This is a genomic window from Bacteroides sp. An322 (assembly GCF_002161765.1).
Classification (GTDB): Bacteria; Bacteroidota; Bacteroidia; order Bacteroidales; family Bacteroidaceae; genus Phocaeicola; species Phocaeicola merdavium.
Genome location: NZ_NFIN01000011.1, coordinates 1 through 57671, shown reverse-complemented (window position 1 = coordinate 57671; position 57671 = coordinate 1). Strand labels below are relative to the sequence as shown.

At 45.8% G+C, this 57671-nt stretch carries 49 protein-coding genes (1 of these 49 running past the window's edge); 23 read left to right on the top strand and 26 right to left on the bottom strand.

The genetic code is table 11. The features are described 5' to 3' along the window. A protein-coding gene (locus B5F91_RS07785; RefSeq protein WP_087428524.1) for a peptidase U32 family protein crosses the window boundary here: on the bottom strand, positions 1-518 show its 5' portion. It extends 745 nt beyond the left edge of the window; the window shows 518 of its 1263 coding nt (coding positions 1-518); its start codon is at positions 516-518; its stop codon lies beyond the left edge, outside the window. Positions 519-571: 53 nt separating this feature from the next. Next, positions 572-1405, bottom strand: coding sequence for a hypothetical protein (locus B5F91_RS07780; protein WP_087428523.1), 834 nt, complete (start codon positions 1403-1405; stop codon positions 572-574). Between the two features lie 372 nt (positions 1406-1777). Between B5F91_RS07780 and B5F91_RS07775 the strand changes: the two genes are divergently transcribed. The 3 genes from B5F91_RS07775 (at position 1778) to B5F91_RS07765 (ending at position 4262) form a co-directional block, all read left to right on the top strand. Further along, positions 1778-2152, top strand: a complete 375-nt coding sequence (locus B5F91_RS07775; RefSeq protein ID WP_087428561.1) for a helix-turn-helix domain-containing protein — start codon at positions 1778-1780, stop codon at positions 2150-2152. Beyond that, complete coding sequence (gene dusB / locus B5F91_RS07770; protein WP_087428522.1) at positions 2149-3147, top strand: tRNA dihydrouridine synthase DusB; 999 nt, start codon at positions 2149-2151, stop codon at positions 3145-3147. Before B5F91_RS07775 ends, dusB begins: the two co-directional genes overlap by 4 nt. A 143-nt stretch (positions 3148-3290) precedes the next feature. Continuing rightward, complete coding sequence (locus tag B5F91_RS07765; RefSeq protein ID WP_087428521.1) at positions 3291-4262, top strand: DUF3089 domain-containing protein; 972 nt, start codon at positions 3291-3293, stop codon at positions 4260-4262. Positions 4263-4427: 165 nt separating this feature from the next. On the opposite strand, the gene B5F91_RS07760 is transcribed toward B5F91_RS07765, so the two are convergent. Next, entirely contained in the window at positions 4428-5480 is a 1053-nt protein-coding gene (locus B5F91_RS07760) for an IS1595 family transposase (protein ID WP_087428520.1), read from the bottom strand. A 429-nt stretch (positions 5481-5909) separates the two neighbouring features. On the opposite strand from B5F91_RS07760, the gene B5F91_RS07755 reads away from it, so the two are divergent. Together B5F91_RS07755 and B5F91_RS07750 are read left to right on the top strand one after the other, a co-directional pair. After that, positions 5910-6509 (top strand): FKBP-type peptidyl-prolyl cis-trans isomerase, encoded by a 600-nt coding sequence (locus B5F91_RS07755; protein WP_087428519.1) that lies wholly within the window; start codon positions 5910-5912, stop codon positions 6507-6509. Between the two features lie 124 nt (positions 6510-6633). Next, the gene (locus B5F91_RS07750) at positions 6634-7479 is read left to right on the top strand and encodes an ATPase (RefSeq protein WP_087428518.1); all 846 of its coding nucleotides are present in this window, start codon (positions 6634-6636) and stop codon (positions 7477-7479) included. On the opposite strand, the gene B5F91_RS07745 is transcribed toward B5F91_RS07750, so the two are convergent. Then, the gene (locus B5F91_RS07745; RefSeq protein WP_087428517.1) at positions 7467-8375 is read right to left on the bottom strand and encodes an AraC family transcriptional regulator; all 909 of its coding nucleotides are present in this window, start codon (positions 8373-8375) and stop codon (positions 7467-7469) included. The two genes, B5F91_RS07750 and B5F91_RS07745, sit on opposite strands and share 13 nt — an antisense overlap. A gap of 345 nt (positions 8376-8720) precedes the next feature. Here B5F91_RS07745 and B5F91_RS07740 point away from each other — a divergent pair, with 345 nt between their 5' ends. The 5 genes from B5F91_RS07740 (at position 8721) to B5F91_RS07720 (ending at position 16282) form a co-directional block, all read left to right on the top strand. Further along, positions 8721-9776 (top strand): efflux RND transporter periplasmic adaptor subunit, encoded by a 1056-nt coding sequence (locus B5F91_RS07740; protein WP_239416367.1) that lies wholly within the window; start codon positions 8721-8723, stop codon positions 9774-9776. Then, positions 9776-12910, top strand: coding sequence for an efflux RND transporter permease subunit (locus tag B5F91_RS07735; protein WP_087428516.1), 3135 nt, complete (start codon positions 9776-9778; stop codon positions 12908-12910). The genes B5F91_RS07740 and B5F91_RS07735 overlap by 1 nt, the downstream gene beginning before the upstream one ends. A 211-nt stretch (positions 12911-13121) precedes the next feature. Then, positions 13122-14426 carry a TolC family protein gene (locus B5F91_RS07730; protein WP_087428515.1) on the top strand — a complete coding sequence of 435 codons (1305 nt, stop codon included), beginning with the start codon at positions 13122-13124 and terminating at the stop codon, positions 14424-14426. A 116-nt stretch (positions 14427-14542) separates the two neighbouring features. Further along, a complete protein-coding gene (locus B5F91_RS07725) occupies positions 14543-15841 on the top strand; it encodes a phenylacetate--CoA ligase (protein WP_087428559.1) in 1299 nt (432 codons plus the stop codon). A gap of 12 nt (positions 15842-15853) precedes the next feature. After that, positions 15854-16282, top strand: coding sequence for an amino acid-binding protein (locus tag B5F91_RS07720; RefSeq protein WP_087428514.1), 429 nt, complete (start codon positions 15854-15856; stop codon positions 16280-16282). 81 nt (positions 16283-16363) lie between these two features. Here B5F91_RS07720 and B5F91_RS07715 read toward each other — a convergent pair whose 3' ends face one another. From B5F91_RS07715 to B5F91_RS07660, 12 genes are all read right to left on the bottom strand, one after another. Further along, positions 16364-17791 carry a sialate O-acetylesterase gene (locus B5F91_RS07715; RefSeq protein ID WP_087428558.1) on the bottom strand — a complete coding sequence of 476 codons (1428 nt, stop codon included), beginning with the start codon at positions 17789-17791 and terminating at the stop codon, positions 16364-16366. A 140-nt stretch (positions 17792-17931) separates the two neighbouring features. After that, positions 17932-18321, bottom strand: a complete 390-nt coding sequence (locus B5F91_RS07710; RefSeq protein ID WP_087428513.1) for a GtrA family protein — start codon at positions 18319-18321, stop codon at positions 17932-17934. Between the two features lie 120 nt (positions 18322-18441). Then, positions 18442-20199, bottom strand: a complete 1758-nt coding sequence (gene aspS / locus B5F91_RS07705) for an aspartate--tRNA ligase (RefSeq protein ID WP_087428512.1) — start codon at positions 20197-20199, stop codon at positions 18442-18444. A gap of 87 nt (positions 20200-20286) precedes the next feature. Beyond that, complete coding sequence (locus B5F91_RS07700) at positions 20287-20976, bottom strand: murein L,D-transpeptidase catalytic domain family protein (RefSeq protein ID WP_087428511.1); 690 nt, start codon at positions 20974-20976, stop codon at positions 20287-20289. Between the two features lie 197 nt (positions 20977-21173). Beyond that, positions 21174-22196: a L,D-transpeptidase gene (locus B5F91_RS07695; RefSeq protein ID WP_087428510.1), complete on the bottom strand. Its 1023-nt coding sequence runs from the start codon at positions 22194-22196 to the stop codon at positions 21174-21176. Between the two features lie 295 nt (positions 22197-22491). Next, positions 22492-23508, bottom strand: a complete 1017-nt coding sequence (locus B5F91_RS07690; RefSeq protein WP_087428509.1) for a porin — start codon at positions 23506-23508, stop codon at positions 22492-22494. Positions 23509-23599: 91 nt separating this feature from the next. Next, on the bottom strand, positions 23600-24193 hold the full coding sequence (locus B5F91_RS07685) for a YigZ family protein (protein ID WP_087428508.1): 594 nt from the start codon (positions 24191-24193) through the stop codon (positions 23600-23602). A gap of 26 nt (positions 24194-24219) precedes the next feature. Beyond that, positions 24220-25149, bottom strand: coding sequence for a DMT family transporter (locus B5F91_RS07680; RefSeq protein WP_087428507.1), 930 nt, complete (start codon positions 25147-25149; stop codon positions 24220-24222). 120 nt (positions 25150-25269) lie between these two features. Beyond that, on the bottom strand, positions 25270-26517 hold the full coding sequence (locus tag B5F91_RS07675; protein ID WP_087428506.1) for a DUF1015 domain-containing protein: 1248 nt from the start codon (positions 26515-26517) through the stop codon (positions 25270-25272). Between the two features lie 127 nt (positions 26518-26644). Further along, positions 26645-27565, bottom strand: coding sequence for an NAD(P)-dependent oxidoreductase (locus B5F91_RS07670; protein ID WP_087428505.1), 921 nt, complete (start codon positions 27563-27565; stop codon positions 26645-26647). Between the two features lie 118 nt (positions 27566-27683). Continuing rightward, positions 27684-28754, bottom strand: a complete 1071-nt coding sequence (gene serC, locus B5F91_RS07665; RefSeq protein WP_087428504.1) for a 3-phosphoserine/phosphohydroxythreonine transaminase — start codon at positions 28752-28754, stop codon at positions 27684-27686. 252 nt (positions 28755-29006) lie between these two features. Continuing rightward, positions 29007-30326, bottom strand: a complete 1320-nt coding sequence (locus B5F91_RS07660) for a DEAD/DEAH box helicase (protein WP_204244672.1) — start codon at positions 30324-30326, stop codon at positions 29007-29009. Positions 30327-30570: 244 nt separating this feature from the next. On the opposite strand from B5F91_RS07660, the gene glmS reads away from it, so the two are divergent. Beyond that, positions 30571-32415 (top strand): glutamine--fructose-6-phosphate transaminase (isomerizing), encoded by a 1845-nt coding sequence (glmS, locus tag B5F91_RS07655; protein WP_087428502.1) that lies wholly within the window; start codon positions 30571-30573, stop codon positions 32413-32415. A gap of 119 nt (positions 32416-32534) precedes the next feature. Here glmS and B5F91_RS07650 read toward each other — a convergent pair whose 3' ends face one another. The 3 genes from B5F91_RS07650 to B5F91_RS07640 form a co-directional block, all read right to left on the bottom strand. Beyond that, the gene (locus tag B5F91_RS07650) at positions 32535-33722 is read right to left on the bottom strand and encodes a class I SAM-dependent rRNA methyltransferase (RefSeq protein ID WP_087428501.1); all 1188 of its coding nucleotides are present in this window, start codon (positions 33720-33722) and stop codon (positions 32535-32537) included. Between the two features lie 112 nt (positions 33723-33834). Beyond that, positions 33835-34458 (bottom strand): 3'-5' exonuclease, encoded by a 624-nt coding sequence (locus tag B5F91_RS07645; protein WP_087428557.1) that lies wholly within the window; start codon positions 34456-34458, stop codon positions 33835-33837. Further along, a complete protein-coding gene (locus B5F91_RS07640; RefSeq protein ID WP_087428500.1) occupies positions 34439-35089 on the bottom strand; it encodes a DUF5063 domain-containing protein in 651 nt (216 codons plus the stop codon). Before B5F91_RS07640 ends, B5F91_RS07645 begins: the two co-directional genes overlap by 20 nt. Positions 35090-35170: 81 nt before the next feature. Here B5F91_RS07640 and B5F91_RS07635 point away from each other — a divergent pair, with 81 nt between their 5' ends. Together B5F91_RS07635 and B5F91_RS07630 are read left to right on the top strand one after the other, a co-directional pair. After that, positions 35171-37645: a DNA translocase FtsK gene (locus tag B5F91_RS07635; protein ID WP_087428499.1), complete on the top strand. Its 2475-nt coding sequence runs from the start codon at positions 35171-35173 to the stop codon at positions 37643-37645. 13 nt (positions 37646-37658) lie between these two features. Next, complete coding sequence (locus tag B5F91_RS07630) at positions 37659-38267, top strand: LolA-like putative outer membrane lipoprotein chaperone (protein WP_087428498.1); 609 nt, start codon at positions 37659-37661, stop codon at positions 38265-38267. A 104-nt stretch (positions 38268-38371) separates the two neighbouring features. Here the strand turns inward: B5F91_RS07630 and B5F91_RS07625 are convergent, their stop codons facing one another. From B5F91_RS07625 to B5F91_RS07605, 5 genes are all read right to left on the bottom strand, one after another. Further along, on the bottom strand, positions 38372-39475 hold the full coding sequence (locus B5F91_RS07625; protein ID WP_087428497.1) for an AhpC/TSA family protein: 1104 nt from the start codon (positions 39473-39475) through the stop codon (positions 38372-38374). Positions 39476-39558: 83 nt separating this feature from the next. Beyond that, the gene (locus B5F91_RS07620; protein ID WP_087428496.1) at positions 39559-40263 is read right to left on the bottom strand and encodes an AbgT family transporter; all 705 of its coding nucleotides are present in this window, start codon (positions 40261-40263) and stop codon (positions 39559-39561) included. After that, positions 40253-40975 carry a DUF5932 domain-containing protein gene (locus B5F91_RS07615; protein WP_087428495.1) on the bottom strand — a complete coding sequence of 241 codons (723 nt, stop codon included), beginning with the start codon at positions 40973-40975 and terminating at the stop codon, positions 40253-40255. Before B5F91_RS07615 ends, B5F91_RS07620 begins: the two co-directional genes overlap by 11 nt. Before the next feature lie 33 nt (positions 40976-41008). Continuing rightward, on the bottom strand, positions 41009-45457 hold the full coding sequence (locus B5F91_RS07610; protein ID WP_239416365.1) for a DUF5113 domain-containing protein: 4449 nt from the start codon (positions 45455-45457) through the stop codon (positions 41009-41011). 91 nt (positions 45458-45548) lie between these two features. Further along, on the bottom strand, positions 45549-45725 hold the full coding sequence (locus tag B5F91_RS07605) for a histone H1 (RefSeq protein WP_087428494.1): 177 nt from the start codon (positions 45723-45725) through the stop codon (positions 45549-45551). 222 nt (positions 45726-45947) lie between these two features. Between B5F91_RS07605 and B5F91_RS07600 the strand changes: the two genes are divergently transcribed. Further along, a complete protein-coding gene (locus B5F91_RS07600; protein WP_087428493.1) occupies positions 45948-46850 on the top strand; it encodes a cation diffusion facilitator family transporter in 903 nt (300 codons plus the stop codon). 141 nt (positions 46851-46991) lie between these two features. On the opposite strand, the gene B5F91_RS07595 is transcribed toward B5F91_RS07600, so the two are convergent. Together B5F91_RS07595 and B5F91_RS07590 are read right to left on the bottom strand one after the other, a co-directional pair. Beyond that, entirely contained in the window at positions 46992-47366 is a 375-nt protein-coding gene (locus tag B5F91_RS07595; RefSeq protein ID WP_087428492.1) for a DMT family protein, read from the bottom strand. A gap of 23 nt (positions 47367-47389) precedes the next feature. Further along, entirely contained in the window at positions 47390-48136 is a 747-nt protein-coding gene (locus tag B5F91_RS07590; RefSeq protein WP_087428491.1) for an ATP-binding protein, read from the bottom strand. Between the two features lie 126 nt (positions 48137-48262). On the opposite strand from B5F91_RS07590, the gene B5F91_RS07585 reads away from it, so the two are divergent. The 9 genes from B5F91_RS07585 (at position 48263) to B5F91_RS07545 (ending at position 57538) form a co-directional block, all read left to right on the top strand. Next, positions 48263-49684, top strand: coding sequence for a tetratricopeptide repeat protein (locus B5F91_RS07585; RefSeq protein WP_087428490.1), 1422 nt, complete (start codon positions 48263-48265; stop codon positions 49682-49684). 2 nt (positions 49685-49686) lie between these two features. Continuing rightward, complete coding sequence (locus tag B5F91_RS07580) at positions 49687-50157, top strand: NfeD family protein (RefSeq protein ID WP_087428489.1); 471 nt, start codon at positions 49687-49689, stop codon at positions 50155-50157. 30 nt (positions 50158-50187) lie between these two features. Next, entirely contained in the window at positions 50188-51189 is a 1002-nt protein-coding gene (gene floA / locus B5F91_RS07575; protein ID WP_204244670.1) for a flotillin-like protein FloA, read from the top strand. A gap of 109 nt (positions 51190-51298) precedes the next feature. Further along, a complete protein-coding gene (locus B5F91_RS07570; protein ID WP_087428487.1) occupies positions 51299-52183 on the top strand; it encodes a nucleoside phosphorylase in 885 nt (294 codons plus the stop codon). A gap of 90 nt (positions 52184-52273) precedes the next feature. Beyond that, positions 52274-52765, top strand: a complete 492-nt coding sequence (locus B5F91_RS07565; protein ID WP_087428486.1) for a GAF domain-containing protein — start codon at positions 52274-52276, stop codon at positions 52763-52765. Then, the gene (gene mnmE / locus B5F91_RS07560) at positions 52762-54150 is read left to right on the top strand and encodes a tRNA uridine-5-carboxymethylaminomethyl(34) synthesis GTPase MnmE (RefSeq protein ID WP_087428485.1); all 1389 of its coding nucleotides are present in this window, start codon (positions 52762-52764) and stop codon (positions 54148-54150) included. Before B5F91_RS07565 ends, mnmE begins: the two co-directional genes overlap by 4 nt. 252 nt (positions 54151-54402) lie before the next feature. Further along, entirely contained in the window at positions 54403-55386 is a 984-nt protein-coding gene (locus B5F91_RS07555) for a helix-turn-helix domain-containing protein (RefSeq protein WP_087428484.1), read from the top strand. Positions 55387-55440: 54 nt separating this feature from the next. After that, positions 55441-56580, top strand: coding sequence for a site-specific integrase (locus B5F91_RS07550; protein WP_087428483.1), 1140 nt, complete (start codon positions 55441-55443; stop codon positions 56578-56580). After that, positions 56561-57538 (top strand): hypothetical protein, encoded by a 978-nt coding sequence (locus tag B5F91_RS07545; RefSeq protein ID WP_087428482.1) that lies wholly within the window; start codon positions 56561-56563, stop codon positions 57536-57538. Before B5F91_RS07550 ends, B5F91_RS07545 begins: the two co-directional genes overlap by 20 nt. The last annotated feature ends 133 nt before the right edge of the window (positions 57539-57671 follow it).

Sequence of the window (57671 nt, the reverse complement as noted above, 5' to 3'; positions counted from 1 at the left end):
ATGCGCACCGGTTTCCCCATCGGCCCCATGATATGCTGCTCTTGAATGGCATCGTATATCTTACGCACCTGTTTCAGATTCAGTTCGCGAGCCAGCACCACCACATCGGCGAAGCGGGCATAAAACTTCAACGCCTCCGCGTTGCTGATATTCAACTGGGTAGAGAGATGAACTTCCTGCCCCACTTGGTTGCAATAAGCCATTACCGCCACATCCGAAGCGATGACCGCACTGATGCCCGCTTCTTTCGCGGCATCAATAATCCGGCGCATCAGTTCGATGTCCTCATCATAGATAATAGTATTCACCGTAAGGTAACTCTTCACCCCGTTTTCGTCACACGTGCGGGCTATCTCGCGCAAGTCATCAATGGTAAACGTGCTTGCCGAACGAGCACGCATGTTTAGGCTCTCAATGCCGAAGTAAATGGAATCCGCTCCGGCATGGATAGCGGCAGCCAGCGACTCGCGCGAGCCGACTGGTGCCATAATCTCGAAGTCTTTTATCGAATCATTCATTCTTTTGCTCATTTTAGGCTGCAAAGGTAATGAATTTCCGGCGAATAATCACATTATTTATATAAAGCCTTGCCTAAGTCTTCCAGTCCGGCTTCTCCAGGCAAACCGGGATAGGCTTTCTTCATGGCATCCACAAAAGCTTGCGATGTCGGGTTTGCATTGAACAGTTCTTTCATCTTTTTCAAGTAAGCGATTTTAAACTCTACCGCATCCCGTTTTGCCGCACCTCCATGTCCGCCGATAAAGAGTTCCGCACCCGATGCCAACGAGTTTTCCGCTTCAGCGATTTCAGCATCTATGCCAGCCGGAGACGATACCTGCAAATGACTGATATGTGCCTTTGCCGGAGTCCAGTGCGTATAATATGCCTTCCCGTCTATCAGGATGCTTGCAGCAGGGAAATCCGAACTTGCCCCATGACGGAACTCGAACGTCATGCCCGCCCAAGTCTGCGTTGTTCCGAAAGCGACTTCTGATACTTCACCCGTAGGCATTTCGGTCATAGCATCACCGAATGCTTGTGCAAAACCTTTCATCATCCCTCCATATATTTCACCTTTAGTAAATTCGGGCATACCTTCCGCCATTACCACATCATGGTTTCCGGTGCCGCCCACGTGATAATCCGTGATACGTTTCTCTACGGGCTTCTCCAATGCCGAAAGATAAGTGTCAAACTCCGTTACATTCTCCTTGAACAAGGGTTGTTCCATCGTTACAAGCGCATCCTTGCCCTCAATAATGTAACTTGCGTCACCCAACGCATCGTTGGTGTAATACACATGCAGTTTGCAATTGCCGAGGTCATGTACCTCGAAACGTCCTTTAGTCTGTGCCATAGCTGTAATTGTTAAGAGATTGAACAAAATAAATAATACTTTTCTCATGGTTTCCTGCTTTTAGTGATTATACTCATGTTTTACCTTTTCTGCACTGCAAAGTTGGGAAGAGTTTTTCAAATCCACAAGTAGGTACGTGAAAGTCAGATACTTACGCAGAAGTAACCTTTATTGGATATAAGCAAGTTGCAAACGAAAATATTTTTGAAAAAAGTTATTTGCTATTCAAAAGAACTTTGCTTACTTTTGTAGAGCGAATTAGATTTTCATCAAACACAGAGACGCAAAAACGCAGAGAAACCATTTTAGAGAAAGTAAAGAGTATGAAGCCTGATACTTTCTCTGTGTACTTTGCCCTCTCTAAAAACAAGAACTTTGCGCTTTTGCGTCTCTGCGTTCAATAAAATGCACAAACACAATATGGACCGAACTACAATAGAAAGCACGATGTTCCCCGATTGCCCGATACGGAACATCTTGGCACGGATTAGCGACAAATGGTCACTCTTGGTGATTTATACGCTTGACAGAGCTGAAAAAGAAAAGATGCGCTTCAAGGAACTCCAACGCAAGATACCCGATATCTCGCAAAAAATGCTGACCGTAACCCTCCGCACCTTAGAAGAAGACGGCTATCTGACCCGTACGGTCTATCCCGAAGTGCCGCCCCGTGTGGAATACACATTAACTTCCCGCGCCCATTCCTTAATTCCGCATATCAACGGACTGATAGAATGGGCATTAGAGAATAAAGACGCAATTATAAACGACCGCAAAAAGACATCCCGCGCATGAACATACGAAACATTGACTTAGGAGAAAAGCCCGTGGTATTAGCACCCATGGAAGACGTGACCGACCCCGCATTCCGCCTGCTCTGCAAAGAGTTCGGAGCCGATATGGTCTATACCGAATTCGTTTCGAGCGACGCCTTGATACGCTCGGTAGACAAAACGATGATGAAGCTCAACATCAGTGCAGCCGAACGCCCCGTGGCTATCCAAATCTACGGAAAAGACACCGAAACCATGGTAGAAGCGGCACGCATCGTGGAGCAAGCCCGCCCCGACATCCTCGACCTGAACTTCGGATGCCCTGTAAAACGAGTAGCGGGTAAAGGCGCAGGGGCAGGTATGCTTCAGAATATCCCCAAGATGCTGGAAATCACCCGTGCCGTAGTAGATGCCGTACAGATTCCGGTCACGGTAAAGACCCGTTTGGGTTGGGACGAGAACCATAAAATCATCGTAGACCTTGCCGAGCAATTGCAGGATTGCGGCATTGAGGCATTGACCATTCACGGACGTACCCGCTCGCAGATGTACACGGGCGAAGCCGACTGGACCCTGATAGGCGAAGTGAAGAACAATCCGCGTATGCGCATCCCTATCATCGGGAACGGGGATATCACCACGCCTCAACGTGCCAAAGAGTGTTTCGACCGCTATGGCGTAGATGCCATTATGATAGGCCGTGCCAGTTTCGGACGCCCGTGGATATTCAAGGAAGTGAAACATTATCTGGAAACGGGCGAAGAACTTCCTCCCCTTTCTTTCCGCTGGAAGCTGGACGTATTGCGCCGGGAGATACAGGACAGCATCAACTTGCTCGATGAACGCCGGGGCATCCTTCACGTAAGACGTCACTTGGCGGCTTCTCCTTTATTCAAAGGCATCCCCAATTTCCGCGATACCCGCATCGCCATGCTCCGTGCCGAAACCCAAGAAGAGCTTTATGCGATACTGGAGCGTATTGAAACGATATTGGAAGACAATTCGAGAGTATGTTAAGACAAAAATTAGCTTTCATTTTGTCATCCTGAACGATAGTGAAGGATCTCGAATGCATCCACGTAGATGTTTACGAGATTCTTCCTCCATATGGTCGTCAGAATGACATTACTTTTTAACAATTAAATTTTATTGTACAAGCCATGAACACCCAATCACCCTTACACTTCCTCAAACATTTAGCATACTTCGTTTGCCTCCTCTTTACACTCGCTTCTTGCGAGAAAAACGCATCGACACCCGTAAGCGATACGATAGACTATTCCAATCCCCAATGTTGGTTCGAGAACAAACAAGACGCTATGGGGAAAAATGTAGACTTGTTTTATGTAGTCCCCACCTGCGTATGGGACTATACCGACTCGTTAGGACAAACCCGGCACCACATGGATATCTTCAATGCAGAGCAACGTGCCTTGGTGAATCCTTCCATCCAATTGGCTAAAAGCGTATTGGCAGATAGTTGCAACTTCTTCTCTCCTTATTATCGCCAAATCTCAATGGATAGCTGGCTCACCTTAGACACAGCACTCATCGAAGAACGTTTCAAGTTGGCTTATCAAGACGTGGCGGATGCCTTCCATTATTATATGGAGCACGATAACCAAGGGAAGCCGTTTATCCTTGCCGGGCATAGCCAAGGAGCTAAGGCGGTTATCGAACTATTGAAACGGGAAATGACACCCGACATCAGCCGGAAACTCATTGCCACCTACGCCATCGGCTATACCGTTACACCGGAAGAACTGGCTAACTATCCGACCCTACGTCCTGCACAAGATTCCATTGATACGGGCGTACTTATCGGCTTCAATAGCGTGACCCGCCCCGAAGCCGTATCGCCTTTATTCCGAGACAATGTAGTGTGCATCAATCCCGTCAACTGGCGCACCGATGCTACTCCCGCCCCGTCCTACCAAGGCTTTACCGTCTCGCTCGATACTACTATCCATACGCTTATCGTAACAGGCATAGACGAAGAACAGTACTTCATCCCCAGTGTAGAAACCCTGTTACCCAAAGGCAACCTGCACGTGCAAGAGTTCAATCTCTATAACGAAGACCTGCGCAAGAATGTATTGCAACGCATACGGGCATATCGGAAGAAACATTGATGTTTGTGATATTAAACACAGAGACACGGAGACACAGAGAGAAATATTTCTCTAAAAAAAGGACTAAAAACTCCGTGCCTTTGTGTCTCTGTGTTCCAATTTCATTATATCTTTGCCGACGTTGAAAAAAAGAACTCCGTGTGGTGATAAATGTACTAACAAACCTTAAACGATTTCATCGTCCGGTAAGTAGTAGTCTCTCCATTTGATGTCCGATGTGTAAATGGCGGCAATCTTAACCAACCTATCAAACAGGTCATATTTCGGGTCGCATGAATCTTTGAAGAATCTTCTGTTGAATTTCCAGCAGAATTCATTCAAGTAAAGTTGCAAGAACTGCTTGTCAACCTCACCATGAATGGCAGCAATGCCACTTCGGCAGCGTCCTATGACAACATGCACCCAAGGCAAATGAGTCTTGACAACAGAATCCACATTGCTCTCAACATGCCGTTCATACCCTTTGAAGTACCCTTCGAAGTTTATGTGCGAGGAGGAACCGTCTGAAACGATGACCGTATCCTTGTCAATGTGTTTACGTACTATTTTGTCCAACGTGTCAGCACTCAGATTGTCAATCACAAACATCTTTATGTAATGGACAACCTTTCCGATGCTTTGCCTTTCCGCTTTTTTAGCCAATTTGGATGCTTTTCTTATGGATTGCTCTGTTGCCTCGCACAAGTATTGCTGCAGTACAGTGTCAACAGGTTTGCTTTCAACGATGACAAGTACCTTGGCTTGCTGTTGGCTTCCTGCCCCGCGCTTGATTTTCTCACCGCGCGCCTCTTCAGGAATCCGTATCGGAAAGAACGCCTCATCGAGCTCCACTTCATCCGACAATTGGTATATGGAATCCCGCTTTCCCATGATGTTCCTCAACTTCATCATCATAAGCCACACGGGAGGGTATTGTTCTATCCGCAGCTGGTGCTGGACTTCTTTTGCGGAAAGCACCTGCTTGATGGACGTCATAAGGTGCATGGCATAGAACCAAGTACGAAGGGACAACTTGCTGTGTTCCATTACCGTCCCCTTGGTCAAGGGAATGCTGCAACCGCATTTTGTACACTGAAACGCTTTTCTCCCTTGCAGCCACTTATCAGTTTTGACACCGCAATTAGGGCAGGAAACGCCTTGGATGATGCGAATGTCTCTAAAATAAGACACGCAGGATTCTTCCGTCGGAAAACGACCTTCAAATTGACTTAGCAGCATATGGCTTTTCTTGCAAATTTAGTGGCTTTCATTCCATTAGAAAAGCTGCACCATCGGACTTAACAGATTTTAGTACATTTATCACCACACAGAGTTAACTTTATGAGTTCTGACTTTGCTGAATAAACTTACATATATAATATACTATATATAAATATATATATTTATATATAGTATAATTTATGTAATCACATTCTTCTTGCCGTGCGTTTTCAATTTTTCTAATTGTCATTTGTCATTGTTAAGATGAATATATATGCATAAACTATACCATACAAGTGCATACATGAAAATAGATAGCTGCGCCGCGCCGGGCAGGCGGATGGGGCAGCGTAACTTTTGAAAATAAATTCCTGTTTTCTCTTGACAAACGCTTTTCCGTTTCGTATCTTTGCCGGGCAATAAACAATCTATATTATATTTTTAGACATGGAAAATAAATACATCACTGTATCATACCGCCTTTATGCGATGAACGGCGGAGAAAAAGAATTGATTGAAGAAGCACCGGCTAACCATCCGTTCCAATTCATTTCGGGTGTAGGCTATACGCTCGACCGCTTCGAAAAAGAAATCACCGCCTTGGCTAAGGGAGACGAGTTCAACTTTACCATTCCTTGTGCCGAAGCATACGGCGAGCGCGACGAGGACAATGTGCGCCAAGTGTCGAAAAGCATGTTCTGCGACGAGAAAGGGAAATTCGATAGTGAAAACATCTTCCCCGGAAACATCATCATGCTGAGCGATAACGAAGGACACCGCTTCTATGCCAACGTGGGCGAAATCACCGAGGATAAAGTCGTTATCGACCTGAATCATCCCCATGCAGGAAAAGACCTGATATTCGAAGGGAAAGTCATCGAGATGCGTCCCGCGACCAATAAGGAAATAGAAGAAATCGCAAACGCCATGAGCGGTGGATGCGGAGGCCATTGCGAAGGATGCGGAAGCGGATGCGGCGAAGAAGGACATCACCACCACGGCGAAGACGGATGCTGCGGAGGCGGAGAATGCGGACATTGCCATTAAACCGCTTCTAATTGTATATGATGAAAACGCAGATTTTCGCAGATTAGCTCAGATTTAAATTAAATTATTATCTGCGGAAATCTGCGTTAATTTGCGTTTCTATTTAACATAAACTGATTTTCTTATGATTCTTATCGCCGATAGCGGAGCAACGAAAACCGACTGGTGCTACGGCACCGGCGGTTCTGAACGTGTGCGGATACAGACCGAGGGCATCAATCCGGTCCACCAATCCGAGACATACATCCGGCATATCATCGAGGAACAATTGTTCCCCTCGTGCGAAGAAGCCGCACACACGTGTACCTCTATTTATTTCTATGGCGCGGGATGCCTGCCTTCGGTTTCATCTTCTATCAGAGAAGCTTTGCAATGCTTCTTTCCTAAGGCACATATCGAGGTGGAAACCGACTTAACGGGAGCCGCGCGCGCCTTGTGCCAAAACCGTCCGGGCATTGCCTGCATCTTGGGCACAGGCTCTAATTCGTGCCTGTACGACGGTCGGCAAATCTTGGAACACGTTCCCCCGCTCGGATATATCTTGGGAGACGAAGGAAGCGGTGCTTATCTCGGCAAATGTTTCGTGGCGGATTGCTTAAAAGGGCAACTTCCCATACACTTACGGGATTCCTTGTTGGATGAATTGCAAATGAATGAAGCCGGAATTATCGACCGCGTGTACCGCCAGCCGCAAGCCAACCGGTTCCTGGCAAACCTATGCCCTTTTATCCACCGGCATAAAGGCGAGGAAGAAGTGCACGCCTTTCTCATGCAATGCTTCGGCGCATTCTTCCGGCGCAATGTGCTCCGCTATTCCAAACGGCTTCCCGTCTCTTTCGTCGGCTCTATCGCCTGGCATTTCCGCACGGAGATAGAAGAAGCGGCTCAGAGAGAAAAGCTCGAAACGGGCGTTTTCCTTCAAAGCCCTATCGGGAAGTTGGCGGACTATCATCTGCATCAGGCTTTCTGATATTGCTTGGGCGAGCATCCCACCGCCGCCTTGAAATATTTCCCGAAGAAAGAAGCGTTGGCGAAGTTCAGCATATCGCTCACTTGCTGGGCGGTATATTTCCCGCTCTTGAGCAATGCCTTGGCTTCGAGAATCACGCAATCCTTAATCCATTCGCCCGCATGACGCCCGCTTTCCTGATAAATCACCTGCGCTAAGTATTTGGGTGTGAGACACATCTCGCTGGCATAAAACGTAATGCTCCGCTCGTGCGTATAATGGCGTTGAACCAAGTTCAAGAAAGTGTCAAGCAAGTGTTTCGACCTGTTCCGGCTTTTTTCCGTCTCCTTGATTTCCAGTTCTTCCGACAATGCCTGATAACACTCCGCCAATATCACTTGCATACATCCTTTCAGGGCTTCGCGCGTGAACTCGGTATGCGGGGCTTCCATCTTCTTCCGCATCAGGCGGTAAAGGAAGAGCATCTCGTCCATCCGTTCTCCCGTGAGGGTAATAATCATCTGACTCGCCAACCGATTGCGGAACTTGGCGGAAAAAGACGCACTGGCTTCACCCGCATAACTATCATCCAAGCAAGCGATAAGAGCAACCTGAAAATCGGGAGAAGTATCCAAGCACTCCCCTATCGAATTAGGGAAAAGAATCATGACTTCCCCCGCCTTTACCGTCCGCTCTTGCAAGTTGCACTGAAAGCGCATATACCCTTTGGTGCATATCATAATCATCATGAACATGAGTTTGAAAGGATAAACCGGAGCCATGTACTTATCGCGGTCTTCTTTCGAAAGAGGCATGTCGAAATTATCGTCCACCATCAGTTCGTTCCCGAATACCACGTTGCGGTTAGAATCCGCAAGCATCATCATCTCTAACTTGTTGAATTGACTCTGTTTCATAAGCAACTGTTCTAATTAGCTTATATGAATGTCCGCATTTCGTCCAATTACTTGTAGGGGCAGGGTTTGCCTGCCCGAATGCGTCCACAGATATATCCGTTGATGTATCAGGGCGGGCAAACCCCGCCCCTACATTGGATATTTGCAGATATTCATTTTAGCTTATATTATGTATTCGTTCACATCGCAAATATACGCCATTTAGAGTAACAAACAAGATGATTTATGCTCTTTTCTTTCCATAATCCGTCCTTTCGGACAGTTTATCCGCCGATTGGCTCGTGTTATTCTCCCGTAAACGATGCATCTTTGCATCAATGAAAACCGAATAACATCATAAACAACATGAAGAATACGTATTTGATAGCCGTTTTAGGCGTGATGTGCCTTCCCTTTGCCGGATGCACACAGAGGAATCATGAAAAAGGCACGGTGCACCACGTGATGTGCGTCCGTCCGCTCCCGTCGGGCGGAGAAAGTGTGAAATCGTTTTCGGGCATCGTGAAGGAAGCGCGCGAAATCAGCTTAGGATTCAAGACCGCCGGACAAATAGAACGCATCCATGTGAAAGAAGGCGACCCGGTGCGCGAAGGGCAACTGATAGCCGAGCTGGACGATGCGGACTATCGGCTGGGCGTGGAAGCCTTGCAGGCACAAACCGACCAATTAGAAGACGAGGTGGGGCGCATGAAGCTCTTATACGAGGCGAAAAGCGTTTCGGAGAACGATTATGAGAAAGCCGTGGCGGGTCTGCGCCAACTAAAGGCACAACTTCAATTGAACCAAAACAAACTGGATTATACGAAGCTTTACGCACCGCTTTCGGGGTATATCCAAAGCGTGAACTTCGAACCGGCGGAAATGGTAGACGCCGGCACCCCGCTCGTCACCTTATTGGATATAAACCGCCTGGAAGTGGAATTGGATATCCCCGTAGAAGTCTACCAACGGAAAGACCGCATCACCGGCATCGAATATACCAATGGCACATCCGTACCGATGAAGCTGAAGAGCCTGACCCCGAAAGCCGACGGCACGCAATTGTACCGGATGTGTTTGGCATTCGAAGGCAAGGCACCTCAAAAGCTGACCGCAGGCATGAACGCAAGTATCACGCTCCGCATGGCATCGGAAGGGCAAGACGGGACTTTCACGCTCCCGATGCACGCCGTCTTTAAGGAGAGCGGCAACACGTATGTATGGACGATAGGCAAAGACTCGCTGGCACGCAAAGTGCAAGTCGCCCTGCAAGGCATGGACGGAAACGGGCAGGCGGTCATCTCTTCGGGACTGAAAGGAGACGAACAAGTGGTAAGAGCCGGAGTGAATGCCCTGCAAGAGAACGAGAAAGTAAGCATCACACCCCAACCGGCTAAAACGAACGTAGGAGGACTGCTCTGATGAAACTAACGGAATTCTTTATCAAACGCCCCACCCTGTTCTGGTCTTTTGCGGTATTCATGATATTAGCGGGCATATTAGCGTTTATCCAGATGCCGAAATTGGAAGACCCAGCGGTGGCGGTAAAGCAAGCCATGGTGGTAGTGCCCTATCCGGGAGCCAGCGCGCATCAGGTGGAATTGGAAGTGGCGCAAGTGATGGAGGACGAACTACGCAACCTGCCCGATGTGAAGAAGGTGAAAAGCGAATGCCAGGGAGGCATGGCGATGCTCACCGTAGAGTTCCACATGACGGTGTTATTGAAAGATTTAGAGCAACATTTCGACTTGCTCCGCCGAAAGGTGAACGACCTCCGGCAAAAACTCCCGCAAGGGTGTTATGACCCCGTGGTGGTGGACGACATGATGGACGTGTACGGCATCTTCTATGCCTTCACGGGAGACGGGTACGACTATCCTGAACTCTATCAATATGCCCGCATGTTACGCCGTGAACTGATGGGCGTGAAAGGAGTGAAGCGGGTCAATATCGTGGGAAACCGGGACGAGGTAATCAACATCATCCTCTCGAAAGACAAGATAGCACGCAACGGCATCTTGCCCGTGCAAATCATGACCGCCTTGCAAGGTGCGGGAAAGACCATACAAGCGGGAGACTATCAGACGGGAAGCGACCGCCTTCAGATACGGGTGGGTGAATCCATACGTGATGAAGAGGATGTCCGCCAACTCCTGATAGGCACGTTCGACGGAAAGCAAGTGCGCTTGGGTGATGTGGCACGGGTGGAACGGGCTTATTCCGAACCCCAGCGCAACGGATTCTTTGTCGACGGGAAACCGGCTCTCGCCATTTGCCTTGCCATGGAAGCCGATGCCATTGTGCCCGATGTAGGAGCGGCGGTCGATGCCAAGTTAGAAGAAGTCATGAAGACCATGCCCGCCGGAATGGAGACCGAAAAGATATTCTTCCAGCCCGATAAAGTGGACGAAGCCATTAACTCGTTCATGGTGAACTTGGTGGAATCGGTAGCTATCGTGATTTTGGTGCTCATATTCACCATGGGTATCCGAAGCGGGGTGATTATCGGTTTCGGGCTGATACTGACCATTGCCGTGTCCTTCCCTATCCTATTGGTGTGCGGCACCACCCTGCAACGCATCTCCTTAGGGGCTTTCATCGTAGCGATGGGAATGTTGGTAGACAATGCTATCGTGATTATGGACGGTATCTTGATAGACAAGCAACGGGGGTACGGACCGAAAACCTACCTGTACCGCATCGGGCGGAACACCGCCATGCCCTTGTTGGGCGCTACGGTCATAGCGGCATCTACGTTCTTATCGGTCTATCTCTCGCCCGACTCTGCCGGAGAATACGCCCGCGACCTGTTCTTAGTGCTTTGCGTGAGCTTGCTCGCCAGTTGGGTATTAGCACTCATCCAAGTGCCCGTATGCGCCAAGTCATGGCTTCCCGTGCGCGAGAAAAAACAAGGGAAACCGACCGAGGTGCTCAACTCGCCCGTACATCGGTTTATCCGGCGCAGCATCGGAGTCTTGATAGAACACCGTAACCTCACGCTCGGCATAGCAGGTATCGTATTAGTGGTGTGCATCTTCGGAATGACGCGGGTGAAAAACCTCTTCTTCCCCGACTTCGATTACCGCCAGTTCGTGATTGAATATTACCTTCCCTCGCAATCCAGCCCCGACCAAGTGCGGAAAGACCTGTTAGAGATAAGCGCATGGCTCCGCGAAAAGCCCGAAGTAGAACGGGTAGCCGCAAGCATGGGAAGCGCGCCCGCACACTATTGCTTAGTGCGCCCCATGACATCAGGAGGCGATTGCTACGGAGAGTTGATGGTGGATTGCGAAGACTATGCTACGGTGATGAAAATCCTTCCTACGGTGCGCGATGAGCTTCGTGCCCGCTATCCCGACGCATACATCCGGATGCGGAAATACAATTTCTCTATCGCTACCTCGCACACGGTGGAAGTAGAGTTCTCCGGTCCCGACCCTGCGGTGCTCCGCGAGTTGAGCCGCCAAGCGGAAAACATCATGCGCAAGTGTGAATATGTAGACCCGTATTCGGTACAGAACAACTGGAGACCCGCGGGCAAGTCGCTCGTGGCGGACTATGTGCGTGCCAATGCGCTCCGGTCGGGCATCGAACGGAGTGATGTAGGCAATGCCCTCTTGGCAGCTACAGACGGTATGCCCGTAGGCGTATTGACCGACCAAGACCGCACGGTGCTCATCAACCTCATGGTGCGGAATGCCGACGGAAGCCGGATTACCGACCTGAACGACATCCCCGTATGGAGCATGATGAACCTGCGCCTGACCGAAGAAGACCTGCAAGGCGTATTGACGGGAAGCAAGAACGCTTCCGACATCCAGGACGGGCTATTCCGAAGCGTGCCCCTGAGCAGCGTATCGGAACCCGTGCGGACGGACTGGGAAGAAGACGTGGTGTACCGCGTGAACGGACGCCGTGCCATCGAAGCCGAATGCGACCCGAACACTGACCTCTACGAAGGTACACCGGCTAAGGTGAAAGCGTCCATTCAGAAGGAAATAGAAGCCATTCCTCTTCCCGAAGGCTATCAGATGCGCTGGACGGGCGAAGACGAGCTTCGTGATGATGCCATATCCAACCTGCTGAAGTTCGTTCCGCTCACCATTTTCCTGATATTGATTATCCTGCTTTTGCTCTTCAATAACTGGAAGAAGGTGATACTGATTCTCATCTGCTTCCCCTTCGTGTTCTGCGGCATCACCCCTGCCCTGCTCCTCTTCCGCCAGCCGTTCACCTTCATGGCAATAATCGGCATGATGGGGCTAATAGGGATGATGGTGAAGAACGCTATCGTATTGGTGGACGAAATCAACCGCTTGCAAACCGAGGAGAAGCGAGACCCGTATCATTCGGTGATAGAAGCCACCGTATCGCGTGTGCGCCCCGTACTAATGGCATCGCTCACCACCATTGTGGGCATGATTCCGTTGGTGGGCGACCCGATGTACGGTTCGATGGCGGTCACTATCATGGGCGGGCTTACCGTAGGCACTATCATCACGCTGATACTCTTGCCGCTGTTCTACACGGCATTGTTTCATGTGAAGAAATATTAGTTATATGCAATTCAATCAAACGCAGAGACGCAAAGACGCAGAGAAATATTTTTAGAGAAAAGCAAAGGACACGGAGAAAATGAAAATTAAGAATTATCCGTGCATACCATAACTTTTTTAATCCTCTTGCGCTCTTTGCTCTCTCAAAAAATAAAAACTCTGCGCTTTTGCGTCTCTGCGTGCAATTTATGAAAACATCCAAAAAGACATTATGAAAAAACTATTCTTATCATCACTCGCCGCCCTCTTCTGCTGGACGGCAATGGCACAAAGCCCGCTCACGCTCGACGCACAAGCCTGCCGGGAAATGGCGTTGGCGCATAACGAAGACCTGATGCGTGCGGGAAACGAAGCACGCAAGGCGGAACTGGACAAACAAATCGCTTTCCGGGGCTATCTTCCGAAACTGGACGGAACAGCTACGGGCACTTATCTGACCGACATGGACCTGATGGGCATGGAACTTCAGATGCGGGGCATGTACATGGCGGGCATCAGCGTGGTGCAACCGCTCTATGCGGGAGGGCGCATCATCGCCGGAAACAAGTTGGCACGCATCGGAAAGGAATGTGCCGACGAGAACCTGCGCAAGACCCGTATGCAAGTGATAGCGGATGCCGATAACGCCTACTGGACATACATCTCGGTGGGAAGGAAAGTGCGGATGCTCGAAAGCTACAAGACACAGATGGACACGGCGTTCCACCAAGTGGAAGTGGCACTCTCCGCCGGCATGGGAGTAGAGAACGACCTGCTCCGCATCCGCACCAAGCAAAGCGAAATCCATTACCAATTGCAAAAGGCACGCAACGGGCTCGACCTCTGCCGCCTGGCGCTCTGCAACGTATTAGGGCAACCGCTCGATACCGAAATCACACCCGCCGATACGGTTATTTCGGTATCGGCTCCCGCACAAATGGACGAAAACATCTCGGCACGTCCCGAACTGGCTCTCTTGCAAAAGCAGGTGGAAGCGGGAGAGCAACAAGTGAAAATGGCACGTGCGGACGTACTTCCGCAAATCGGACTATCCGCCGGATACCTCTATTACGGCAACATCAAGCTGAAAGGCACTACGTATGACAACGCGGGAAACGCCGTTCCCTTCACCCAGAAGTTCGATGACGGATTGGGACTGGTCATGGCTTCGGTCAGCATCCCGCTCTTCCACTGGGGCGAAGGATTGAAAAAGGTAAAGAAAGCCCGCCTCGACTTGGAAAGCGCACGGCTCGACCTGCAAAAGAACCAACGCCTGCTCAGCATCGAAGCACGCCAGGCGGTGCAGAACGTAACCGACGGATACCGCATGGTGGAAACGGCGCAATTAGGATGTGCCCAAGCCGACGAGAACCTGCGCGTGATGCAGAACCGGTACCGGAACGCACTCTGCACCCTGACCGACCTGCTCGATGCCCAATCGCAATGGCAACAGGCTCAAAGCAACCTCATCGAAGCCCAAACCCAATACAAGCTCTACGAAACGGAATACCTGCGGGCGACGGGAAGGCTGGAGTAAAAAAAAGGAAACTAATTTCAATTTGAAAAAGATTTTCATTATTTTCATACGTTATTATTCATTATTTCCTATATTTGCCATGAAAAAGATAATGAAAGACCATGAAACACGAATCTATGTATTTACATCCGGAACTGGAGACCATGACTCGTCCGGAGATAGAAAAACTTCAAATGGAGCGGTTGCAACAGACTCTGCAACGCTGTATGCGCACTCCTTTTTATAAACAACGCTTTGCCGAAATCGGATTGAAACCCGAAGATATACATTCGTTGGATGACTTGCAAAAAATCCCCTTTACCACCAAACAGGATTTGCGCGACCATTATCCTTTCGGACTTTCTGCAGTTCCGTTGGAAGAAGTCGTTCGCTTGCATTCTTCCAGCGGTACCACCGGCACACCGACCGTTATTCTCCATACCCAACATGATTTGGACGAATGGGCAAATGCCGTGGCACGTTGCCTCTATATGGTAGGATTACGCAAGGGAGATATTTTCCAAAACTCATCAGGCTACGGCATGTTTACAGGCGGATTGGGATTTCAGTATGGAGCAGAACGGTTAGGAATGCTTACCGTACCTGCCGCCGCGGGAAATACCAAACGGCAAATCAAATTCATTACAGATTTCGGAACAACCGCCCTTCACGCCATCCCCAGCTATGCGGGAAGACTTTACGAAGTGATGGAAGAAATGGGTATCGACCCTCGACGTGACACGAAACTCCGCACGTTGATTATCGGAGCCGAACCGCATTCAGACGAACAACGCCGACGCATCGAAGAGATGTTGGGCGTAAAGGCATATAACTCGTTCGGCATGTCGGAAATGTGCGGTCCGGGTGTAGCTTTCGAATGTCCCGAACAAAACGGCCTGCACATCTGGGAAGACTATTACATCGTGGAAATTGTCAATCCCGATACACTGGAACCTGTACCCGAAGGTGAAATCGGAGAATTGGTACTGACCACTATCAACCGTGAAGCAATGCCTCTATTGCGCTACCGCACACGCGACTTGACCCGCATTCTTCCGGGTGATTGCCCTTGCGGACGTCATCATATACGCCTTGACCGCATGAAAGGGCGAAGCGATGACATGATGATTTTGAAAGGCGTAAACATTTTCCCTATCCAGATAGAAAATATCTTGATGCAATTTAAAGAATTGGGCAATGATTACCTCATTACGCTAACTAACTTGGAGGCAAATGACGAAATGACCGTGGAAGTGGAATTAAACGATTTCACCGATGATTACGGATTCTTGCAACGCCTGACCAAAGAAATTACCCGTCAACTGAAAGATGAAATCCTTATCACTCCGCGCGTAAAACTCGTGCCAAAAGGAAGCCTGCCCAAGCAGGAAGGTAAAGCTGTGCGTGTAAAAGATTTAAGAAAAACGTTGATTTAAAATTTACAAGATATGACCATCCATCAATTATCCGTATTTGTAGAAAACAAGTCGGGAACACTGCTTCAGGTTCTCGAATTGTTGAAAGAAGCGGGCATCCAGCTCATCGCTTCCACCATTTCCGATACCGTAGAATACGGCATCTACCGCATTATTTGTTCCGAACCTATGCGTGCGTATGATACCCTGAAACAAGCGGGCATATCGGCGAATCTCTCGGAAGTGTTCGCCATTATGCTCGATAACCAGCCTGGACGTGCCGCCGACGCCATCCGTAGTTTTAGCGAAGCAGGGATAGGCATTTCTTATCTCTATTCGTTCCTGCTTTCCGGAAAAGGCATTTTGGTATTCCGTACCGATAACACTGAGAAGACACGCCAAGTCATCTTAGACAAAGGACTGGACTACATCGAAGAAAAACGCCTGCTGGAAATGGCGTGATTTTTATTTAACGCAGAGGCGCAAAAACGCAAAGATTTAATTTCAAAAAAAGGCTTTTGCGTCTCTGCGTTCAATTAAAAATCACTCCCATGTATCGGAACGGAATGGAATAAGCGGCATCCAATTGCCTCCATATAAAGTTCCCAACGAAAAATCACGGAAACAATAACGAACCGCCACCGGTGCTTTTACCCGACGGGATGAAACCACTATTTCATTGGTTTGCCAATGAAGCCAAACCGAATCAGCCGGATGAAACAAACGGTCTTCACCAGCCACTTCAAACCCTTGAATATCGTAATTCCGGCAAATACCCATGCCAATATTATCTATTGCCACCCAAACTTCATCTCCCTTAACAGTAAACGACTTATACCGAGGATGCTGGCAAAAGAATTGTTGCTTTCCATACGTATGGTTCAACGCCAAATAGCTCAGCCTGCGTCCTACTTGTTTCTTATCACCCGGATGAATGTTGTAACGCTCATAAGGCTTTACCAAATCATTAATGCAAATCATGTCGCTATTCGGAATTAGCCGGATAGCTTCCCATTGAACCTCCCGCAAATAAGGAGCCAATCCATCCTGACTGCCCTCATATTCATAAGGAGCTATTTCAACGGCATAAAACGGAATATCTCCCTGCTCCATTTCGCTACGCCAAAGCTCTACCATATTTGCCAAACGACGAGCATAAGTCTGATGATATCCGACATTGGAACATCCTTGATACCAAAGAATACCGCGCACTGTATAATGCCGTACCGGTAAAAACATGGCATTATACATCAGCATAGGACGCTCGTAGGCTACTTGCTTTTCCATATCTTCAGGACGAAGCGATACATCGGGATACTGTTCCAATAATTCACGGTTTGTCCAACTCTCCACTTTGGAACCTCCATAAGCACAACTCACAATACCTACCGGCACCTGAAGCACCTCACTTAAAGTTGTGGCAAAAAACCATGCCGTAGCACTAAATTCAGGAGACGTTTGAGGTGAAGGTACAGCCCAGGAGCCTTCTACATCTTCTAAAGGCTCGTAGCTCTGCCTTAGTGGAACCGTAAAAAAACGTATATGGCGCGCCCATTGTGCCGAGAATGCAATTTCATCAAAACCACCCTCGACACAACATCCTGCAAATCCCTTTAAGGGCATCTCCATATTGCTTTGCCCAGAAGCTAACCAAACCTCCCCTATTAACACTCCTTTCACCGTCAGCTTTTCACCGTCATCAAAACAGATTTCGTAAGGAGTAAAACCAGCTTTAGGAGTCGGTATACTTACCGACCAATTCCCTTTTCCGTCCGCCAGGCAAGTATACGTCTGATTATTCCACGAAGGGGTCACATTGACCGTAGCATCAGGCTCTGCTTTCCCCCAAAGCCGAGCCTCTGCCTGTTGTTGCAATACCATATTGTCCGCAACCAAAGCAGAAGGCTGTACTTTCGCATTCGAAAATACACAAATCAAAAGTACCGCCAGCAAACAAATGTTCCGTTTCATTGTCATGTCATTTTAAAATTAGATTATTTTCGTTCAGACAAATATATAAAGATTCTTCTATTACCGCCAAAGAGAAAAGGTAGGCAAATAACATTTCCATACCTAATCCGAAACAAAAAGCACCGGCAAAGATTATCAATTTAACGGAAAGTGACATGACGGTTGGCCATGAAATTGACCGCACCATAAATAAAAAGCCCGAGGAACTGAGCTAAATATTCATTGCAATGAAGCAATTCCACTAACATCAGAAGAAAAAGGAATTGCGTTGTATACGCCAACAAGAAAGCACCGGCAAAAAACAATATCTGATGCCAAATACCGTTTTTCTTGTCATCGGTTTCTAAAGGAAATATCCAATATTTACACCAAATGAAATTATGAATCTGAGCGATAATGTATGCTATAACATTCGCTGTAATGTAGTCTTCGCCTTCAATGTGCATCAATAGCCATACAACCAATGCCGTTATCAGCGCATTGAGCGTTCCTACTATGGCAAAGCGAATGATTCGCACAGATTCTTTCATGTAGTTTATTATCAAATTTGAACACAGAGACACAAAGCCACAAAGAAATTTTTGTTACAGCAAAATTAAAAAACTCTGTGTCTCCGTGTCTCTGTGTTTGATTTATCAGTTAGTTGCCGCTTATTCTTTAATATCCACTTTCAAGTGAAGCTCATCCAATTGTTTTTGGTCGAGGAATCCCGGAGCGTCCAACATTACGTCACGGCCCGAATTGTTCTTCGGGAAAGCAATACAATCGCGGATAGAATCAAGACCGGCAAAGAGTGATACCCAGCGGTCGAGACCGTATGCTAATCCTCCGTGAGGAGGCGCGCCAAACTTGAAAGCATTCATCAGGAAGCCGAACTGCTCTTGCGCTTTTTCGGGAGTGAATCCCAAAATTTCGAACATCTTTTCCTGTAAAGCCGAATCATGAATACGGATAGAACCGCCTCCGACTTCCACACCATTAACTACCATATCGTATGCATCGGCACGTACAGAAGCAGGGTCAGTATCCAGCAAAGGAATATCTTCATCCTTCGGATGTGTAAACGGATGATGCATTGCCATCAAGCGGCCTTCTTCCTCACTCCATTCGAACATCGGGAAGTCTACCACCCACAAGCAAGCGAACTTGTTTTTGTCGCGCAAACCGAGTTGATTACCCATCTCCAAACGCAACTCGCAAAGCTGCTTACGGGTCTTCATCGCATCGTCTCCGCTCAATATCAAAATCAAGTCGCCCGGTTTTGCTTCGAAAGCTTCTTTCATTTGCTGAAGCACCTCTTGGCTATAGAATTTATCTACACTCGACTTCACGTTTCCGTCTGCCTCAATGCGTGCGTACACCATACCTTTTGCACCGATTTGCGGACGTTTCACAAACTCGGTCAGCTGGTCAAGTTGCTTGCGGGTATAGTGGGCAGCGCCTTCTGCACAGATACCGCCAATGTAAGCCGCATTGTCGAATACCGAGAACCCATAACCTTTCAATACGTCCATCAATTCGACAAACTTCATGCCAAAGCGCAAGTCGGGCTTATCACTTCCGTAATACTTCATCGCATCTGCCCACGGCATCCGTTGGAACGGTTCGGTCAGTTCTACGCCACGCAATTCCTTAAACAAATGCTTAGCCATGCCCTCGAACATCTGGATAATGTCTTCCTGCTCTACGAAACTCATTTCGCAATCTATCTGGGTAAATTCAGGCTGGCGGTCGGCACGTAAATCCTCATCACGGAAACATTTTACAATCTGGAAATAGCGGTCGAAACCCGATACCATTAATAATTGCTTCAAGGTTTGAGGAGACTGGGGAAGTGCATAAAACTGTCCCGGATTCATACGCGAAGGAACCACAAAGTCGCGTGCACCTTCGGGAGTAGAACCAATCAGCATCGGGGTTTCCACTTCGAGGAAGCCTTTGCTGTCCAAATAGCGGCGCACTTCCATCGTCATGCGATGACGGAGTTCCAAATTCTTACGCACGGCAGTACGGCGCAAGTCAAGGTAACGGTATTTCATCCGAAGGTCATCTCCTCCGTCGGTATTATCTTCAATAGTGAATGGAGGCGTTTGCGCCGCATTCAGGATATTCAATTCTGATACGATAATTTCAATTTCACCTGTAGGGATGTTGGCGTTCTTGCTGGAACGTTCGCTTACTGTACCTTTTGCCTGAATCACATATTCACGTCCCAAGTGGTTGGCACGCTCACAAAGTTCGGCATTTACTTCCGTATTGAAAACCAACTGGGTGATTCCATAACGGTCGCGGAGGTCAACAAACGTCATTCCTCCCATTTTGCGTGAACGTTGCACCCATCCGGCAAGCGTCACGTTTTTGCCTGCATCGGCGAGCCGAAGCTCACCGCAAGTATGACTTCTGAACATATTCTAAACGTTTATAAATCTAAGTTTCATTAAAATTTAGGCAAAGGTAGTACTTGTTTTTGACTTATGCAACAGATTTGCAGCAATTCAAAGGGTATGCAGGACGGTGCTTTGAGCCAAATAATCGGGTCTGTCGGCATAAATATACATCACGCTTCCGCCCTTAATGGCATCGATGATAGGACGCGAAAGCTTTTCGGGTACTGCCGGACATCCGAAGCTCCGCCCCAGTCTTCCTCCATTACGGATAACCGAAGGATTAGCGTAAGCAGCCCCGTGCATCACAATGGCACGCCGGCGGGCATGGTCGTTAATCCCTTTTTCCAACCCTTCCAATATCAGGGAATATCCGTTTTTGCCTTGGTAAGTAGATTCGGTCAAATAAAATCCCAATGAACTTTTCAGCGAACCGTCTTCGTTAGAAAAAGAAGTGGCATAGTTATTCCCGCTATTTTTCCCATGAGAAACGACCGAAGAAAAAAGCATTTTTCTTTGTTTCATATCGAACACGTACAAGCGTTCTTGCGTAGAAGGCTTCGAAAAATCAATCAACGTCAGCACTTCCCGTTTTCGTCCTCCAATGCGGTAATATCCCGTCACAGCCTGACGGAAAGCGGCATAATTCACCCTTCCTTCCAAATCCATTTCACGGTACAACTGAAGGCAACGGTCGGTCACTTTCACTTGGGGAACCTCTTTTTTCTCTTCCGGTTGGCTAAAAATAGAACTGGATACAGCACCCGCTAAAATACATACAAACAAAACAAAACGCAGCATTGGAAAACTTTTTTGAATACGGGCGCAAAGATAGTGATTTTTAATAGATAATGTGGCTTTACGAATGAATATTTTTTGAACTTTGAACACAGAGCCACAGAGGCACAGAGACACTGAGTCTTTAATTTTAAGTATGTGAAAATACACTGTGATTTCAATTCTCTGCGTCTCTGTGCCTCTGTGTTCAAAAAAAATAATCACTCAATGACCACCACCAGCGTAGCCCCTGCAGGCATACGGTCGAAAACAAACTTAGCGTGTGATGTAGCATTGCGCACACACATGTGCGAACGGGGCGTAGTGCCCAACGACCAACTATATTCTATCATAGCGGTTTGAGGAACATTCACGGGCACTCCATGTATATAAGCACCATTCGTAAACCGCGAAGCGTATGGAGCATAACCGCCTACGCCCGACCCTCCGTCTTTCAAGAACACCATCCGTTCTTTCTTTTCTTGCAACAAGAACATTCCCAACGGCGTTTCCTGAGCATACGGCGGACGATGCACACCTGTCGTAGCCGGATTCATGCTCCGTATAGCCCATTTCCCTCTATCAATCCGTTCCATTGTCGCAATATTCTGGTCTTTCCGGTCTACGAAAATGACATGATGAAACTCTGTGCCTTCGGCAAGCGGCTTCACATAACGCCGGGGCACCAGCCAATCCCCTCCTATCGTAACAGGAACTACGCGAAGAAAATTTCTTTCCTCGCCTTTTAAGCAGACCAATGAGCCATCCCTTCCGTAGCGTTCGGGAACATCCGAATCAGACGGCAAATACAAAGGCACCGACTGATAACGTTCAACACCCAATGTGTCCGACACACGTCCGTATTCATTCCGTACATATATACGCACCAAAGGCGCTTCTTGATTCCGGTTCTTGTAATTGCTAAGCACAGCCCAGCGCACCGTATCCTGCTGCATATTTTCGATAAACGCCAAGCACTTGCGTATCGTTTCCCACTTAAAACTCCGCACCGTATCACCGTAAGGATACACATCTTCCGGTGTATAACGGTCGTAAAGCAAATCTTTAATTAGTTCAATATCCGAAAAAGTAAGTTCAGAAGACGCTCTATCCTCCATCCGCGAAACCATATCATTCATTATTTCCAGTTTCTCAGATACCGGAAAATCAGGCATCTGTTGTTTCTCACATCCGAAAAACGCCAGACAAGCCACGCACACGATAAATAGAACCTTTCTCTTCATAGCCGGCAAGTTAAGGTTTATACAAAGATAAACATTTTTTCTCATTTTCAAAATCTGTTATTTATAGAAATAACACTCGAGAAGAAGAATTTGTTGAAATGCATTAGGGTTCATCGCCCTTCGCACCTAGCTTCATCAGCCTTCGAACCCGTATCCATCAGCCAACGGACTTAAGTTCATTAATCTACACATTATACTATCTCAATACGCCCAATAATATAAAAACAAAAAAGCCTTTCTAGGTGTAACCGCTACAACCAGAAAGGCTAAAACACATGTTTATAAAAGCAAATTATCAGAAGCGAACCATCATTTCTACTACCAGTTTGTCTTGTTCCGATTCTAACGGAATTGCATCGTCATCATAAAAATACTTTTCGTAGTTCAAACGGAGGTCTGCCTGAAACGGTTTTCCGAAACTAAACGTCAAACCACCCGTAATACGCTTGCGCTCATAATCGGTGATAATGTAATCAATTCCATCCTCATCCAGTTCATCACTATTGTTTCCCATATAGTCGAAGCGTGCCAAAAAAGACACTTTCTTGATAAGGCTCTTCTCTTTCTTGATAAAATAGTCGTAATTAATGAAAGCGTCTAACGCCCATACACTTTCAAAAGCAGAATGTGCATAGTCCTTATACATCCCTTCCACCTCGAAATGCCAGTTGTTCCAGTCGTAATACGTACCGATGTCATACATATAAATATTCCGGTCGAACGGACGGATACGTTGCGTACTTAAGGTCAGGTTATACCCCTTGAATGGCATCAATTCCAACTTAGCCGAATACGAAAGTGCCTTATGCCACCCTTTTTGTTCGGTCAATCCCGAACCGCTGAACAATCCGGCTTCTATCGCAAAAGGGAAACCTTCCTTCATCGAATATTTCAACGTAGCACCTGCATCACGCAAACTTCCCATTTGTTTGGCAATAAACGAGCGGTTGGCAAAATATTGCAAATGAGGAGAACGATGCGCGTCAATGGTAAAAGGCACACGCATCTGACCGATAGTAACGTTGAAACCTTTAAGCGGAGTAACCCGCGCATAAGCGTCCAACATCTTGATTACTCCTTCGTCGCAAAGGTCTATTTCGGCTTTATAGCTTACGATAGGAAGTAGATTTCCCGTAGCGCTTACACGAGCATTACGCACTTGAAAACGTTGCGCGTTAGTCGAAGTTTGATATTCATACTTTCCCCGCACCGTACCATGGATTTCGGGGATAGCATCTTTCCAACTGAATTCTTGAGCACCAACCGATGCTACAGAGAGCGCCAACAATAGCGCAGAGAGATATTTTTTCATTTGTCTCTTCGTTTTTTAACCGATGCAAAAGTAAGGGACAAAGATAAAGTAATTATGTCAAATGTGTTACAAATATGTTACATTTCGTATTTCAAACAAACCGTAACGTCTCCACCTTTTCCAATCGCGCACGCAAACGGGGCATTTCGGACTTACGGATACGTAGGCGCATGAAACAATCCATATCGTAGGATTGGCTCACGATTTCAGGCGAATCTTCTTTCACAATCCGCATCACATCGTTCATGAACGGATATTCGAAAGCAAAGCTCACCTCCTCATCTACGGTCTTCTCTATCACTTCGGCTTCTTCCAAGGCTTGTGCCGCCGCAGTACGGTATGCCACTATCAATCCGCTTGTACCCAATTTGATACCACCAAAATAACGCACTACAATCACCAGCACATCGGTCAGTTCCTTCGAGTTGATTTGTCCCAAGATAGGCTTACCCGCCGTACCCGAAGGCTCTCCATTATCATTGGCACGGAAGTTTTTCCGGTCAGCACCTAACATATAGGCATAACATACATGGCGGGCATCGTAATATTTCTTTTGGTAAATATCCAATTGTTCTTTCACCTCTTCAAGGGTGCGTACAGGAAGGGCGATAGCAATAAACTTGCTCCGCTTCTCGGTATAAATGGATTCCGAAAGTCCGGTTATTGTCTTATACGTATCGTCCATGCGTCTCCCCTCCTCTTTTTTATCGGTTAGTGTTGCGGAAAACGATGGCTACGATGAATCACCCGCACCTGAAGCTGATGAATCAAGGCTTTACCCATAATAATGAGGGTAACGGCTACCAAGATAAGCACAATGCCTAATACGATACGGGGAGTAAGCCGCTCGCCGAATACCAACACGCCACAACAAATAGCCGTCAGTGGTTCTAAAGCACCTAAGATTGCCGCCGGAGTAGAACCGATGTAATGGATAGATTTGGTCATTGTCACTAGCGAAATAACGGTAGGGAATAGGGCAAGGCATACCGGATTAATCCACAATACCGGCTGGCTGACCACATCCAATTGGGTACAGAATTTCAGACGTACCACATATACGCTTAAACCAAACAACAAGACATAAAAAGTCAACTTGACAATAGGCATATCTTTCAGAACAGAACGGTTTACACCTATTATATATAAGGCGTATGTAAGCGAGGAAAGGAAGACCAATGCCACCCCTGTCAGGCTCAAAGTCTGTCCGCCTTCGCCTTGATAAAGCAACGAAATACCCGTAAACGCCAAGGCTATGGAAATCATTGTAATCGGAGAAATTTTTTCCTTGAAGAATACCGCCATTAAGATAGCCACCAATACCGGATAAACGAACAAGATAGTAGAGGCAATACCCGCATCCATGTAATTGTAAGACAAGAACAAAGTGAGCGACGAAAAAGAGAAAAGCAACCCCATCACTACTAATGGAAGCACTTCACAACGGCGCAAGGCAAACGATTGGCGTTGCACCACCATCATTACGCCCAACATCACAAGCCCGAAGGCATAACGGTAAAATAACACAGAATCTGCCCCCATGCCATCGGCATAAAGAGGCAAGGCGAACAAGGGATTCAACCCATAACTGGCAGCCGCAATGGCTCCATACGCAAACCCTTTGAATGTAACACGATCCATAAAATCCTATCTGTTTTTCAAAACCGGGTGCAAAGATAGGAGTTTTTAAATGAAGAATGAAGAGTTAAGAATGAAGAATTTCCGTATTTTTGCAATTCTTCATTCTTAACTCTTCATTCTTCATTCAAGCTTGTGGATAACCAATCCCGAACGCAACTTAGGCTCGAACCAAGTGGTCTTGGGAGGCATGATATTGCCCGTATCGGCAATGTCCATCAATTGTTTCATTGATACAGGATACAAAGCCAATGCCATCTTCATCTCGCCACTATCCACCCGTTTCTTTAATTCGCTTAACCCGCGAATGCCACCAACGAAATCAATGCGTTTATCGGAACGTAAATCTTTAATGCCTAAAATCTCATCTAAAATCAATTTCGAAGAAATCGTCACGTCAAGCACACCTATCGGGTCGTTGTCATCATACGTATCGGGATTAGCCGTCAGGCTATACCATTTGCCGTCCACATAAAGCGAAAAGTTATGCAAGGCTTTTGGCTTATAGATTTCCGTACCCTTCTCCTCTACCTCAAAATGCTTCTTCAAAGCATCTATAAAAGCTTGTGGAGTCAATCCGTTCAAGTCTTTCACCACCCGATTGTAATCAATGATTGTCAACTGATTGGCAGGGAAACATACCGCCATGAAGTAATTGTATTCTTCATCTCCTTTATGATTCGGATTTTGCTTGGCTTTTTCCGCACCTACCAATGCAGCCGCTGCGCTCCGATGATGTCCGTCGGCAATATACATAGCCGGCATCTTCTCGAAAGCACAAGTGATAGCTTCGATATCTTCATCAGCATCTATTACCCAAAACGTATGTCCGAACCCGTCTCCCGGAGCTACAAAATCGTATTCCGGCTTCCGCGTTATATATTTCTTCACAATCTTATCCAGTTCCGCATTCTCCGGATAAGCAAAGAATACCGGTTCGATGTTCGCATTATTCACCCGCACATGCTTCATGCGGTCTTCTTCCTTATCACGGCGGGTCAGTTCATGCTTCTTAATATTCCCGTCCATATAGTCGGGCACGTATGCACCTACAACCAGTCCGTATTGAGTCTTCCCGTTCATTGTTTGGGCATAAACGTAATAGCAAGGCTTCTCATCCTGCACCAACCAACCTTTTTCCTGAAACTTCCGGAAGTTCTCCGCCGCCTTTTCATACACACGCGAATCGTGTTCGTCTGTACCTTCGGGAAAGTCGATTTCGGGTTTGATGATGTGATACAACGATTTTTCATTCCCTTCCGCTTCTTTACGTGCTTCTTCCGAATTAAGCACATCGTAAGGACGTGAAGCTACTTCTTCCACCAGTTCTTTCGGCGGACGTATGCCTTTAAAAGGTTTTATCTTTACCATAGTACTCAGTTAATAATTAACAATTAAGAACTAATAGCAGAATTCCTCTCAATGTATATGAATGAATAAACGGCAGATGCATCATACATTTGCCGTTATTCATTATTACCTATCCACTATTAATATTTCATTTATTCACCCGGAACTTCTCGCATCCGTCTTTCAGGAATCCAACAATCTGCTTAGCCGCAGCTATACCTGCATTGATATTAGCTTCGGCAGTCTGCGCACCCATCTTCTTCGGAGTAGAGAAATAGCGTCCTGGGAATTGTTCGGCAAATTCGGCATGATGTACCGGCATGATATCTGTTACGTATTTCAAGTCAGGACGGTCGTTCATCAAACGGAGCAAGTCGGCTTCGTTGATAACTTCCTTACGTGCCGTATTCACCAACAAGCCGTTCTTAGGCATACGGTTCACCAAATCGTAATTAATCGAATTCTTGGTTTCAGCCGTAGCCGGAATATGCAGCGAAATCACATTACATGTCTCATACAAGGCTTCAGCAGAATCTACAGGAATGATACCGTCGGCTTCCATCGCTTCTTTGGGGCAATAAGCATCGTATGCATAAATCTCCATACCGATGCCTTTCGCAATACGAGCCACATTACGCCCTACATTTCCGTAAGCATGAATACCTAACTTCTTGCCTTTCAATTCTGTACCTGACTTACCGTCATAGAAGTTGCGGACAGCCATAATCATCATTCCAAAAGCCAATTCTGCTACTGCGTTCGAATTTTGTCCCGGCGTATTCATTACACAAACACCGTGAGCCGTAGCCGCTGCAAGGTCTACATTATCATATCCCGCTCCGGCACGAACTACAATTTTTAGTTCTTTAGCTGCGTCCAACACCTCATTGTCTATAATATCACTACGGATAATCAACGCATTTGCATCTTTTATCGCATCTAATAATTGTGCCTTATCAGTATATTTTTCCAGCAATGCCAATTCGTAGCCTGCTGCTTCTATCTCTTTACGGATACCGTCTACTGCCACTTTGGCAAACGGCTTCTCGGTTGCAACTAATATTTTCATAGGATTTCAGTTTTAAGTGTTCATTATATCTAATTAGAAACACAGAGACACGGAGACACAAAGAAATCTATTTTCAATAAAAAGACCCTGTGCCTTTGTGTCTCTGTGTTCGACAAAATCAATGTGTCTTCTCAAATTCCTGCATACAGTCTATCAATGCCTGAACGCTTTCTACAGGCAGAGCATTGTAACAAGAAGCACGGAATCCGCCTACTGAACGGTGTCCCTTAACGCCTACCATGCCTTTTTCTGTAGCGAATTTCAGAAAATCGGCTTCCAGTTCTTTATATTCGTCCGCCATTACGAAACAAATGTTCATATACGAACGGTCTTCGGGAGCGGTCACCGTACCGCGGAACATCTTGTTGCGGTCAATTTCAGCATACAGCATATCCGAACGCAACTTGGCACGGCGTTGCATTTCTTCCACTCCACCCTGAGCTTTCAACCAACGCAATGTCTGCAACGCAGCGTAAATAGGCACTACAGGAGGTGTGTTGAACATTGAACCTTTTTCGATATGAGTCTGGTAATTCAACATAGTCGGAATATGGCGTGACACCTTTCCTACCGCATCGTTCTTTACAATAACGAAAGTCACACCTGCCGGAGCCAAATTCTTCTGCGCACCGCCATAGATACAGATATATTTCGACACATCAATCGGACGAGAGAAAATATCTGAAGACATATCTGCTACTAACGGCACATTCACATCCGGGTCAGCATGGAGTTCCGTTCCATAAATGGTATTATTGGTAGTGATATGGAAATAGTCTACATCAGCCGGTACTTCATACCCTTTTGGAATAAATGTATAGTTGGCATCAGCCGAAGAAGCGACTTCTACTACATCACCGAAAGCCTTAGCTTCCTTCATTGCTTTCTTTGCCCACGCACCTGTATTAAGATAAGCGGCTTTCTTTTCCAAGAAATTATAGGGAACCATACAGAACTCCAGACTTGCGCCTCCACCCAAGAACAGCACCGAATAGCCATCGGGGATGTTCAATAATTCCTTAAACAACGCCACAGCTTCGTCTACCACAGGTTGGAAGTCTTTAGCGCGGTGACTGATTTCCATCAACGAAAGTCCCGATCCGTTAAAGTCAAGAATAGCCTGAGCTGTGTTTTCGATCACTTCGCGAGGCAATATAGAAGGTCCCGCATTAAAATTATGTTTTTTCATTTGGTAGTTTGTTTTGGTTAAACAATATCATTAGTTCTTGGATGCGAAGTTAGCAATTATTTTTTGACTTCCAAAAGTTTTATGAATAATTTTATATCAAGAATGGTTTTAGACTTACAAAATACCAACAAGACACCTGTTTTGATTACATATTGACACAAATATGACATTCCGTAAACAATGCCTTTTTGTCAACTATGGCATTTTGTACGGTCTGCCAGCACAAACATGCTGATTTCTGACACAAAGTTATTATTTTGCCACTTCTATCAAAGTTTTTATCCCTTTAATCTTTTCATTTCGTACGAGTTTTAACACTTGTTTAGCCTTATTCCGAGCAATAGCCACAAAAGCATGATGTTCTTTTACGTCTACTTTTCCAATCTCTTCCTTCTGCAAATTGCCTTTTTTCGACAAAAAGCCTACAATATCCACTTTATTGATTTTATCTTTTTTCCCTTTACCTATATATAAGGTAACAAATTCGGGCAAAGGAGGACGAAGTTCCGAATCAGGAAGAACATAAGTCTCCAGCATATCTTCCGACAAATAAGAAGGCAATTCTTCCTCTTGATAAACCAATACATACGCATTCCCTTCAGCTTCCCAACGTGCGGTACGCCCATTACGATGAATAAATCCATCTTCAGACACAGGCAAATGATAATGCACCACATTTCTTATATCAGGGATATCCAACCCTCGTGCAGCCAAATCGGTAGAGACCAAAACCGGACAACTTCCGTTACGGAACTTATACAACGCCCGTTCACGTTCATCCTGCTCCATACCTCCATGAAACGTTTCGCAATACACTTTCATTTCATGCAAGTATTTTCCTACCCGTTCCACACTTTCCCGATGATTACAAAATACTAAAGTTGACTGATTCCCTATGCAACAGAGCAAACGATACAACGTCTCCAATTTATCTTTCAGAGGAGAAACCACCTTATATAAATGTAAACGGGAAGACAAAGAACTTTCCAAAGTAAGAAAATCCAATTTTCTCACTTTGCCAAGCCCCGTAAAACGAGGTATCTCTTCGGCATCGGTTGCTGAAAGCAAAAAACGCCGTTCTATACGAGGCAATTGTCCGAGTACAGCCGACATTTCTTCTTGAAAGCCAAACTCTAAACATTTGTCAAATTCATCAATTATCAGCAAACGTACCGTAGAAGCATCAAAATTCGACTTTTGAAGATGATCATTCATTCTTCCCGGCGTACCGATAATTACCGATGGATTCATATTTTTCATTACCCGATGCTCTTCCATAGCCGGACGTCCGCCGTAACAGCTCATTACATCATACCCCGTTCCCATTGAACGGAACACTTGGTCAATTTGCAAAGCCAATTCACGCGACGGAACCAACACTACCGCCTGTACACCTTTCACATCCGATTTCAAAAAAGAGACCAGTGGCAAAAGATATGCCAATGTCTTGCCCGAACCAGTCGGTGAAAGTAACACAATATCATCTCCTTCCCCGAAAATACGGATAGCGGTCTGCTGCATTTCATTTAATTGCCCGACATGCAAACGGTTTAATATTTCATCAATATTCATCATAAAATTCTGTTTAAACTGTTTTAATCATCTAGATACAAAGATAACATATACAGTCCCATTTGCCAAATTTCATTGCATAAATCTGCAAACGGAATAAAGCCCCTATGTTAAATCTACAAGCAATCTGAACAAATTAAGACATGTAGACAATCAAATGGTACAGAGTTTGTACAATTCAAAATTGTTTTGTAATTTAGCCACGCAAAACAAATACAAATAAAGGACTAAACTCTGAAAAAACATGTGTGGAATTGTAGGATACATCGGTAAGCGACAGGCTTACCCTATCTTGATTAAAGGATTGAGACGACTAGAATATCGCGGTTATGATAGTGCGGGAGTCGGATTGATAAGCAGTTCAGATAAATTGAACATTTATAAAGCCAAAGGCAAAGTATCAAACTTAGAGGAAACCGCCGCGCAAAAAGACGTGTCGGGCTGCATCGGTATCGCCCATACACGCTGGGCGACTCACGGAGAACCGTGCCAAGCCAATGCTCATCCGCATGTTTCACAATCGGGCAACCTCGCATTGGTGCACAACGGCATCATCGAAAATTATGCCGCCTTGCGCGACCAACTCAGGGAAAAGGAATATCGCTTCCAAAGCTCGACAGATACGGAAGTGTTGGTACAACTGATTGAGTTCCTGCAAGAAACGTATCAAATAGACTTGCTGAAAGCCATGCAAATCGCCCTTCACCGCGTAATCGGCGCATACGCCATTGCCATCATCGACCAACGCCATCCCGACCGCATTATTGCCGCACGCAAAAGCAGCCCGCTGGTCATCGGCGTAGGTGACGGAGAATTTTTCCTTGCGTCTGACGCTACGCCCATCGTAGAATATACCGACCAAGTGGTTTACCTGCAAGACGGAGACATCGCCGTGCTGGAAGCGGGCAAGCCCTTGAAAGTGGTGAACTTGGAAAACGAACTCCAGCCTGCGGAAATCAAGAAAATCGACATGAACATCGGGCAGTTGGAGAAAGGCGGATTCCCTCACTTCATGCTGAAGGAAATCTTCGAACAGCCCGAATGCATCAACGACTGCATGCGCGGTAGAGTCAACCCAGAAACGCACGAAGTGGTGCTTTCGGCGGTAAACGACCACAAGGGACGCCTCCTGAACGCCCGGAGGTTCATCATCGTGGCGTGCGGCACCTCGTGGCATGCCGGACTCATCGGGAAGCAGCTCATCGAAACGTTTTGCCGCATCCCCGTAGAAGTGGAATACGCTTCGGAGTTCCGCTACCGCAATCCGGTCATCGGCGAAGAAGATGTCGTAATCGCCATATCCCAGTCGGGCGAGACCGCCGATACGCTTGCCGCCATCGAACTTGCCCAAGCGAAAGGCGCATTCGTGTATGGCATCTGCAACGCCGTAGGCTCGTCTATCCCCCGCCATACCGACTCAGGCTCGTACATCCACGTAGGTCCGGAAATCGGGGTCGCATCTACCAAAGCCTTTACCGGACAAGTGACGGTGCTCACCATGCTTGCCTTGACATTGGGGCGCGAGAAAAATCTCATCGATGATAATACCTATACACATATCATTGATGAACTGATACGGATTCCCGACAAGATGAAGGAGATTTTAAAGCAAAACGAAAGCATCGCCCGGCTTTCGCGCGTCTTCACCTATGCACACAATTTCCTGTATTTAGGACGTGGATATAGCTATCCCGTAGCCTTAGAAGGCGCGTTGAAGCTAAAGGAAATATCCTACATCCATGCCGAAGGCTATCCAGCCGCCGAAATGAAGCACGGACCCATCGCATTAGTAGACACGGAAATGCCCGTAGTGGTCATTGCCACCCAAAACGCGATGTACGAAAAGATAGTAAGCAACATTCAGGAAATCAAAGCCCGCCAGGGACATATCATTGCCTTGGTAAATCCCCACGATACGGTTATCCGCAAGTTGGCGGACGAGTGCATCGAGATTCCCGAAACGTTAGAGTGCCTGGAACCCTTGATAACGACTATCCCCTTGCAATTATTGGCGTATCATATAGCCGTATGCAAAGGGAAAGACGTAGACCAGCCGCGGAACTTGGCGAAATCGGTCACGGTAGAATAAAAAAACACATACGGCTTCATCGGCTAACGAAGCAGGGTTCATCGGTCATTTTATCCAGCTATATTGACCGATGAACCCTGCTTCGTTTTTAAATGAAATTTTTTACCCGATAAAAAGCATTATTCCACATATAGCACCAATCCTTTCAGGTACTCGCCTTCGGGATGGTAAATATTTACCGGATGGTCGCCCGGCTGGGTCAGCTGATGCAGGATGCGGACACTTCTTCCCGCTTGGGCAGCCGCGGTAAATACCGCATTGCGGAAATTCTCTTTCGTCACCACTTGCGAACAAGAGAACGTGAACAAGATGCCTCCCGGACGAATCTTCTCGAACGCTTTCGCATTCAGCTTGGTATAACCTCGCAAGGCATTGCGGAGGGCATCCCGGTGTTTGGCAAAGGCGGGCGGGTCGAGGATAATCAAATCATATTGGTCGCCCATCCGGTCGAGGAACTTGAAAGCGTCTTCTGCGTATGCCTGATGGCGCGGGTCGTCGGGGAAATTCAGCTTCACATTCTCGTTGGTCAGGTCGATTGCCTTCGCCGAGCTATCCACCGAATGCACTAAGTTCGCCCCTCCACGCATGGCATAGAAAGAGAATCCGCCGGTATAGCAGAACATGTTCAGCACATTCCGTCCTCGGGCATAGTGCTCCAGCAAATGGCGGTTCTCGCGCTGGTCGACAAAGAAACCCGTCTTTTGCCCCTTCAACCAGTCTACGTGGAACTTCAGCCCGTTCTCCGTAGCTACATTATCGGCACTTCCTCCCTTGATGAACCCGTTCTCCCTTGCCAGCAAATCCGCCTTAAAAGGAAGGGTGGTCTCCGACTTGTAGTAAATGTTCCGGACCGTATCTCCCATCACCTCGGTCAGGGCATCGGCTATCTCCATGCGGCATACGTGCATTCCAGCCGAATGAGCCTGCATCACCGCCGTGCTTCCATACACGTCAATAATCAGTCCGGGCAGGTTATCTCCCTCACCATGCACCAAACGGTAAGTATCGGTTTGCGGATTGCCTATCAAGCCCAACGCCACGCGCAAGGCACGGGCTGACGCCAATTTGCGTACCCAAAAAGCACGGTCGATTGTTTCTTGCACGAACGACAACACCCGCACGGCAATGCTTCCTATCTGGAAATGCCCGCATGCGATAAATTCTTTCTTCGATGTATATACATCCACCACTTCCCCTTCTTCGGGTTCTCCTTCTACACGGGCAATGGCTCCCGAGAAAATCCACGGATGGAAACGCTTCAACGACTCTTCCTTTCCGGATTTCAAATAAACTCTTTTGTATGACATAAACCAGTCTATATAATGTATCAGCTTAGAAACGCGGATTAGCGCAGATTATTTTAATTATAAATATAAATAACATCTGCGCAAATCTGCGTTTCCTTTATCATATTCATTACTATTCTTCCTCCACTTTCTCCACCCGGTAATTCCCGTGGCTACGGAGTTCCTCTAAATAATTATAAATCTCCACACATGCCCATGCATCGGTGGCTGCATAGAGCTGCTGGGCTTCGGTCAGCACCTCCGCCTCCCAATTCGACAAGCGTTGCGCCTTTGATATTTTCTTGGCAAAGAGCAAGGCGTAAATCTTCTGCAAGCTCTTTTCCTCGATGCCGAAACGCGGCACATAGTCCTGCAGCTCAATCCAATTCCCGTCACGCGGGTCTCCCTGATTCCTTTTGCGCAACATCGCGAAGTCATCACGCAAGGAAAGCCCTACCTTCAGCACGCTGTTCTGCAAGAACTCCTCTAAAAAATCAGGAAGCCCCAAACGGTTCAGGCGGAACAAAAAACACGTGTCGTGCGTAGCTATCTGCAAGAGTGCCACCTTATGCATCATCCCCCGCTTGAACGAAGGGCGCGTCTCCGTATCTACCCCCACAATCGAATGGGTATTGAGATACTCTACCGCCTTCCGTGCCTCGGGCTCGGTATAAACCACAAAGATGCGCCCGGGAAAACTCTCTTTCGGCATCTCGGACACTTCTTTTTTCAATATTTTATTTCGTAGTGTAATCATCATAATCCTCATCTTCACCGGTTTCCAAACCTTCGTATAAATCATCTTCCGTATAATCGGCATCCGCATCAAAGACAGGCGATGACGCTCCGTCTTCCTCTTCCGCCTCGGAGCGGCTATTGTATTTCACATCGTGCAGGGCACGCATGGCATTCAACAAACGCTGCCCCCAAAACTCTTCAAAATGTTCCCGGCATACCACCAAGGCATCGTTCATCGTCCGGTCCAGCCCTAACTGATAGACGCAAATGAAATCCTTCACCGGCTGATAGATGTCCGCCAAGCTCTCGGATATCGTCTGGCGGATAGGGGTATCACTATATGCCATATCGTCTAAAAACACATCTAAGTAATCATCGTTCCCGCCCATCAGTGCAGCCACTCCGGCACGCACCCGCTCGTAATCACCTTCGGTCACGAACGTCTCAGGGTCGAACTCGTCCATGCGCTCCGCATATTCGGGGAGCAACGATGCCTTCAGATACAACAAGGGAAGCAACTTCAAGGCTTTGTCTACAAACGAACGGCGCTTCATTTCGCCCGTCCGCTCCAAGAAACCGCAAAACTCCGCGGCAACGGTCACAAACTCTACCGTATTCTTATCGTAAATAGCAGATGTATTCTTTTCCATAACGAAATTTGATTGCGGCGCAAAAATAATAAAAAATATTCGTACATTTGCGTTTGATTTTTACTATTTCCCTATTCGATTATGAAGAAAAAGACAGAAACTACAGAAAACGAGGAAAAACGAATTTCCCCTTCGAAGGTGATAAAAGCCGTAAAAGGCGAAACCATACATTTTATTATCGGATTGCTTTGCGTCATATTCGGCGTGTATATGCTGTTGGCATTCACGTCTTTCTTCTTTACGGGAGGAAGCGACCAAAGCATCTTGGCGCATCCCGACCCCGGAGAATTGCTTGAAACCGGAAACCATATCCAGAACTATGCCGGAGCACGCGGGGCGCAACTCTCGCAATTCCTGATAAACGATTGCTTCGGAATCCCGGCATACCTGATAGCCGTATTCCTTATCGTGGCAGGCATGAAGCTGATGAAAGCCTACCGGTTCACGTTATGGAAATGGTTTGTAAGCTGCTCGGTACTCATGGTATGGCTTTCCATTACGTTAAGCTTCGCTTTCGGAGGCACGTTCCAAGATTCTTTCCTCTATCCGGGAGGCTTGCACGGGTATAACGTGAGCTTATGGATTTGTTCCCAAATCGGTGCGCCGGGGCTTATCCTTGCCTTGCTTGTCACCCTGATTCTCATCGCCGTATTCTTTACCCGCGAAACCATGCAAATCGTGCGCAAAGCCTTGCATCCTACCCTTCCGGCACGAAGCAAGAAGAAAAATCCCACGGAAGAGACTCAGCTTGCAGAAGAAGCTCCATCCGCTGATAACGCTTCCCCCGAGCCGATACAGGAAAAGCCAGCCGAAAATCCGCCGTATTCCGACCCGAAGCCCGTAGAAGTGGAACTCGACCCCATAGAAACCCCTAAGGAAGAACCGTGCGCCTACATGCAGGAAGAACGGAAAACGTCCGAAGAAAAGCAGACCGCTCCCGTTAAAGAAGAAGTACCGGAAGAAAAGCCCGGCGAACCTACGTTCGAAATCGAGCATACACCGGAAGAAGAACTTGCATCGGAACGCGGGGCATTAGACCAACCCTATAACCCCCGCTTAGACTTAGAGCACTATCACTTCCCTACCCTCGACCTGCTCAATCCGTACAACGACCATGAGCCTTCGATAGATATGGAGGAACAAAACGCCAACAAGAACCGCATCATCCAAGTGTTGCGGAGCTTCGGCATCGAAATCAGTTCAATCAAAGCGAGCGTAGGACCCACTATCACCCTTTACGAAATCACTCCGGCAGAAGGTGTACGCATCAACCGCATCCGGAACTTGGAAGACGATATAGCCTTGAGCCTTTCGGCATTAGGCATCCGCATCATCGCGCCGATACCCGGAAAAGGCACCATCGGTATCGAAGTGCCGAACGCCAGCCCGCGCATTGTCCCGATGAGCTCTATCCTGAATAGCAAGAAATTCCAGGAAACCACGTTCGAACTTCCCGTAGCCTTAGGCAAAACCATTACGAACGAAGTGTTTATGGTCGACTTGGCGAAAGCTCCCCACATGTTGGTAGCAGGTGCCACCGGTCAGGGTAAATCGGTCGGGCTAAATGCCATTGTCACCTCCTTATTATATAAGAAGCATCCCAGCGAATTGAAATTTGTCATCGTCGACCCGAAGAAAGTAGAGTTTGCCATCTATGCGCCGATTGAGAAGCATTATCTGGCGAAATTGCCTGACTCGGATAGCGCCATCATTACCGATGTGACCAAAGTGGTGCAAACCCTCAATTCGCTTTGCGTCGAGATGGACACCCGCTACGATTTGCTTCAGAAAGCAGGATGCCGCAACATCAAGGAGTACAATGCCAAGTTCATCAACCGCCAGCTGAACCCGGAGAACGGACACCGCTTCATGCCGTATATCGTGATTATCATCGATGAGTTCGGCGACCTGATTATGACCGCGGGGAAAGAAGTGGAACTCCCGATATGCCGCATCGCCCAATTGGCACGTGCCGTAGGCATCCATGCCATTATCGCCACCCAGCGTCCGACCACGAACATCATCACCGGAACTATCAAAGCGAACTTCCCGGCACGTGTAGCCTTCCGTGTGGCTTCGATGATGGACTCACGTACCATTCTCGACCGCCCCGGAGCGCAACAACTCATCGGTAAGGGAGATATGCTTTACTTGCAAGGCAATGACCCGGTGCGTGTGCAATGTGCTTTCGTAGATACACCCGAAGTAGAACGAATCGTGAAATACATCAGCCAACAACAAGGCTATACCAATGCATTCTTCTTGCCGGAATCCGAAGACGACTCGGAAGGAGGAGGAAACAGTGCCGATGTTGACATGAACCGTCTCGACCCCTATTTCGAAGAAGCCGCCCGCCTGCTCATCTATCACCAGCAAGGCTCTACCTCGCTTATCCAACGCAAGTTCTCTATCGGATACAACCGTGCGGGACGCATTATGGACCAATTGGAACGTGCGGGCATCGTAGGTCCGGCAAACGGAAGCAAGGCACGCGAAGTGCTCTGCATGGACGAAAACGACCTCGCCATGCGCATGACTAATTTAAAAAACCAATAAATATAGTTGCATAATGAAACACATATATATTACTTGCCTATTGCTATTAAGTGCATTTGCCCTCGCAAATGCGAGCCAAGATAACCGTGCGAAAACGATTCTCGACCATACCGCCGATGCCTACCGGAAAGCAGGAGGCATCCATATCCTTTTCGGAGGAACCCAACAAGGCATCCTGCTCTTAAAAGGCGAATGCTTTTACTTGGAATGCGGAGGAGTGAAAAGCTGGTTCGACGGGAAAACCCAATGGAGCTACGTGGAACAAAACGAGGAAGTGACCATATCGAACCCTTCTCCCGAAGAGCTGCAAAGCATCAATCCGTATGCCCTTATCAATTCGTATGCCTCCCTATTCGATTACCGGTATGGGACACGGCATACGATAAAAGGGAAACAAGGCGATGAAATCATCCTCACTCCCCGGCAAAAAGGCGATATCCAATCGATTGTCCTTTTCATTTCAGACAATTACCAACCACTTTACATCACCATCCGCCTGAGCAACGGACAAACCCAAGAGTTCCGCATCTTATCTTATAAGACGCGCCAAGCTTATACAGACGATACATTCCGCTTCAATCCGAAACACTATCCGGATGCCGAGGTTATCGATATGAGATAAACCTTTACGGACAAAAACACAGAGACACAAAGACACGGAGAGTCTTATTCATTTATAGAATATTTTCTCCGTGTCTTTGTGTCTCTGTGTTTAATATATTAATTTTATTTCAGCAATTCAGCCAATTTCGTTGCAATATCATCTCCACGTAAATCGCGTGCGATAATCGTACCTTCTTGGTCTACCAATACAGTTGCAGGAATAGCACGTACAGCATACAATTTAGCACCTTCGCAATCCCATGCTTTAAGGTCAGACATTTGCGGCCAAGTGATATTCAAATCCTTAATGGCTTTCTTCCAAGCTTCTGCATCACGGTCAAGAGATACACCTACAATGCCAAAACCTTTAGCCTGGTATTTCTTATAAGCTTTTACCACATTCGGCATTTCCGCACGACAAGGACCGCACCAGCTTGCCCAGAAGTCAATCAACGTATATTTATTCTTAGCGATGAAATCTGATAATTTCACGCTTTCGCCTTCGGGAGTATTCATAGTGAAATCAATGAATTTCTGACCTACAGCTGTTTTAGCAAGAGCAGCCAAATGTTCTTTCATTCTTACAACACCTTCATCATTAGCGAATGAAGCCGGAATTTGGTCTACCAACGGTTGGATACGTTCTGCATCAAATGCACTGGAGTAACTGGTCAATAATTGAACACCTACAAGATTTGTGATATTCGATGAAATAGTATTAAATACCATTTCCATGCTCAAGCTGTCTTTTTCTTCCAATTGCTTTTCAGCTTCTTTACGTTGTTCTTCGCTCAAAGAATCATTTCTTGTCTGATTATACAAGTCTCTCATTTCTTTGTTAGCAGCAATGAACTCAGTCATAAAGTTCTGATAAGCATCATTGCATACAGTTCCGGCAACTTTGGGTGCTTCACCGCCCAACTCCAATGTAATAGTACCCGGCTCAAGGAATACCATTGCATTGATGTGTTTTGGAGCTTCTGTATCCGTATAAGTCACATAACGACTTACAGTTACAGTATCTACATCCCCTGTAAACTGGAATGTTCCGCCTTTTACTACAGCAGAATCAATTTTCACCAATTTTCCGTTTACAACATTTTGCAAATAAACAGTGTCACCATCAGCAGCACCAGCGATTGTACCATTAATCGTATAACCAGGTTTGCTCTGACAAGAAGCAAGCGCCAACATACCAGCGGTTGCCATCCATAAAAATGTTTTCATATTAAATTTTATTGAATAAAAGTTTAAACACGGCAAAGATACGCTTTTTTTTAAGACAAGATTAAAAATCAGCTTACATTTTATCAATCATCAACTGTTTTTGATAAAAATAACATCAATAATATACATATTACATAACAGCCATGGAAAAAGGCAGGACTGAAACCAAAGAAAACATCCAATCCGGTATAATGGAAAGAAGAAAAAAATTGTACGATAAAAAAGAGCGTTATAAAATATTCGGAAAAACGGACAAACGCATACGACAAGCCACGGACCAAATCCCGGTCGGTATGATAATAATCTACGGCATATCCGTACACCAAAGCCATAATACCCAATCCCAAAGACACGAGATAAGTACATCCGTCTGCCAAAGGAGAATGCTTCAATCCTCCGGTAATACTTCGTACCAAACTCCATGGTCCCCATGCTAGCACAATACATCCTGCTAAAAAAACGCCTCCAACCGCCAAACTCCAACCAAAAGCCCGTTTTTCTTTTCTTGATAAACGGTTATGCCGCATGAACAAGCGAAAGCAAAATGCCCCAAGCCCCGAATGTATCCATAATCCAATCCCAAAAGCTAAGATAAGCAAATGGCCTAAGAAAGGAGCCTGAAGAAATCCGGGAACAGTATTCCTTAATTGCCAACGCAAGCCTTCGGCACTAAGCAAACTCTGTACATCATGCCAACCGTAAATGCTTCCTACCCACGATAAAAATGCCACAAGCAACGTGAGCAGGAAGAAAATAGTAGCCGGATGTAAAAAAGGTCTATTCGTCATCAGGTTCTAAATTATCAATATCCAGAATACGCAATTCAAAAGCCCTAGTCACCAATCTGCAGGCATTTACTCCGGTACGTTCATCCGAACGGAACAAACGGGTTATCAAATCATTCTGACGCTTTTCTATCGACTTCACGCCAAAAGGCATTCCTTTCAGATTGGTAATCATTTCTTTCGTATACCCCAATGCCAAATGGCGCAACAAACGTTCATCGTACTCATCAATATCATAATCAATCAAAGCCTCTTGACGACGTTGTTCGGCAAGCACCGATTGCTTAAACCGCTCCACGATTTTCTCTAATATCGGATAATTGAATACCAACTTCTTTCCAGCCATAACTGCCTCAACATCAGTAGCGGTCAATAGTTCACCCGTCTTCAGGATAATGCCATCCGCTCCGGCGTTCAATGCATCGACCCAAAGCTTCTCATTCAATACTTCTCCAGTAAAAATCAAGACTTTCAGTTCGGGACGTTCTTTATGCAGACGGGCACAAATAGAAACGCCAATTGTAGTAGAGCCTCCCAACCCTAAATCAAGCAAGACCAAATCAGGCGTATGTTGTTCCAATAAAGCCCAAAATTCTGCTTCGGTCATGGCTGTACCTATCACTTCTGCATTGGGTATCTCATGGCGGAAAATTTCTTCCGTTCCTTTTAATTCCAATTTTACATCTTCAACGATGATTACCTTAAATTTCTCCATATACACGATTAAGTAACTGTTATATATTATGTATTAAGACTTTGTTTTCTCTGTAGTGAAACATTGTTTCTTTTCAGGGATAGTAAACCATACCGTATATCCGCCTCCCGCTTCGGGACAAGCATTGATACGGCATCCACGCTTCCCCCCATATTCATCATGGTCACGGATTATTTGTTTGCACACCAAAAATTCCGTTCCTATAAGTTCATTTCCATTGCCTTCATGCATACGCTCCAACGAAGGATAAAACCAAGTATTCAGTTCTTCCTGAGTGTATGTACGGCGCATATCAGTAAAAGCGAAACGTATAAAACCGTTGTTATCCGCACATGCAGACACTTCCAGCCTGCCCGGTTCGGGATAACGGAGCGTTTCGTTTATCAGGTTTTCAAAAAGGAAATCCAACAATACGGCATCCCCCAACAAGACCAATCCAGAAGGAATCTGAGAATCAAGCGTAAGTCGGAAAGGCAATTTACGAGACGCTTTCCGGAAATAACGGCATAATTTCTCATCCACACTTTCCGAACGGATTTCTGTCCGGCGGAATGTAATCTCATCCAACTGGCGGGCAGCACACGAACTTAACAAGCCGAATATATCTTTATAATAATTTATCAATTCATCCACGGTCTGTAATTGCTCCCGCTCTTCGGATTCCGGTTTTGCTTCATCCTGATTCAACCGGTCTATGATTTGCTTAATACGACTTGGATAATAAATAGTCTCATGCTTAATGGTAGACAAGCAATTATCAAGCACCATATTCTGTACATGCAACAAATTCTCTTCATACAATGCCCTCCGTGCATCATTCTGAGCCAGTTCAATGTCATTGTATTTCCGGCGTACCCTTACAACCGCGTTATATAATACAGCAGCCAGATAATCAACCACCAACTCCGAAAGCAGGATATCTTCTTCGCTTATCTTCCGACGGACAATCTGCAACGCAAATACCCCCGTATAATAAATCTCCCCTCCTATCTGTACCCGGAGCGGCAAAGCAATCCAACCTGAACCTTCCGCACGTATCAACGTCTGTTTCTCCAAACAACGCTGCATCAAATTCCGCACCTCATCTGATTCATTATGCGGATAGAAATGCCAAAGCAAAGTGGGAGTCTCTTCATCACAAAATGCCAGTCCTAAACCCGAAACCGGAAAAAGTTCGTTCAACTCATTATCCAATTGGCTCAATAACACATCAAACATAATCCCGCCTTCATCGGTAAAACGGATAGAAGAAAATACCGCCTGATTAATCGCAAACACCTGCTCCATATTATAACGATAGCGCAAACGATGACGCCAATACAGCCAATAATATCCTACCAGACACACAATAACCAACAAAACAAGCAAAACCAGCGCAATGATTTTATTGTTGGCAGATTGGCGCATCTGCACACAATATGCTTCCAATGAACGGTCTTTGCTTATTTGCTTATACAATGCCGTATACGCCAGGTTATTATAATAATAGGTACGAAAATCCTTTATCGCCAATGCAGCTACGGCAGCTTCATTACGCACATCCAGCAAGATATAATAATCCGTATCGAACTGATTTTCCAGCCAATCCTGTTCAGCTATTTGAGAATCGTCTTGATAAAGAGCCAACAAGGGTTCCTTAAATCCTGAGTAGCGCAGATAATGGGCATTCAGATAATAAAGCACACTATCAGCATATCCTAAAGCCTCTGTATAATATCCATCCAAATTACATTCATACACCAAATTGGCATAATCATTCGCTATTGCCAACAAACTATCATACGATGCGACTTGCGGGACATCAGAAGAAACAGTAGCTGGAGTCTGTTTCCCGCAACCGGTTCCTCCTACCCCCAACAACACAATCCCGATAGATACCAATATCCGCTTCACTCCCTTGGGCAAGCGAAAATAAAAACGGCTTCCCTTACCCGGAGTGCTTTGAATATCAAAACGGCATACACCGAACAATGCATTTGTTTTCCGATATTTTTCAATAATCCCTTTGCAATTCATCAAGCCGAAACCATATCCTTTTTGATGTTTCAACGATTGTACATCCGCTGCTGTATCCAGACCGATTGTCCCCGAATCATAGACTTTCTCATTCAAGATGCAATCAATATCCTTTTCAGAAAGCCCCATGCCCGTATCCGAAACCGATATTTCCACATATTCAGCAGTCTCATCCGCTTTCAGTTCGATGCGTCCGCCTTCGGGAGTGTACTTACGAGCATTTTCTGCTAACGTGTTTATCATAAACAACGTAAGCGCCCGGTCAGCCTTTACTATAGCCTCGGTCGGTTTTATGAGCAAAGTCTGATGTTTCATTTCAAACGAACGCCTTCCCTTTCCTACCACATCAAACAAATCATTCAAGGAAAAGCTTTCGATATTCAAACTCACCGTACCCTGACGCATCTTAATCCACAAAGCCAAAATATCATTACACTCATTGATACGGGTAATCAGTTCATCAATATATTCATATTTCCCTTTCTTCACCTGCTTTTGACGGGTGTATGGAGCCGATTTCAATTTATGCACCTCATTTACAATACGGTCAATATAAGGCAAAATACCGGTCACAATTGAAAAACAAGCTTTTTTTACTGTATTTTCCTTCTTATTTTCGGCTAAATGCTGTTGATGAATGTATTGCTCTTTTTCCAATCTGCGCCGCTCGTCATCCAGTGAAACCAGATTAGAGCCATTCATCAGGGTCCATGCCAAATAGGGCGAAATCAACCGCAACAACGCTTTTTCCTCTTTAAGAAACGGGCGTTGCAATGCCAGCCATACACGTCCGATAATTTCATTATTCTCAGGCGAAACCAAATCAAAATCAAACTTTACCGTTTTCTCCGGCAATTCAAAAGGCATGTCATCCGATAAAAGCCCTGTCTCTGTATCCTTCAGGCAAATCTGCATATCTACAGCACCGAAAATACGAAGGAAATCATCTTTTACCGTTTGCTGAATGGCACAAACTACCTCGTCCATTCCCGAAGCAGAAGCAGGAACAGAAGAAATGATTTTCCGGCATAATTCAAAAACCTGTTTCAGTACAGATAAATAAAGGTGATTCCGCTTCCTCCACCTCAAGCTGAAAAACACAAACAACGCAATCAAAACTCCCAGCCCGAATACAACCAGCCAAAGCAAGGCGTTCAGTTGGTTTGATTCGCGCTCCAACGCGATATAACGGCTTTCCAACAACTTGTCTTGACGGATATAATCCAACAAATCAAGATAAATATTCCGGTTATAGTCTGATTCCGGCTTCATTCCCATTGCCGAATAAGTCCGGCTCAACTGTTCCCGTAAACGCAAAATCCATTCCGGTACTGTCTTTATCCCCTCATCTACAATCCAATTCAATTCTACGGAATGGTCTGCATTCGGGACATAAGGACGCAAACGGTCTGCCGTATCCGTACAATGATAATACTTTTCATGATGCAGATTGACATAATGCAAAGCGGTATCCAGATTAGGAAGTGCCTTTTCAGGATATCCCATATAATTATAATAGGTAGCAAGTGTCCGGTAAGTCCCTGATATCTGATACCAATCATCATATTGCTTAAACAAAGCCAATGCCCGGCGTGCATAAAATAGCGGAAGGCTATCTAAAGGCAATCCCTCTTCATTAATCATCCGCAACATACCCGGACTGTTCTGTGCCAATATTTCCCGATTCCGCCGGAAATTCAGAAGTTCGGCAAGTGCTTGCTGGGCATTCGCTTCAAAATAAACATATCCTCCCGCCCTGCTTATTGCCAAGCAATTAACCAGATAGCCTAATTCACCCGTCACTATTTTTTCACGTGTAGGGGCCTTATACATATCTCCCGACCCTCGCATATACACATAATATAACCATTGGGCTGTATCGCTCCGGATAGCATCGACATCTACGGCATCAATCGCCTGAAGAGATTCTTCGTGTTGCTGCAAATAGTAGAAATAAACACCCGATACGATGTAAAATTCAGAAACAGCATAATTCAAACGCGCCTTGAGATGTGCATCCGAAATCTGTTTTTCATCCTCACGGATACGCTTCATGCGCCGAAGGGCACTATTCCGATAATCGTAAAACTCTTTGTTCATTGCTGTGCGTTGGCATATCTTCATCATGCCTACATCAGCTATCAAACGTTCGATTTCATTGTCTCCTTCATCTGATGCCTGATGAAAAAGGCGAGCGGCACGTTCAAAATCCATGTGCATGAAAGCGCAAAAGCCTAAATTATTCAACGCTTCCGCACGCAAGTCCGAATTGCCAGCAGACAAGCGAAATGCCTCCTGAGCCAGTTGTTCCGATGCAATAAGATTCCTGTAACGCATGGAATACGCTTCCCGGTTCAAAGAATCTGCCCGAAAATACGATTCCATCCGCCCGGTATGTTTCCCGCATGCCGACATCACCAGCATCAGGACCACCAGAAACCACCCATTATATTGTATACCCCGCATGTCCGGCTTAAAAAAACAATGAAAAAGAGGTTATACCATCAGGAAACAAAGCCAAATGATACAACCCCTTCTTCTTCCATAGAAAGAATGGTCATTTTTTTGATTCTTCTAAAGAAACTTTTCTGAATTCTTTCAATACCTTTTCTAACTCTAATGAAACTTTACGTGCACGAGTTCCTGCTGCTTTATTGCCTTTTGTAGCTTGCAATTCAGCATCTGCAACCAAAGCTTCATTCAATTCTTTAATTTTTGCAATTAATTCGTTCATAGCTTTTAATGAATTTGACCTTAAACATTTCCAAAGTAAATACAAATAACTTAATATGTAGCAGTTCCGCCTCTCTTTTTTACATTATTTAATCATTTCACCTTTTATTTATTGCAACTTGGTTGCAAATGCATCTGAAATAAAGGAATTCAACACATTCAAGTAATGATAAAACTAAAGATTCTGCCTAACTTCGCACCAGATTAATTAAACAAATTTTATATGGCACATCAACATGTACACTCCCACAATCATACGCTGACATCACTAAACTCGATTTTCATCGTATGTATCATCATCAACCTGCTTTTTGTCATAATTGAAGCGGGGGCAGGATTCTTATTCAATTCTCTTGGTTTGTTGTCCGATGCAGGACATAATTTAAGCGATGTATTCAGCCTGTTGCTTTCGCTTTTCGCTTTCCGTATGTCGAAACATCATAGCACCGACCATTTCACTTATGGATATAAAAAAAGTACGGTATTGGTTTCTCTGCTCAATGCCATTATCCTATTGATTGCGGTAGGAGCTATTATCATCGAAAGTTTCTATAAGCTAAAACAACCTGAACATGTTTCCGGAGCAGCCGTATCCTGGACCGCTGGTATCGGCATTCTTGTAAATGGAGTCACGGCATGGCTGCTTATGAAGAACCAGAAACACGACCTGAATGTGCGGGGAGCCTTCCTACACATGGCTATGGACACATTGGTCTCAATAGGAGTGGTCATTTCGGGCATTATCATCATACTGACCGGATTTGTCTTGATTGACACGATTATCAGCCTCGTTATTGCAATTCTGATTCTGATTTCCACCTGGAAACTCTTAAAAGAAAGCCTGTTCCTTTCCCTTGATGCCGTACCCGAAAGCATTCATATCCATGAACTGGAACAGCATATCGCTCAAGTGCCTGGAGTAGAAAGTTTCCATCATTTTCATGTATGGGCAATGAGCACTACCGAAAACGCAGCCACCATTCATATCGTATTAAAAGATTTATTGCAAATGGAAGAAGTGAAACATGCCGTAAAAGCCGAATTGCGCGAACACGGCATCCAACATAGTACCATAGAATGTGAAGCACCGGGAAGCCGTTGTGATGACTCTTGTTGCTGCAAATAGCGGAACAAAATCATGCCAAAAAGTCAGCTGGCTCCTGACAAAAATGCATATAGGTTCGTAAGACTACGAAGCCTGCTTAGTTAGCTGATGAAGCCTGCTTCGTAGGCTTACGGACCTATATGCATCTAACAGGCCACGCACTTATTTCTTAAAGACAAAATAGACCGCCAAAATGAGACAAACGAAGGCGGCAAAGTGGTTCCATTTCAGCTCCATCTTAAACGCAATCATAGAAAAAATGGTGAAGACGGTAAGCGTAATCACTTCCTGAATCACCTTGAGCTGCATAATATCGAACGGACCTCCGCTATCCTTAAACCCTAAACGGTTGGCGGGCACCTGAAGGCAATACTCGAAAAAGGCAACCGCCCAACTGAAGGCAATAACTCCGATGAGAGGCAATGCCGCAAACCAACTGAACTCTTCGCGCATCTTCAAATGGCCGTACCAAGCGAAGGTCATGAAGATGTTGGAAAAGACCAATAGAATAATTGAATAAATTCCTTGTGTGAACATCTTTATAATTAACAATTAAATAATTAATAACTCCTGTCAATTCTCACCGGAAGCAAGTCCTCCTGAATGTTCGCCATACTGCTCCATAGGCTATAGCGGGCTTCGGGATTCATTTGCTCTAATGCCTTTAATACGCTTTTCATATCCGCACGGTGCGAATCGTGCTCATAGGGACAATTCTTCACCTGCTTCTGATAGCCTCGGATTTGCGCCAATTCCGCCAGTTCCGCTTCATGCACCAAACAAAGAGGGCGGATGATAGTCATGTCGAACTTACGCATCACCAAGCGTGGGGGCATCGTACTGATAGCTCCCTGAAAAGTCATGTTCATCAGGAGAGTTTCCAAAATATCATCCTGATGATGCCCTAAAGCTATTTTATTGCACCCCTGCTCTTTTGCCACAGTAAACAACGCCTTACGCCGGTTCCACGAACACAAAAAACAGGGCGACTTACGGGTATCGGTAGAAGGGTCGAACGAAGTTTCATAGCGCACGAAAGGCACGCCAAATGCTTCGGCAAACGTGCGCAAATAGTCGGTGTCCGACTCGTAAGCAATGTTCGTCATTGCCACATGAGCCGCCACGACCGAAAAGCGCGGCTTGTAGATGCGCGAACGCTCTGCCAACAATTCAAGCAAAGCCAACGAATCTTTCCCGCCCGAAAGCCCTACAAGTATCTTGTCGCCTTCGTCTATCAATCCGTATTCCACCACTCCTTTATTAAATCTCCGGTTGATGGTACGTATCAGTTTTTCTTCTTTCTCCATAATCTTACAAAATCGGGGCACAAAAGTACATCAAATTAGCGATTCAGAGAAAAAGAAATCGAAAATATGCTTCGAAATTCGAAGAAAGTTTGTACTTTTGGTGAAAACAACACGAAAAGGATAAAAATGAACAAGAAAAGACATACACTTGCCGCTCTGCTCCTCGCCTTGGCATGGGGAGGAACGGCATACGCTCAAACCTTGAACCAAGCCAAGGAATGGTTTACCGAAGGCAAGTTTGCCGAAGCCAAACCCGTATTTGAGAAACTGGTGAAACGTGCCCCTTCGAATGCCAACTATAATTTCTGGTACGGGGCGTGCTGCTTCGAAACGGGCGAACTGGCAGAGTCGCAACCCTACCTAGAAAAAAGCGCAGCACGCAAAGTGATTAATGCTTACCTTTACTTAGGCAAGCTCTATTACACACAATACCGTTTTGATGACGCGGTGGAAAATCTGGAAGAACATATCTCCTGGCTGGAAAAGAAGAAACGCGATACTGAAGAAGCGGAACGGGTACTCTCACAATGCCGGATGGCGGCACGCATGTTGCGGGGAACAGAACGGGTGACCGTAGTGGATAGCTTCGTGGTAGACAAAGCCTCATTCCTTTCCGCATACAAGCTGAGCAAGGCTTCGGGAAGCCTCGAAATGACCGATAACGGAGAAGGTGCCGTATATACCAACGAATGGGGCGACAAAACCCTCTTTCCGCAAACCGATAGCGAAGGAAAGACGCATCTGTATTCGCGCATGAAGCTTATCGACCGCTGGAGCGACCCTCAACCTCTGCAAGGAATAAACCAAGCGGAATATAGCCAGAACTATCCCTTCCTCGACTCGGACGGCATTACCCTTTATTATGCCGCCGAAAGTGAAGAGAGCGTGGGCGGACTGGACATCTTCATCACCCGCTATGACTCGGATGACAACACGTACCTGCGCCCCGATAATATCGGGATGCCGTTTAATTCGCCCGCCAATGACTATATGTATGCCATTGATGAAGTGAATCGCCTTGGCTGGTTCGCTTCCGACCGCTACCAGCCTGAAGGTAAAGTATGTGTCTATGTATTCGTCCCCAACGAATCGAAAGAAGTGTATAATTACGAAACCTCCGACCCCGAAGACATCATCGCCCTTGCCAGTCTGAAAGAAATAAAAAAGACACAGACCAGTGAAAGTACGGTACGGGGCGCCAAGCAACGTTTGGCACAAGTGACATACGCTGAAAACACCCGGCAAAAGAAAGGCGATTTCCGCTTCGTAGTAGACGATAACAAAGTCTATCACCGGCTTTCTGATTTCGCATCGGAAGAAGCACGCGAGCAATTCCGCTCTTACCTCCAAAAAGAAAAAGACCTGAACGAACTTCAGACTTCATTGAAAAACTTACGCACGGCATATCATGAGAGCAATCAAGCGGGAAAAGACCAACTCACTCCCGGCATCTTGGATAAAGAGCAGCGTGTAAAAGAGTTGCAAGATGAAATAGCAGCACTTGAAACGAGCGTGCGGAATACAGAATTAAAGAAAATTAAGAATTGATTATGGAAATACTTATCATCATCGCGCTTATCGTGGCAGGACTGATACTCTTCTTCATCGAAGTGTTCCTCGTGCCGGGCATCACCTTTGCGGGCATTGCATCGGCATGCAGTTTGCTCTATGCCATCTATTATGCTTTTAGCGACATGGGTATGCAGGCAGGATTCATCACACTGGGTGTTGTGGCATTGGGCATCGTAGGCGTCACCGTATGGGTAATGCGCTCAAAGACCGTAGACCGACTCTCATTGAAGAAAGAAATCGACTATCGGCACGACCCTTTGAAAAACATGAGCATCAAGATAGGCGACCGAGGCACATCCGCCACACGCCTCACCCTGATAGGGAATGCCGACATCAACGGACATCTTATCGAAGTGCAATCCGCCGATGGATTCATCGATGAAGGCACTCCCATCGAAGTGGTCCGCATCAATAATAACACGGTTTACGTAAAACGTGCTGAAAACTGATTATTCACCTTTTAAAAATACAATCACATTATGATTCCTCCTCTTTATTTACAAGTTATTGTCGTAATCGGAATCGTCATCATCTTGGCGATATTCTTCCATTACGTACCCTTCTTCCTTTGGCTCTCCGCCAAGGTATCGGGCGTGCGTGTATCGTTGGTACAACTCTTCCTGATGCGCATCCGTAACGTACCCCCTCATGTCATTGTACCTGCGATGATAGAAGCCCACAAAGCAGGACTGAACACCATTACCCGCGATGAACTAGAAGCCCACTACATGGCAGGCGGACACGTAGAGAAAGTGGTTCATGCACTGGTATCGGCATCGAAAGCCAATATCGAACTTTCTTTCCAAATGGCAACGGGCATCGACCTTGCAGGACGTGACGTATTCGAAGCCGTACAAATGTCGGTCAATCCAAAGGTGATTGATACGCCTCCCGTGACCGCCGTAGCAAAAGACGGTATCCAGCTCATCGCCAAAGCCCGTGTGACGGTACGCGCCAATATCCGCCAATTGGTAGGAGGTGCGGGCGAAGACACCGTGCTGGCACGTGTAGGCGAAGGCATCGTATCGAGCATCGGTTCATCGGAAAACCATAAATCCGTGCTCGAAAATCCCGATTCCATTTCGAAGCTCGTGCTCCGCAAAGGACTGGATGCCGGCACCGCCTTCGAAATCCTTTCCATTGATATAGCCGATATTGATATAGGAAGAAACATCGGTGCAGCTCTCCAAATGGACCAAGCAAATGCCGACAAGAACATCGCTCAAGCCAAAGCGGAAGAACGGCGCGCAATGGCGGTAGCATTGGAACAAGAAATGAAAGCCAAAGCAGAAGAAGCCCGTGCCAATGTAATCCAAGCGGAAGCCGAAGTTCCCAAAGCCATGGCAGATGCCTTCCGAAGCGGAAACCTCGGCATCATGGATTATTACCGCATGAAGAACATCCAAGCAGATACCGATATGCGGAACAGCATCGCCCAGCCCGACCAGCATCCCGCCGGAAGCGAGCCGATAGGAAAATAAGTAAAAACTCACCACAGATTACACTGATTTAAACAATTTCCAATTAATGGCAAACAATGCATGATTTTATTAATCTGTGTAATCTGTGGTAAAAAGCACATACACGACTATGCAAAAGAAAACCTTCTTTCCGCCTTCCGAACTGATTATCAATGAAGACGGTTCGGTATTTCATCTCCATATACGTCCTGAAATGCTTGCCGATAAGGTCATATTGGTAGGCGACCCCGGGCGAGTGGACTTGGTGGCATCACACTTCGACACGAAAGAATGTGACATCCAGAGCCGCGAGTTCCATACCATCACCGGCACCTATCAAGGCAAGCGCATCACCGTAGTATCTACGGGTATCGGATGTGATAACATTGATATTGTAATGAACGAACTGGATGCCCTTGCCAACATCGACTTCGAGACTCGTGAAGAAAAAGACACCTTGCGTCAATTGGAGTTAGTGCGCATCGGCACATGTGGAGGACTTCAACCCTATACCCCTGCTGGTACATTTATTTGCTCGGAAATCTCTATCGGTTTCGACGGACTGCTCAATTTCTACGAAGGACGTAACACCGTATGCGACCTTCCCTTGGAACGTGCTCTGCTGAACCATTTAGGCTGGACAGGAAACCTTTGCGCCCCTGCTCCCTACGCTGTACATGCCCACCCCGAATTGGCGGAACGCATTGCGGGACATGATATGGTGAGAGGCATTACCGTAGCATGTGGCGGATTCTTCGGACCTCAAGGCAGACGCCTGCGCATCCCCCTCGCCGACCCGCATCAAAACGAGAAAATAGAAAGCTTTGAATACCAAGGAAAGCGCATCACCAATTACGAAATGGAAAGTTCTGCCTTAGCAGGTCTCTCCCTTTTACTCGGACACAAAGCCACCACCGTATGTATGGTGATAGCCAACCGCGTGAAGCAAGAAGCCGACACGGGCTACAAAAGTCAAATAGACGACCTTATCCAGGTGGTTCTCGAACGAATCTAATTTTTATAATTCTACCACAGAGAACGCAGAGGCACACAGAGCTTTTAAATTTATTTTCTCTGTGCCCTCTGTGGTGAAACAACAATAACAATGGAAGCAAGTTTCAAATCCAATAATCAAGTTAGTAAAGCAGAACAATACGATATTTTTTTACAACAATTCGCATCCCTTATCGAAGGTGAAACCCATGAGGTGAGTGTACTCGCCAATACCTGTGCCGCCCTGAAAGAAGCCTTCGAATTCTTTTGGGTAGGATTCTATTTAGTAGAGAACGATGAACTCGTGTTAGGTCCTTTCCAAGGAAGCGTGGCGTGCTACCGCATCAAGAAAGGACGGGGCGTATGCGGCACAGCATGGGCAGAACGCCGCACCCTCGTAGTACCTGATGTAGACCAATTTCCCGGACACATCGCATGCAGCTCGCTTTCCCGCTCCGAAATCGTAGTACCTATGTTGGTAGGGAATGAAGTGAAAGGAGTACTTGATATAGATAGCGATTATTTAAACGCATTTGATGAAACAGACCGTGAGGCTTTAGAAAAAATAGTTACACTATTAATACAAACACTTTATCAGAAATGAATAATCCAGATACCATTTGCGCCATAGCCACCGCACAGGGAGGAGCCATCGGGCTGATTCGTGTATCCGGTCCAGATGCCATCGCATTCACCGACCGCATCTTTACCCCTGTTAGCTCTTCTGTACCGTTGACGCAACGCAAGCCCTATACCCTTACCTTTGGACACATTAAAAATGCCAAAGGCGAAATCATCGACGAAGTATTAATCTCCGTTTTCCGTGCCCCTCACTCGTATACGGGAGAAGACTCCACCGAAATCTCCTGCCATGGTTCGCCTTATATCCTCCAGCAAGTGATGCAACTTCTCATATCCAACGGATGCCGTGCCGCCGGTCCGGGCGAATACACCCAACGTGCCTTCCTGAACGGGAAAATGGACTTGAGCCAAGCCGAAGCCGTAGCAGACCTTATCGCCTCCACCTCCGAAGCCACTCATCGCCTTGCTATGAATCAAATGCGGGGTGGATTCAGCAAAGAATTGGGAAAACTTCGTGACCAGTTGCTTCACCTTACCTCGCTTATGGAACTGGAACTCGATTTCTCTGATCACGAAGAGCTAGAGTTTGCTGATCGTACTGAACTTAAAGCCCTCGCCTCACAAATCGAAACCCTCATCGCTCGGCTCACCGATTCGTTCAGTACCGGAAATGCTATAAAGAACGGCATTCCCGTAGCCATCATCGGCGAGACCAATGCAGGCAAGTCTACCCTGCTCAATGCTTTAGTAGGTGAAGAGCGTGCCATCGTGAGCGATATTCACGGCACTACGCGCGATGTAATAGAAGACACCATAAACCTTGGCGGAGCCACCTTTCGCTTCATCGACACTGCTGGCATCCGGAACACCACCGATACTATCGAAGCCCTCGGCATCGAACGGAGTTTTCAAGCCATTCGCAAGGCAGACATCGTGCTTTGGGTTATCGACCGGACGGAAGCCGAAAAACAAATCGCAGCCCTTTCCGATAAAGTCCTCCCCCTATGTGAAGGCAAAACGCTCATCCTCGTCTTGAATAAGAGCGATCTGACATCCAGCCAATTGTCAATTGTCAATTGTCAATTGCCAATTAATAAAACCGTTTCCCTCTCAGCCAAATGCAAAGAAGGCATCGACCAACTCCAATCCCTTTTGATTGAAGCCGCTCATCTGCCAACCATATCATCCAGTGACATCATCGTCACCAATGTGCGCCATTACGAATCCCTCACCCATGCTCTCGAAGCCATTCGCCGCGTACAAGAAGGCCTCTCCACAGGTTTATCCGGAGACCTTATCTCGCAAGATTTGCGTGAATGTATCTTCCACTTGAGCGACATCGTAGGGGAAGTTACGACGGATGAGGTGCTGGGGAATATCTTTAAGCATTTCTGCATCGGGAAATAAGGACTGAAAAACGATGAAAAACACCAGCAAACAATGATAAATAAAAGTCTAATAATCAATATATTAAACAATGTTAGCAATCTACGCTAACATTGTTTATTTTCACGGTTTTGCATATTTTTGTACCCCGAAAGTACCTGTTGACTCATTAGAGTAATTTTTCACTAACAACGTGTGCGAAGTACAAAAGGTATTTACACATCATTACACACCTTTACACACTATTTCGCAGCGAGTTTTGGAGAGTAAAATATGGGTAACAAGGTAAGAATTGAAAGAATCTGTGAATTTTGCGGGAAGACTTTCATAGCAAAGACCTGCAAGACACGTTTCTGTTGTAAGGCTTGTAACGACAAGTATTACAAGGAGTTAATTAGAAATGACCGCTATAATGCAGTCACAAAAGAAGTGAAAGAGGAAAAGAAGAAAAGAATCCGTCTGGCTGTAAATGAACTGGAAGTTATACAGGCGAGAGAATTTATCAGCCTGAAACAACTCGCCATTTATCTGGGGGTAAGCCGAAAAAGTATTTATACTTACATGCGGATTTATGAAATTCCTTTTTCACAAATTGGTAGTAGAATTATTGTTAAACGCAAAGAGGTTGAAACGGTTATGATGAATTTAAAAAGCGTAAAAACAATGCAAGAGAGACCTATTAAGTCTACAAAAACAATTACTGATTTCTACTCTGCAAAAGAGATAGAAGAAAAGTACCAGATTTCTTATAGCAGACTTTATGTGATTGCTAAAGAAAACAACATTCCTTCAGCTACTCTTTCAGGAAAGAGGCTGTTCAGTATGGAACATATTGACCGCTATTTCAGGAAGTTGGGATATAAGGAAGCTGAAGAAATAACAGAGTGGTACACAATCGAACAGATCCAGAAAATCTACAAGATGACGGTAAAGGCTGTACACAGCTTTACCTCAAGGTATAAAATTCCCAAGAAAAAAGAAAAGACCGGGAATACTACCTTGTATTCCAAGAAACATGTTGATGAAATCAAAAATGCCCGGATTGGCGAGGACGGATATATAACCGTCCCCGAAGCTTGTGCATTGTTCAATGTAGATCGTGACACTATCTACAACAGATGCAAATGGTACAACATTCCCAAGAAGACAAAGGGAAAGAATGTCATTATAAGCATTGAAGGACTCAGAAAGGTGTTTGGTACAGGAAACATTGCCATAAATAATGTTAATGAACCTGCCATAGCCGCACATGAGTAAACGGCAATCTATGACAAACAATGCTAATGTATCACCTATCAAATCCGAATTATCATGATTTCAAAAGTATTTCTTAGAAAAAAGAAAATAAGTAAGGGAAGAGTTTCATTATATCTTGACTTCTACCCTCCTATTCTCATTCCTGGAACTAACAGAACAACACGCCGCTATTTTCTCAATGTACATCTTCCGGAAAAGCCCAAATCATTTGCGGAACGTGAACATGTAAAAAGTATTATGCAGAAGATGGAAATATTCCGTCTGAGAGTACTGGAGCAGATAATAAACGAGAAATTCGATTTTTACGATAAGATTGTTGAGAAAACAGATTTTCTTGATTATTTCAAAAATGAATCACTCAAACACAATAAGAAGTGGATTTATGTGTATCAGCACTTTGCTGCCTTCACCAACAACAAATGTACTTTTGCAGATATCAATGTCGCTCTCTGCCAGAGATTCCGTTCCTATCTGCTGAATACGGCCAAACTGAGAGACGACAGTAAAAAGCTGAAACAGAACTCGGCTGCCGGATATTTTTCCACATTCAGAGGAATGTTGAAAGAGGCCTATAAGAAACGGATGCTTAAAGAGAATATCAATGATTTTCTTGACAGGATTCCGGAAGAGGAAACAGAAATCAATTATCTGACAGAACATGAATTAGGACTGATCATAAATAATGAATGCCCTATTCCGGTATTGCGAAAGGCTATCATTTTCGCCTGTATTACAGGCTTCAGAAGAAGTGACATACTTGCCTTGAAGTGGGAGGACATCAAGGAATTGCCCAAAGGCGGATGGTGTGTATTCAAACGTATGCAGAAAACAAAGAACATGGCAAACGTTCCTATCGGAGATGATCTCATGGAAGTTATCGGCCCACGTGGTGAAGGACTCGTATTTAACGGGCTTACCACATATATGCTGACCTATCCGATGAAAAGATGGTTCAATAGCATAGGTATAAAGAAAGACTTGCACTTCCATTGTACACGTCATACATACGCTACCCTGTCACTGGCCCTCGGTACAGATATTATTACTATCAAGAATGTACTAGGACATAAACAGGAAAGTACCACAATGCGGTATACCAAAGTCGTGAACCCATTAAAGGAACAGGCTGCAAAACGATTAAGCATTAATACAATCAGTCAAAACACGGAACAATATGAAAAAGGCAATTTCTAAAATCAATCCATTCCGATATGCAAAAAAGTTGCATATCGGTTATATCTGGCTAATAGCAGTACTTCTGCTATTAGTCGTAGGTGTTATCTGCTCAGGAGCAAAAGTTTATAAATACAGTCCTATACTCTCGGTTGTCTCCTACTCTTTGGCCGCAATCAGTCTTATAGCGATAATTATTATGATAGTGCGGAAAATCTCCGATATGAAGATTCAAAGTGAACAGGACAAATATATTCTTGTGCTGAATGAGCATAAGGATGATCAGGAATGGTTACATAAAGAACTTACTTATGTCAATCTGAGAATATATAACAAGACAAACGGACATTTATACCGGTGCAAGAAAAAACTGCTGGAAGAATACAAAAATGAGGCAAACAATGAAAGTGTAACCGAAGAGCTGCTGATACGACTTAAAGAACAGGAAAACCGCCATCAACAGCAGATCGAAAAGATAGAGGAACTTCTCGTAAATGACCAGAAGCCATTACAGTATTATTTGGATGCAATAGAGAATAACGGCAATGATAATCCAGCCGATGACAAATCTACAAGATTATGCAAACTGTTTTCCTTTATTTATAATTATATCAGCACGGAATTGGACGATTGTCTCAAACCTTATGAAATTGAATATTTTAAAAAGTATGCCTTTTCTCAAATTACAGGCATGCCAATAGAAGAAGATATACAATACCCGATTTCTGAAATCTACAGAATGTCAAAGACTGACTTGGGAGCTTTCATTCATAACCTCTATATAATGTGCCACTATTGTAGAACAGACCTAAAGAAAACCGATTTCTTCAATGGGTGTCAGAAGTTTATATCAGATTCTTTCTGCACTGCTAATGTATTATTCAAGAACAGTACAAGACTGGCAACCAATTCCCGCATTGAGGCCATAAATATGAAAAAAAGCAATTTCTTCAGCGAATATCTGAAAGAAATCCAGTAGAAACAAATAAAATCCTTATTACTGAGAAGCTGTTTTGATTTCATTCGATAAATTTGTTAAGCATGATTTGGATGAATGCAATCTGTACCATAGCTTCTGCGGTTTCAGCAAGGAATTCGTAATCGATGGTCAG

Coding starts and splice junctions, on each gene's coding strand:
- aspS (WP_087428512.1), bottom strand. CDS start 20,199: ATGTTCAGAAGTCATACTTGCGGTGAGCTTCGGCTCGCCGATGCAGGC.
- B5F91_RS07685 (WP_087428508.1), bottom strand. CDS start 24,193: ATGGACGATACGTATAAGACAATAACCGGACTTTCGGAATCCATTTAT.
- B5F91_RS07775 (WP_087428561.1), top strand. CDS start 1,778: ATGGACCGAACTACAATAGAAAGCACGATGTTCCCCGATTGCCCGATA.
- B5F91_RS07605 (WP_087428494.1), bottom strand. CDS start 45,725: ATGAACGAATTAATTGCAAAAATTAAAGAATTGAATGAAGCTTTGGTT.
- B5F91_RS07725 (WP_087428559.1), top strand. CDS start 14,543: ATGTATTTACATCCGGAACTGGAGACCATGACTCGTCCGGAGATAGAA.
- B5F91_RS07660 (WP_204244672.1), bottom strand. CDS start 30,326: ATGAATATTGATGAAATATTAAACCGTTTGCATGTCGGGCAATTAAAT.
- B5F91_RS07615 (WP_087428495.1), bottom strand. CDS start 40,975: ATGGAGAAATTTAAGGTAATCATCGTTGAAGATGTAAAATTGGAATTA.
- B5F91_RS07720 (WP_087428514.1), top strand. CDS start 15,854: ATGACCATCCATCAATTATCCGTATTTGTAGAAAACAAGTCGGGAACA.
- B5F91_RS07680 (WP_087428507.1), bottom strand. CDS start 25,149: ATGGATCGTGTTACATTCAAAGGGTTTGCGTATGGAGCCATTGCGGCT.
- B5F91_RS07600 (WP_087428493.1), top strand. CDS start 45,948: ATGGCACATCAACATGTACACTCCCACAATCATACGCTGACATCACTA.
- serC (WP_087428504.1), bottom strand. CDS start 28,754: ATGAAAAAACATAATTTTAATGCGGGACCTTCTATATTGCCTCGCGAA.
- dusB (WP_087428522.1), top strand. CDS start 2,149: ATGAACATACGAAACATTGACTTAGGAGAAAAGCCCGTGGTATTAGCA.
- B5F91_RS07625 (WP_087428497.1), bottom strand. CDS start 39,475: ATGAAAACATTTTTATGGATGGCAACCGCTGGTATGTTGGCGCTTGCT.
- B5F91_RS07580 (WP_087428489.1), top strand. CDS start 49,687: ATGGAAATACTTATCATCATCGCGCTTATCGTGGCAGGACTGATACTC.
- B5F91_RS07550 (WP_087428483.1), top strand. CDS start 55,441: ATGATTTCAAAAGTATTTCTTAGAAAAAAGAAAATAAGTAAGGGAAGA.
- B5F91_RS07690 (WP_087428509.1), bottom strand. CDS start 23,508: ATGAAAAAATATCTCTCTGCGCTATTGTTGGCGCTCTCTGTAGCATCG.
- B5F91_RS07590 (WP_087428491.1), bottom strand. CDS start 48,136: ATGGAGAAAGAAGAAAAACTGATACGTACCATCAACCGGAGATTTAAT.
- floA (WP_204244670.1), top strand. CDS start 50,188: ATGATTCCTCCTCTTTATTTACAAGTTATTGTCGTAATCGGAATCGTC.
- B5F91_RS07700 (WP_087428511.1), bottom strand. CDS start 20,976: ATGCTGCGTTTTGTTTTGTTTGTATGTATTTTAGCGGGTGCTGTATCC.
- B5F91_RS07670 (WP_087428505.1), bottom strand. CDS start 27,565: ATGAAAATATTAGTTGCAACCGAGAAGCCGTTTGCCAAAGTGGCAGTA.
- B5F91_RS07715 (WP_087428558.1), bottom strand. CDS start 17,791: ATGAAACGGAACATTTGTTTGCTGGCGGTACTTTTGATTTGTGTATTT.
- B5F91_RS07595 (WP_087428492.1), bottom strand. CDS start 47,366: ATGTTCACACAAGGAATTTATTCAATTATTCTATTGGTCTTTTCCAAC.
- B5F91_RS07750 (WP_087428518.1), top strand. CDS start 6,634: ATGATTCTTATCGCCGATAGCGGAGCAACGAAAACCGACTGGTGCTAC.
- B5F91_RS07755 (WP_087428519.1), top strand. CDS start 5,910: ATGGAAAATAAATACATCACTGTATCATACCGCCTTTATGCGATGAAC.
- B5F91_RS07565 (WP_087428486.1), top strand. CDS start 52,274: ATGGAAGCAAGTTTCAAATCCAATAATCAAGTTAGTAAAGCAGAACAA.
- B5F91_RS07610 (WP_239416365.1), bottom strand. CDS start 45,457: ATGCGGGGTATACAATATAATGGGTGGTTTCTGGTGGTCCTGATGCTG.
- B5F91_RS07545 (WP_087428482.1), top strand. CDS start 56,561: ATGAAAAAGGCAATTTCTAAAATCAATCCATTCCGATATGCAAAAAAG.
- mnmE (WP_087428485.1), top strand. CDS start 52,762: ATGAATAATCCAGATACCATTTGCGCCATAGCCACCGCACAGGGAGGA.
- B5F91_RS07780 (WP_087428523.1), bottom strand. CDS start 1,405: ATGAGAAAAGTATTATTTATTTTGTTCAATCTCTTAACAATTACAGCT.
- B5F91_RS07735 (WP_087428516.1), top strand. CDS start 9,776: ATGAAACTAACGGAATTCTTTATCAAACGCCCCACCCTGTTCTGGTCT.
- B5F91_RS07740 (WP_239416367.1), top strand. CDS start 8,721: ATGAAGAATACGTATTTGATAGCCGTTTTAGGCGTGATGTGCCTTCCC.
- B5F91_RS07650 (WP_087428501.1), bottom strand. CDS start 33,722: ATGTCATACAAAAGAGTTTATTTGAAATCCGGAAAGGAAGAGTCGTTG.
- B5F91_RS07745 (WP_087428517.1), bottom strand. CDS start 8,375: ATGAAACAGAGTCAATTCAACAAGTTAGAGATGATGATGCTTGCGGAT.
- B5F91_RS07760 (WP_087428520.1), bottom strand. CDS start 5,480: ATGCTGCTAAGTCAATTTGAAGGTCGTTTTCCGACGGAAGAATCCTGC.
- B5F91_RS07630 (WP_087428498.1), top strand. CDS start 37,659: ATGAAACACATATATATTACTTGCCTATTGCTATTAAGTGCATTTGCC.
- B5F91_RS07695 (WP_087428510.1), bottom strand. CDS start 22,196: ATGAAGAGAAAGGTTCTATTTATCGTGTGCGTGGCTTGTCTGGCGTTT.
- B5F91_RS07585 (WP_087428490.1), top strand. CDS start 48,263: ATGAACAAGAAAAGACATACACTTGCCGCTCTGCTCCTCGCCTTGGCA.
- B5F91_RS07710 (WP_087428513.1), bottom strand. CDS start 18,321: ATGAAAGAATCTGTGCGAATCATTCGCTTTGCCATAGTAGGAACGCTC.
- B5F91_RS07570 (WP_087428487.1), top strand. CDS start 51,299: ATGCAAAAGAAAACCTTCTTTCCGCCTTCCGAACTGATTATCAATGAA.
- B5F91_RS07765 (WP_087428521.1), top strand. CDS start 3,291: ATGAACACCCAATCACCCTTACACTTCCTCAAACATTTAGCATACTTC.
- B5F91_RS07730 (WP_087428515.1), top strand. CDS start 13,122: ATGAAAAAACTATTCTTATCATCACTCGCCGCCCTCTTCTGCTGGACG.
- B5F91_RS07675 (WP_087428506.1), bottom strand. CDS start 26,517: ATGGTAAAGATAAAACCTTTTAAAGGCATACGTCCGCCGAAAGAACTG.
- glmS (WP_087428502.1), top strand. CDS start 30,571: ATGTGTGGAATTGTAGGATACATCGGTAAGCGACAGGCTTACCCTATC.
- B5F91_RS07640 (WP_087428500.1), bottom strand. CDS start 35,089: ATGGAAAAGAATACATCTGCTATTTACGATAAGAATACGGTAGAGTTT.
- B5F91_RS07555 (WP_087428484.1), top strand. CDS start 54,403: ATGGGTAACAAGGTAAGAATTGAAAGAATCTGTGAATTTTGCGGGAAG.
- B5F91_RS07620 (WP_087428496.1), bottom strand. CDS start 40,263: ATGACGAATAGACCTTTTTTACATCCGGCTACTATTTTCTTCCTGCTC.
- B5F91_RS07635 (WP_087428499.1), top strand. CDS start 35,171: ATGAAGAAAAAGACAGAAACTACAGAAAACGAGGAAAAACGAATTTCC.
- B5F91_RS07645 (WP_087428557.1), bottom strand. CDS start 34,458: ATGATTACACTACGAAATAAAATATTGAAAAAAGAAGTGTCCGAGATG.